Raw genomic sequence first — 57,671 nt, forward strand, 5'->3', positions numbered from 1 at the left:
GAAGTTACATGCCGAAGGTGCCCGGTCCGCCGCGGCGGCGCAGGTACTTCTCGAACTCGGCGGCTATGGCGTCGCCGTCGATCTTGGCCATGGCCTCGTTGAGATCGACCGCCGCGTCACCGCGTTCCTCCAGCGAACGTACGTACTCGCTGACCTCGTCGTCGCCCTCGGTCATCTCGTCCACCGCGGACTCCCAGTCCTCGGACTGGGCGGGCAACTCGCCCAGCGGGACCTCGATGTCGAGCACCTCCTCGACCCGATGCAGCAGGGCGATCGTGGCCTTGGGATTGGGCGGCTGCGAGACGTAGTGCGGTACGGCCGCCCAGAACGACACGGCCGGGACACCCGCGCGAACGCAGGCGTCCTGCAGGACGCCGGTGATACCGGTCGGCCCCTCGTAACGGGTCTGCTCCAGGTTGAACTGCTCGGCCGCCTCCTTGTCGTGGGCGGTTCCGGTGACCGGCACGGGGCGGGTGTGCGGGGTGTCGGCGAGCAGCGCGCCCAGAATGACCACGGTGGTCACCCGCAACTGCTCCACGAGTTCGAGGATGTCGTCGCAGAAACTGCGCCATCGCATATTCGGTTCGATGCCGTGTAACAGCACCACGTCGCGGTCGCTGCCCGGTGGCGAGCACACCGACAGCGTCGTGGCGGGCCACTGGATCTCGCGGGTCACGCCGTCGACCTGGCGGACCGTCGGCCGATTCACCTGGTAGTCGTAGTAGTCCTCGGAGTCGAGCTCGGCGAGAGGTTCGGCGTCCCAGATCAGTTCCAGATGCTCGATGGCGCCGCTGGCGGCGTCGGCGGCGTCGTTCCAGCCCTCGAAGGCGGCCACGAGCACCGGATCGCGCAGCGTAGGCAGGTCCGGATCAGGTGATGCACTGGCGTTCACCCGGTCAGCCTACGGTGTACAGGCCCTGCTGTTCATGGCAAATTGCCGACAGCGTGTCCTGTTGGGCGGGGTGGCTTGCGAATTCCGGGCATACGGTGTGGCGGGCCGACCGGGCATCGGATCGAGTGTGGCGCGGACCACTTCCGGTGCCGGGGACCCGGCGCTGTCGTCGGACTTGTCCGTGCTTCCCATTACCCTCTAGTACATGTCTGTGTCCCCTCGCGCCGAGTTCGATACCACCCTGCTCGACACGCTCGCCCGGCGTGTCGTGATCGGAGATGGTGCGATGGGCACCATGCTGCAGGCCGCGGATCTGTCGCTGGACGACTTCCGCGGCCTCGAGGGCTGCAACGAGATCCTCAACGAGACCCGTCCGGACGTGCTGCGGCACATCCACCGCGCCTATTTCGAGGCGGGTGCGGATGCGGTGGAGACCAACACCTTCGGCTGCAACCTGCCCAATCTGGCCGATTACGACATCTCGGACCGCATCCGGGACCTGTCCGAGCGCGGCACCCGCCTGGCCCGCGAGGTCGCCGACGAGATGGGCCCGACCGCAGCGGGTTCCGCGCGGTACGTGCTGGGTTCCATGGGGCCCGGCACCAAACTGCCGACGCTGGGCCACGCGCCGTTCGCCGCCCTGCGCGATGCGTACACCGAGGCCGCGCTGGGCATGCTCGACGGCGGCGCCGACGCGATCCTGATCGAGACCTGCCAGGACCTGTTGCAGGTCAAGGCCGCGGTGACCGGCTCGCGCCGGGCGATGGCCCAGGCGGGCCGCCGGATCCCGATCATCACCCACGTCACCGTGGAGACCACCGGAACGATGCTGGTGGGCAGTGAGATCGGCGCGGCGCTGACCGCGATCGAGCCGCTCGGGGTCGACATGATCGGCCTGAACTGCGCCACCGGCCCGACCGAGATGAGCGAACATCTGCGGCACCTGTCCAAGCACGCGCAGCTGCCGGTGTCGGTGATGCCGAACGCGGGTCTGCCGGTGCTGGGTCCCAATGGCGCCGAATACCCGTTGACGCCAGAGGAATTGGCGGCCGCGCTGAGCGGTTTCGTGAGCGAGTTCGGCCTGGCGATGGTCGGCGGCTGCTGCGGCACCACACCCGAGCACATCCGTCAGGTCGCCGAGGCGGTGCAGGGCGCCACCCGGGGCAGCCGCGAGCCGGTGCACGAGCCGAGCGTGTCGAGCATGTACACCGCGGTGCCGTTCGAGCAGGACGCGTCGGTGCTGATGATCGGCGAGCGGACGAATGCCAACGGCTCCAAGGCATTCCGCGAGGCGATGCTGGCCGAGGACTGGCAGAGGTGCCTGGACATCGCCAAGGACCAGACCCGCGACGGCGCGCACATGCTGGACCTGTGCGTCGACTACGTCGGCCGCGACGGCACCAAGGATATGGTGGCCCTGGCGAGCCGCCTGGCCACCGCCTCGACCCTGCCGATCATGCTCGACTCCACCGAAACCCCGGTGCTGCGAGCGGGTTTGGAACATCTGGGCGGCCGCTGCGCGGTCAACTCGGTGAACTACGAGGACGGCGCGGGCCCGGACTCGCGCTTCCAGAAGACCATGGCGCTGGTCGCCGAGCACGGCGCAGCGGTGGTCGCGCTGACCATCGACGAGCAGGGGCAGGCGCGCACCGCGCAGCACAAGGTCGAGATCGCCGAGCGCCTGATCGCCGACATCACCGGCAACTGGGGCCTGGCCGAGAGCGACATCATCATCGACACGCTGACCTTCACCCTGGGCACCGGCCAGGAGGAATCCCGGCGCGACGGTCTGGAGACCATCGAGGCCATCCGCGAGCTCAAGCGCAAGCATCCGGATGTGCAGACCACCCTGGGCCTGTCGAACATCTCCTTCGGCCTGAATCCGGCCGCGCGCCAGGTGCTCAATTCGGTCTTCATGCACGAATGCGTCGAAGCCGGACTGGATTCGGCGATCGTGCACGCCTCCAAGATCCTGCCGATCAGCCGAATTCCCGAAGAGCAGCGCGAGACCGCGCTGGATCTGGTCTACGACCGGCGCAGCGATGGCTACGACCCGCTGCAGAAGCTGATGACGATGTTCGAGGGCGTCTCGACGGCCTCCTCGCGGGCTTCGCGCGCGGAGGAACTGGCCGCGCTGCCGCTGTTCGACCGGCTCGAGCGGCGCATCGTCGACGGTGAGCGCAACGATATCGAGGCCGATCTGGACGCGGCCATGACCGAGGTGCCGCCGCTGCGGATCATCAACGAGACGCTGCTGTCCGGGATGAAGACCGTCGGCGAGCTGTTCGGCTCGGGTCAGATGCAGCTGCCGTTCGTGTTGCAGTCCGCGGAGGTGATGAAGGCCGCGGTCGCGTACCTGGAACCGCACATGGAGGCCACCGACGATTCGGGCAAGGGCCGGATCGTGCTGGCCACGGTCAAGGGCGACGTGCACGACATCGGCAAGAATCTGGTCGACATCATCCTGTCCAACAACGGCTACGAGGTCGTCAACCTGGGCATCAAACAACCCATCGCGACGATCCTGGACGCCGCGATGGACAAGAAGGCCGATGTGATCGGCATGTCCGGCCTGCTGGTCAAGTCGACCGTGGTGATGAAGGAGAACCTCGAGGAACTCAACACCCGCGGCATGGCCGATCAGTTCCCGGTGTTGCTGGGCGGCGCCGCGCTGACCCGCTCGTACGTCGAGAACGACCTGACCGAGGTCTACCAGGGCGATGTGCACTACGCGCGCGACGCGTTCGAGGGCCTGCGCCTGATGGACGAGATCATGACGATCAAACGCGGCGGCGGCATCGATGCCGACAGCCCGGAGGCGATCGCCGCGCGGGAGAAGGCCGCCGAGCGCAAGGCCCGGCACGAACGTTCCAAACGCATTGCGGCCGAACGCAAGGCGGCCGAGGTGCCCGTGCAGGTGCCCGCGCGGTCCGACGTGGCCGCCGATCTGCCCGTCCCGGTGCCGCCGTTCTGGGGCAGCCGGGTGGTGAAGGGGCTTTCACTGCAGGAGTATTCGGGTCTGCTCGACGAGCGCGCGCTGTTCCTGGGCCAGTGGGGTCTGCGCGGCCAGCGCGGCGGCGACGGTCCCAGCTATGAGGAACTGGTCGAAACCGAGGGCCGCCCGCGGCTGCGGTACTGGCTCGACCGGCTCACCGCCGACGGCGTGCTCGCCCATGCCGCGGTCGTCTACGGGTATTTCCCCGCGGTTTCCGAGGGCGATGAGGTGATCGTGCTCGCCGAGCCCGATCCCGGTGCGCCGGAACGCTATCGGTTCGTTTTCCCGCGCCAGCAACGCGACCGTTTCCTGTGTATTGCCGATTTCATCCGTTCGCGCGAACTCGCGGCACGAACCGGACAGGTCGACGTGCTGCCGTTCCAGCTCGTCACGATGGGGCAGCCGATCGCCGATTTCGCCAACGAGTTGTTCGCACAGAACAATTACCGCGATTACCTCGAGGTGCACGGTATCGGCGTGCAGCTGACCGAGGCGCTGGCCGAATACTGGCACCGCCGGATTCGCGAGGAACTCGTGCTCGACGGGCATGCCGTGGCCGACGACGACCCTGCCGACGTGCAGGAGTACTTCAAGCTCGGATATCGCGGCGCGCGTTACTCATTCGGCTACGGCGCGTGCCCCGAACTCGAGGACCGCGCGAAACTGGTGTCGATTCTCGAATCCGAGCGGATCGGTGTCACACTGTCCGACGAGTTGCAACTGCATCCGGAGCAGTCGACGGATGCGTTCGTCCTACTGCATCCGGAAGCGAAATATTTTAACGCGTAAGATATTTGAGTTTCCGGGCTTCACGCAGAGTGGCAGGGTGGCTCGGCGTGCAAGCGTAGGAGGGGCACGAGAACATGACATCAGACCGGCTGATTGCGGGACGTTACCGGCTGGGCGATCCCATCGGCTCGGGGGCAATGGGGGTCGTCTGGCGGGCCAGTGACGTCCGGCTACGGCGAACCGTCGCGGTGAAGCAGCTTCTGCTCGCACCCGGCCTGACGCGGTCGCAGGCGCTGGAGGCGAAGATGCGCGCGATGCGCGAAGGACGCATCGCGGCGCGGCTGCATCATCAGAACGCGGTCACGGTATTCGATGTCGCGGAGGAGGACGGCCAGCCGTGGCTGGTCATGGAATTCGTCGACGCGCCGAGTCTGGCCACGCTGATGCGGGACAAGGGCCATCTCGACCCCGAGGAGGTGGCCCGGATCGGGGCGTGCGTCGCCGCCGCGCTGGCCGCCGCGCACGACGCCGGAATCGTGCATCGCGATGTGAAACCGGCCAACATTCTGGTCGCGGACAACGGTGCGGTGAAGATCACCGATTTCGGCATTTCCCGTGCGGTCGGCGATGTCACGGTGACCTCCACCGGATTTCTCGCGGGCACACCCGCGTATCTGGCTCCCGAGGTCGCGCGCGGCGAGAACCCGGAATCCCCGTCGGATGTGTTCGCCCTGGGCTCGACGCTGTACGCGGCGGTGGAGGGGCAGCCGCCGTTCGGTGAGGGCGACAATCCGCTGGCCGTGCTGCACTCGGTGGTGCGGGCGGAGGTGCCCGCCCCGCAGCGCGCGGGCACGCTCGGTCCGGTTCTGATGCGACTGCTGGCCGCGGAGCCCGGCGACCGGCCGACCATGGTCGAGGCGCAGAAGGAACTCGAGGCCGTCGCAGAGGGACGCGCACCCGTGGCGCCGCCGCCCTCGGCCACCAAGATCCTGCCGAAATCCGGTGCGGTCGATGCCGAGGCCGCCACGACGGTGCTGGCCGGAGGCGCGGCGGTGGGCAATGCCGCCGACCCGACCCTGCACATCGGTGCGGAAGGCCCGGGCGGGACGACGCCGGGCGCGGCACCGGTGGCCGAGTCGAAGGCGACCGCGCCGCTGACGGCCAACCGCCGGGTGCTCGTCCTGGCCGCGGCCGGTGTCGTCGTGGTGCTGGCGATCGTCGGACTGGTCGTGATGCTGCGGGGCGGCGGTCACGACAGCAACACGGTCGCCGGTGCGTCGTCGCCCAAGTCCGCTTCCGCCGCGGCGGTCCCACCCGCCGCGGGTGCGCAGAGCACCAGCAGCGACGAGCCGACCACCACGGCGAGCGCGACGCCGTCGAGTACGACCACCACGACGTCCGCGACCACCACTTCGGCAGCGCCCGCCGACCCGGCCGGGTTCATGACCAGCTACTACGGCATGCTGCCGGGCAATGCGGCGGCCGCGTGGGCGCTACTCTCGTCCGGATATCAGTCCTCGTCCGGCGGATACGACAACTACCTGCAGTTCTGGGGTGAATTCAGTTCGGTGACCGTCACCGACGTCTCACAGAGTGGCGATACGGCCACCGGGACGATCACCTACCACTACAAGAACGGGCAGGTCACCTCGGAGCGGCGGTGGTGCCGCGTCGCGACGGTCAACGGTCAGACGCTGATCACCGACTCCCAGGTGGGCTGAGCGCAGATCCGGCCGGGCCACTGCCGGGCAGGATCGCGCCGCCGGTATCCGGCCGATACCCTGTGGGCGGCGTGATGATCGAGGAAGGGAGTCGCCGGGTGTCCGTACCCGCCGCGAAGGCCGTGCTGTGGGATATGGACGGCACTCTGCTCGATTCGGAGAAGCTCTGGGATATCGCGGTGCGCGAGTTGTCGGTGGAACTCGGCGGTGAGATGACCGACGAGACCAGGCACGCGCTGATCGGCTCCGCCGCGTCGAACGCGCTGCGGATCATCTTCGCCGGTCTGGGACTCGAGCCCGATCCGGTGCGGATGGCCGAGGCGGGGGAGTGGCTCCAGCGACGTGTGACCGAGTTGATGGCCGGTCCGATTCCCTGGCGCCCCGGCGCACAGGAGGCGTTGCGGATGGTCCGTGCGGCGGGATTGCGGACCGCGCTGGTCACCAATACGCAGCGGGAGGTCGCCGAGGTGTGCCTGAACACGCTCGGCCGCGAGAACTTCGACGTCTCGGTCTGCGGTGACGAGGTGGCGCACGGCAAACCCGCGCCCGACCCCTACCGGCGGGCCACCGAACTGCTCGGCGTCGTGCCCGAACACTGTGTGGCGGTGGAGGATTCGCCGACCGGTTCGGCGTCCGCGGCGGCCGCGGGCTGCGCGGTGCTGGTGATCCCGTGCGAGATTCCGGTCCCGCCCGCGGACGGTTACACCTTCCGCGATTCCCTGATCGGGTTGACGATCGCCGATCTGGACGCGCTCGTCTGAGCTGCCGCTGGAAGTCCTGGCGTTCCGGAAGCGGACGGGACCGCGCGCTCGATCGATGGTGAACTGTCCAGTCCATCAAGAGATCTCGGGCACGACAAGCTTCGTCTCCGGCGAATTCGGGCCGTCTCCGCTCCGGCCGCTCCGGTGGGTCGTCGCGTATCGGTTGCCTGGCTGACCGCCGCAACAATACATACGGGGCGGTCGGTCCGATCGCTTGTGATCATGAATGGCGCTGTTGCGCACGGCTACTCGCCAGTTTGTGATTTATGCCAACGATCTGTCCGAATTGCCGTGGGCGCTGCGTCTCCGGGTCACAATGGTCGCCATGACGGCGACAGGGGGCGCAGGTGCATGAATCGGAAGACGGTTCGGGACAGGACGACTCGGGCACCCTGGAAGCGGTCATCGATACCGCTCGGTATCCGTTGCGGGAGCGGCGATCCGCGGCATGGGACGAGGTGGTCGGCGCGGCGCGGGCCGAACTCGGCAGGGACGGCTGCTGTGTGCTCCGGGGATTCATCCGCCCGGAGCTGCTCGAGGCGCTGCGGACCGAGGGCGTCGCACTCGCCCCGAAGGCCTACTATCGCGTCGAGCGAGTGAACGCGTACAACATCCCGCTGGATGCGGATCTGCCGCCGGATCATCCGGGCCGGATCGTGCTCGAGCGCGGAAACGCCTTCGTCGCACGCGATCTCATTCCGCCCGAGGCGCTCATCCAGATCCTGTACGGCAGTCCGCTGTTCCGGCGATTCCTCGCCGACTGCTTCGAACTGCCCGCATTGCACGAGTTCGCCGACCCGCTCGCCGGGCTGTGCCTGAACGTGGTGTCGCCGAGAATGTCGCATCCGTGGCATTTCGACACGAACGAATTCACCGTGTCGATGCTGACCCAGTCGCCGGAGGACGGCGGAATCTTCGAGTACTGCCCGGGGATCCGGTCCCCGCGGGCGGAGAATCTGGACGATGTGCGCGCGGTGCTGACCGGCGCGGGGGACGAACTCGTACGACGGCTCGAGCTGCGACCAGGGGATCTGCAGCTGTTCCAGGGCCGGTTCTCGCTGCACCGGGTGTCGCCGGTCGCGGGAAATCGACAGCGGCACACCGCGATTTTCGCCTACAACGAGCGTCCCGGGGTGATCGGCACAGCCGAGCGCACCAGGCAGCTGTTCGGGCGGGTCCTGCCGGACCATCTGGCCGCGGCGGGCCGATCCGTGCGCGGCGACCGATTACTCGACTGAGAGGGATGCCCGTGCCGGTTTCCTTGCACAGCACTGGAAAAGCCTCGTTCGACGATATCTACGACCGTACCGATCCTCGTGACTATTACCTCCGGATGTCCGAATTGGGCTATCGGATACCGGAATTGGCCAAACCGCACTTCGAGAGATTCATCGCGGACTACCGCGCCACCGCCGGGACCGCGCCGACGGTCCTGGACATCGGATGCTCTTACGGGGTGAACGCCGCGCTGCTGCGCTTCGACACCAGCGTCGCGCACTTGGCCGAGCACTACCGGGGTGGCGATACCGCGGCCCGGATCAAGCGCGACCGCGCTCGCCTCGCCGCTCGCGACCGGCATCCGCAGGTACGCTTCGTGGGTATGGACGCCTCCGCGCCCGCGCTGGCGTACGCCACCGCGGCCGGGCTGCTGCACGACGCGGTCCACGCCGACCTGGAATCGGGTCCGCCGACCGCGGCGCAGCGCGCGGTGCTCGCGTCCACGGACATGGTGATCTCCACCGGATGCATCGGCTACGTCACCGACCGCACGCTGCTGCAGGTGGTGCACGCGCACGGCGAGCGCCTGCCCTGGATGGCGCATTTCGTGCTGCGGATGTACGACTACGAGCCGATCGCCCGGCGGCTGTCCCGCCTGGGCTACCACACGCGGAAGATGCCCGGCACCTTCCACCAGCGCCGGTTCGCCTCCGACGCCGAGCGTGATCAGGTGCTGAACACCTTGTCCGCCAAGGGAATCGATCCGACGGGGGTGGAGGAGGACGGCTGGATGCACGCCGAGTTGTACTATTCGACACCCGAACCGTACGAACCGGATTCGTCCTTGCCCGGACGTTCCGAGTCCGTTTGATCGGCCCGCGTCCGGTCGCTCGGCGACCGGACGCGATGATCGATGCGCACATGTCTCACCAACCGGCCCCGTACCCATCGACCCCGAGGACCGCCAGTGACCGATCGCACCTTCGCCTTCGACGACCAGCTGCCGCGCGTGCCGCTGCCGACACTCGAAGACAGTTGCGCCCGCTTCCTGCAGTGGTGCGCACCGCTGCTCACCGATGAGGAATCCGAGCAGACCCGCCGTGCGGTGGAAGATCTGCTGCGCGAGGACGGCCCGGCCCGTGCCCTGCACGCGGATCTGGTGCGGTTCGACGCGGAGCCCGGTGTGGGCAGCTGGCTGGACGAGTTCTGGCCGTCGCGGTATCTGGGGCGGCGCGATCGAATCGCGTTGAACGCCAACTTCTTCTTCCTCTTCCGCGACGACACCCCGCTGGCCCGCTCGGCCGCGTCGGTGTCCGCGGCGACGTCGGACGACGCCGCCGGTGCGCGGCAGGTGGACCAGGCCGCGGCGATCATCACCGCGGCGGTGGACTACAAGCTGCTGCTCGGTCAGGAACTGATTCCGCCGATCGTGCAACGCGGACAGCATCTTTCGATGGCACAGAACAAATCGCTGTTCTCCGAGACCAGGATTCCCGGTGATCCGCAGGACACCGTGCGCGTGCCGTACAGCGCGCAGTGGCCCGGTCCGTCGCAGGCCCGGCACATCGTGGTGTTGTTCCGCGGCAACATCTTCCGGATGGAAGTGCTCGACGCTTCCGGAACGCCGTACGCGCCAGAGGATCTCGCCGGTGGGTTGCGCGCGGTGATGAAGTCCGGCGCCGGCCGGGCCGCGGACGGCACGGCGGTCGGACATCTCACCACCCTGTCTCGGGTCGAGTGGGCGGGCGTGTATCCGACGCTGCGCTCCGAGCCGGTGAATGCCGCGGCGCTGGATGTGATCGAGACCGCGCTGTTCTGCGTCTGCCTGGAGGATTTCGCACCGCACGACACCCAGCACGCCTGTGATCAGCTGCTGCACGGCGACAGCGGAAACCGGTGGTTCGACAAGGCGGTGTCCTTCATCGTCTTCGCCGACGGCGCCGCCGGAATCAATGTCGAGCACTGCGGGCTGGACGGCACCACGATCCTGTCCTTCGTGGACGCGCTGCTGGAGAAGACCGTCACCGAACACGCCGAGCGTTCCGGGGCGCGGGCGCAGGGTGTCGCGCCGATCGAGGCGATCGAATTCCAGCTGGACGAGGCGCTGCGCGGTGAAATTTGCCGTGCCGCAGCGTCGTTCGCGGCCTTTGCCGCCGACAACGCCACCCTCACGGTCTCCTTCCCCGAGTTCGGCACCGAGCGGGCCAAGTCGCTGGGCATTTCGCCGGATGCGTTCGCGCAGTTGAGTTATCAGCTCGCGCACCGGCGCAGCAAGGGCATCACCGGTGCCACCTACGAATCGATCGCCACTCGCCAGTACCGCAACGGGCGGACCGAGGCGATGCGCGTGGTGACACCGGAGATTCTGGAATTCGTTGCGGCCATGGATGATCCGGCCCTGTCCGCGCAGCAGCGACAGGAGATCGCGCGCACCGCGGCGCAGGCGCACGTGGCCCGGGCCAAGGATTGTCAGAGCGGCAAGGCTCCCGAACAGCATCTGTGGGAGTTGCAGCTGATCCAGCGGCGTCGCGGCGCCGAACTGGGCGTCACCGAGCCGATGCCGTTCTACGACAGCCCCGGCTGGCTGATCACCCGTGACGACTATCTGAGCACCAGCTCCGCGCCGTCGGCGAATATCGAATACTTCGGTTTCGGCTGCACCAGCGCCAAATGCATCGGCGTCGCGTACGTTCTGCTGCCGGATCGCTGGAACCTGTACCTGGCCACACCGACCTCGGTGGCGAACGAGATGCACGCGTTCGCGGAGCAGCTGCGGATCGCCGTGGCCGAACTGCAGGTGCTGCTCGCCGGATAGCGGTTCCTCTCGCGGATTCCGGCGCTGCTCGCCGGAATCCGCGAGAGTCGGACACCCGGAGCCGCGATGCGGGGGGCGCTGCCGCACCGAGCATCCCGGCCTGGATCGTGAACAGGTCCTATGGGAGGCGGGCGCCCGGCGGACACAAGCGGTGGTATCCGCATGCGGGTGCGGGTGTCGGGAGCTGTCTCGGGCGCGCGAAAATCGGGTGAATCCGGCCTGCCGGGGCTGTTAGCGTCGGCCTCATGACCGGCGCATCCCTGCCCGTGTTCACCTGGCGGCGACTGACCGCCGCGGACTTCCCGCTGTTGTGCGGGTGGCTCGCACAACCTCATGTGCATCGCTGGTGGAACCACGAATTCACCCCGGAGGCGGTCGAGCGCGACTTCGGCCCCTGTATGCGCGGCGAGGAACCGGGGGAGGACCTGCTGATCTTCGCCGACGCCGAACCGATCGGCCTGATTCAGCGGTGTCGGCTGACCGACTTTCCGGAGTACCTCGAGGATCTGGTGAAGTTGATCACGGTGCCGACCGAGGCGGCCTCGCTCGACTACTTCATCGGCGATCCGGAACGGGTAGGACGCGGTCTCGGCTCGGCGATGATTCGCGCGATGATCGCCGCAACCTGGCTGGAATACCCGCTCGCGGACCGCATCATCGTTCCGGTCGCCGCGGCGAACCGTCCGTCGTGGCGCGCGCTGGAGAAGGCCGGGATGCGTCGGATCGCGCAGGGCCCGATGACCCCGGACAGTCCCGCCGACGACGGCCACCACTACGTCTACGCGATCGACCGTCCCTGATTGCGGGATCTGTGCTCGGATCTGAAAGAATGGCGACCCGTGAAGACTTTCGAAACCCTGTTCGCCGAGCTCCAGGATCGTGCGGTCAACCGCCCCGAGGGGTCCGGAACCGTGGCGGCATTGGACGCCGGTGTGCATTCGCAGGGCAAGAAGGTACTGGAGGAGGCCGGTGAGGTCTGGCTGGCCGCCGAACACGAGAGCGACGACGCGCTGTCCGAGGAGATCTCGCAACTGCTGTATTGGGTGCAGGTGCTGATGGTCGGCCGCGGACTGCGCCTCGAGGACGTGTACCGACATCTGTGACGGATAACTCGCGCGATGCCCGCGCGGTCGCGCACAACCCCTCCGTCACGAGTCCGGAAAGGACATCCCCATGCTCCGCGTCGCAGTCCCCAACAAGGGCGCTCTCTCCGAGGCCGCCGTCGCCATCCTCACCGAAGCCGGATATCGCAAGCGCACCGATTCGCGCGATCTGTCCGTGCTCGACAACGCCAACCAGGTCGAATTCTTCTTCCTGCGCCCCAAGGACATCGCTATCTACGTCGGCTCGGGCGAACTCGACCTGGGCATCACCGGCCGCGACCTCGCGCTGGATTCCAGCGCGCCGGTCCAGGAGCGGCTGAGCCTGGGCTTCGGCGGCTCACGATTCCGCTACGCCGCGCCCGCCGGGCGGGAATGGAAGGTCGAGGACCTCTACGACAAGCGCATCGCCACCTCCTACCCGAATCTGGTGCTGGCGGATCTGCAGCGCCGTGGCATCGAGGCCGAAGTGATCCGTCTCGACGGCGCGGTGGAAATCTCCATCCAGCTCGGTGTCGCCGATGCCATCGCCGATGTGGTCGGCTCGGGGCGCACATTGCGTCAGCACAATCTGGTGGCGTTCGGCGAGTCGCTGTGCGATTCGGAGGCGGTGCTGATCGAGGCCGCCGGATCCGATCGCCGCGACAAGGGCCGCAACCAACTCGTCGCCCGCATCCAGGGTGTGGTGTTCGCACAGCAGTACCTCATGCTCGACTACGACTGCCCCAAGGAACTGCTCGACACCGTCGTGAAGATCACGCCGGGCCTGGAATCGCCGACCGTCTCCCCGCTCGCCGACCCGAGCTGGGTCGCCGTGCGCGCGATGGTCCCCCGCAAACAGAGCAACGAGGTCATGGACCAACTCGCCGACTTCGGCGCGAAAGCCATCCTCGCCACTGACATCCGCTCCTGCAGGTTCTAGCCGGTCGCTAGCGCGGGTCCGGCACGGTTCGGGGCGGACCCGGGTAGGGCGGCGGGGTGCCGCCGAAGGCGGGGCACAGCGGCTGGTAGTCGCAGTACTGGCAGAGCCAGCTGTGGTTCGGCGGGAAATCGCCGGTGCGCAGGGCCGTGCTGATGGCCGTCCAGAGGGCCGAGAGGATGCGTTCGAAGCGCAGTAGTTCCTCCTCGTCGGGGCGGTAGGTGAGGATCTGGCCGTCGGACAGGTAGATCAGGCGCAGCCGGGTGGGTGCGACGCCGCGGGTGCGCAGCATGATCAGGGCGTAGAACTTGAGCTGGAACAGGGCGCCGTTCTCGTTGCCGGGCGCGGGGGAGCGGCCGGTCTTGTAGTCCACCACCGTCAGGCGGCCGCCGGGGGCGACGTCGATGCGGTCGACGAAACCGCGTAGCGGGGAGCCGTCGGGCAGGCTCACCTCGATCAGCGATTCGCAGGATTCCGGGTCGAAGGCGGTGGGATCCTCCAACCGGTAGTAGGACTGGACGAGTCGGTGCACCTCGGCCAGAAAATCGTCGAGACCGCCCTCCTCGACCACCTCGCCGAGTTCTGGGCGTTCGGCCAGCAAACGCTGCCACGCGGGCGTCACGAGGGCGGCGGCGCGATCGGGAATCCGTTCGCCGCTGGGTAGCCCGTACAGTGATTCCAGAACCGCGTGCACCACCGTGCCGCGCACCGCCGGCCGCGCCGGGGGCTCGGGTATCCGATCCACTGCGCGCAGGCGGTATTTCAACGGACATTGTTTGAAATCCATTGCCCGCGAAGGAGACAGCGCCGGAGCGTACGCGGGCGCTGGCTCCGGTGGCGGGGTGATCGTCGGCGGCGCTGACATACCTGGCAGGCTATCCGGGGGCACCGACAATTCACGCGTTGTGAGAAGTCGCAGAAGAACGGAGATCCATGACGGCCAGACGGACCGGTCCATTCACCGAGGGTGACCGGGTGCAGCTGACCGACGCCAAGGGCCGCCAGCACACGGTCGTGCTGGACCCGGGCAAGGAATTCCACACCCACAAGGGCCAGATCCGCCATGACGACCTGATCGGCGCCGACGAGGGCACCGTGGTCCAATCCGCCAACGGCACACCGTATCTCGCGCTGCGCCCGCTGCTGGTCGACTACGTGCTGTCGATGCCGCGCGGTGCGGCGGTGATCTATCCCAAGGACGCCGCGCAGATCGTGCACGAGGGTGATGTGTTCCCCGGCGCGCGCGTGCTGGAGGCGGGCGCGGGATCCGGCGCGCTGACGTGCTCGCTGCTGCGCGCGGTGGGCCCGGAGGGACAGGTCCTGTCGTACGAGATCCGCGACGATCACGCCGAACACGCGATCCGCAATGTCGAACGATTCTTCGGCGAACGTCCAGCTAACTGGTCGCTGACGCTCGGTGACGTCGCCGACTACGACGGCGAGCAGGTCGATCGTGCCGTGCTGGACATGCTCAAGCCCTGGGACGCGCTGCCCGCGGTGGCCAAGGCGCTGATTCCCGGCGGCGTGCTCATCGTCTACGTGGCGACCGTGACGCAGCTCTCGGAAACGGTCGAGGCGCTTCGGCAGCAACAATGCTGGACCGAACCGCGGGCCTGGGAGTCGCTGGTGCGGCCCTGGCATGTGGTGGGCCTGGCGGTCCGCCCGGAACATCGCATGCAGGGCCACACCGCGTTCCTGATCAGCGCGCGGCGTCTGGCCGACGGCGTGGTCGCGCCCAAGCCGCAGCGCCGCCCCTCGAAGGGTTGATCGGATTCGGCGGGCAGCTCAGCAGGGCGCCTTGCCCATGGCCAGGATCACACACGCGGTGCCGTCCGAGATCTGCCAGCCCGCAGCGGTGTGCTGCCAGGTCATCGGCACGCCGGGCATGGTTCCGTGCGGCGAGGAGATCGCGACCTGCGCATTGGCGGTGTCGCCCTTGGACTGCACGTTGGAGACGGTGAACCCGACCTTGCCGTAGTTGGCCAGGCCCTTGTTCATCTTCTCGATATTGCCCTGGCGCCGGTCGCCGCCGACGATCAGTTTGGTCTTGGCCGCGGCCGGAATGCCCGGATCGACGAACTGATTCAGGCTGCTCTGCAGCTCCTGGGGCGCGGGAGCGGGCGCGTCGGCGGCGGCGATCGCGCTGCCTCCGATTACCGCGGCTGCGGCGAATGCGCTGGTCGCGGCGGTGCGGAGGGTTCTGGTGGCGATACGGCCGCGGGTCTGGGCAAGCATATGAAGCGAATGCCTTTCAGTCTGTTTCCGAACAACGAAACTAAGGGTAGCCTAATTGCCGACGGAAGTGACCGCCGGGTACTGATTCCCACGTGTCGGAGCGATTCGGCCGAATGTGTCGGTGGTCGATGCTGTGATAGTCGTAACGCTTCGGGCCGTGCATGCGGTAGCCACGGAAACAGATACGGTCCGCGCGACGTTACTGCTACAACAGTACGACCGGTGAAAGGAGCACCGGTCCGTATCACTCGGCTCGGATCCGGCGAATCAACGCGTCGGAAGCGGTCGGTCAGGCTTGGCTAACTGCTTGACCAGCCGGAGAACGCAGCCCAGATGTGATCACGACGAAACCATGTCGGAAAGCGAGAACGGTTCGGGCCCGGTAGCGTTGATAGACCGGGACTGGGAGGAGCAGCATCATGAGCCCCATCGAGAATTCGGACTCGGCGGCCTGGAGAGAGCTCGAGGCGGTCCGCGCCGAGGCGGCTGCACTCCGGAGGCAACTCGCCGACTCGCCGGATCGCACAAGAGAATTGGAAGCGCGCGTCGATTCGCTGACAATTCGCAATACCAAGCTGATGGACACGCTCAAAGAGGCGCGCCAGCAGTTGGTGGCCTTGCGTGAGGAAGTCGATCGGCTGGGTCAGCCACCGAGTGGCTACGGCATTCTGATCAGCGTCTACGAGGATCAGACGGTCGACGTGTACACCTCCGGGCGCAAGATGCGGCTGACGTGTTCACCCAATATCGACACCTCCGAGTTGCACTACGGGCAGAGCGTGCGGTTGAACGAGGCGCTGACCGTGGTGGAGGCCGGTCATTTCGACCAGATCGGTGAGCTCGGCACCCTGCGCGAGATTCTCGACGACGGTCGCCGGGCCCTGGTGGTCGGGCATGCCGACGAGGAGCGCGTGGTGTGGCTCTCGGGCCCGCTCACCGCCCTGGTTGACGTCGACGACGTGGAGGATCCGGACCGTCCGGTGCGCCGGCTGCGCGCGGGCGATTCGCTGCTGGTCGACACCAAGGCCGGTTTCGCCTTCGAGCGCATCCCCAAGGCCGAGGTCGAGGATCTCGTGCTCGAGGAGGTGCCCGACGTCGGCTACGAGGACATCGGTGGCCTGGGTCGCCAGATCGAGCAGATCCGCGACGCGGTGGAGCTGCCCTTCCTGCACAAGGATCTGTTCCGCGAGTACGCGCTGCGGCCGCCCAAGGGTGTGCTGCTGTACGGCCCGCCCGGATGCGGTAAGACGCTGATCGCCAAGGCGGTCGCGAACTCCCTGGCCAAGAAGATCGCCGAGGCCCGCGGTGAGGACGCCAAGGAAGCCAAGTCGTTCTTCCTCAACATCAAGGGCCCCGAACTGCTGAACAAGTTCGTCGGCGAGACCGAGCGGCACATCCGGATCATCTTCCAGCGGGCGCGGGAGAAGGCATCCGAGGGCACCCCGGTGATCGTGTTCTTCGACGAGATGGACTCGATCTTCCGCACCCGCGGTTCGGGTGTCTCCTCGGACGTGGAGACCACCGTCGTGCCGCAGCTGCTGTCGGAGATCGACGGCGTGGAGGGCCTGGAGAACGTCATCGTGATCGGTGCGTCCAACCGCGAGGACATGATCGACCCGGCCATCCTGCGGCCCGGACGTCTCGATGTGAAGATCAAGATCGAGCGGCCGGACGCCGAGGCGGCACAGGACATCTTCTCCAAGTACCTCACCGAGACGCTGCCGGTGCACGCCGACGACCTCGCCGAATTCGGCGGCGATCGGGTCAAGTGCGTGCAGACGATGATCGAACGGGTCGTCGATCGCATGTACGCCGAGAGCGAGGACAACCGGTTCCTGGAGGTCACCTACGCCAACGGTGACAAGGAGGTCCTGTACTTCAAGGACTTCAACTCCGGCGCCATGATCCAGAACATCGTGGACCGCTCGAAGAAGTACGCGATCAAGTCCGTGCTCGACACCGGCAGCCCGGGCCTGCGCATCCAGCACCTGTTCGATTCGATCGTGGACGAGTTCTCCGAGAACGAGGACCTGCCCAACACCACGAATCCCGATGACTGGGCTCGCATCTCGGGCAAGAAGGGCGAGCGGATCGTCTACATCCGCACGCTGGTCACCGGCAAGAACGCCTCCGCCAGCCGCGCCATCGACACCGAGTCGAATACGGGTCAGTACCTGTAGATTTCGCACACGCCGGGGGCCGCGATCCGAACGGATCGCGGCCCCCGGTCGTGTCACGGGTACCCAGGCGGCCAGCAGCGGTCCTCCATCGAGGAGGCGCGCCGCCGCCAGATCATCGCGGCCGCGGTCGAGGTGGAGGCAAGGTGATTCGTGTGCGGAACCGCCGCGGTTCGCGATTGCGGGATTCACGGCGGTGGTCGTCGTCTCGGCGATCGCGCTCGGGCTGTCGACCGGGCGCTACGGCTCCTTCGGTGCGCAGGCTCGCGGTGAGTTTATGCGGACCAGGGTCCGGCGCTGCCCGCCATCGCGCGGCTGATGGATCTGATCGCGCCGGGATCGGTTGTCGCGCTGCGTATTCCGGCAGTGCTGGTCACTCTCGTGGCGATCGGTGACCACCCGGATCGTGCGTGAGTTCGATGGGGCGCGATGGGCGCAGGTGCCGGCGGCGACTGCCTACGCCGTCGCGCCGTTCCTCCTGCCGCAGGGCGGTGAGCTGTTCGCCAATGTCGTCGACACCGCGTCGTGGGTGGTGATCTGCTGGCTGGTGATCCGGTGGGTTCGCGTCCGCAGGGACTCGCTGGTGTGGGCGGGTGTGGTGACCGCGCTGGATATGCAGGTCGAGTGGCTCGTGCCGTACCTCTGGGGGCCGGATAGCGCTGCCGGACCCGGGGCAACCGGGTCCGGCAGCACCGCGATCAGGGGTGCGTGGTGACCGACTGCAGGACGATATCGGTGGCCGGCGCGCCGTCGCCGGAGCTGTCCTTGGTGCCGCCGGCGGCGATGTTCTGCAGGACGTCCGTACCGCCGGTGATGCGGCCGAACGGGGTGTAGTTGGGCGGGAGCTGGGAGTTCTTGTAGACCAGGAAGAACTGGCTGCCGTTGGTGTTCGGCCCGGCGTTGGCCATCGCGAGGGTGCCCGCCGGATAGGTGGCGCCGGCGAGATTCTCATCGGGGAACTTGTAGCCCGGCCCGCCGCGGCCGGTGCCGGTCGGATCGCCGCACTGGAGCACGAAGATGCCCTCGGTGGTCAGGCGGTGGCAGCGGGTGTGGTCGAAGAACTGCTGTCCGGCGAGGAAGACGAAGGAATTGACCGTCCGCGGCGCCTTGGCGGCGTCGAGCTTGGCGGTGATGGTGCCGCAGTTGGTTTCGAGGGTCGCGGTGTACGACGCCTTCTGGTTGATCGTCATGGCCGGTGCGGCGGGCCACTGCTTGCCGTTGGACTTGGCGGGGCCCGCGTTCATGCACCCGGGTGCGCCCGTATGCACGGGCGTGGGCGCCGCGAGCGCCTGCCCGGTGCCGAACAGTGTCAGCGACAGACCGGCGGCAACGAGGCCGATTCGCCGTATCATGGTGCGCCGCAGATGAATTCGGCGCGACGGCCGTTCGGCGTCGAGCTGCTGGTGCTGTGGAACGCTGTTCACCGGGGGGTGACTCCTTCGTAACATCGGATGCGGCAGGCTGCCGCGCATCTTGCCACGGCGGCCGACGAATGTCCGCGTGAGTGGACGGACCGTCCGTTGCGGTAGCTGGTACCCGTTGTCCCGGTGATCAAACCGAAAGCGAGCAGAATACGGGCGATCGGAACGAACCCGGGACGCGGTGTCCGATGATCTGGTTTGATCACGAACAGGAGTGTGCCGTGCGCGCGAAGGACGCGGCTGGCGTGCGGCGGCCCGATCGAGGGAGGTTGCCGGTGGACCACGTCTTCTATCCGTGGAGTGCCCAGGCGGGAGTGAATCCCGTGCCGATCACGGGCGCTTCGGGGTCCTGGTTCTGGGACGCCGACGGCAGACGCTATCTGGACTTCTCCTCCCAGTTGGTGAACGTCAACATCGGCCATCAGCATCCCGATGTGGTGGCCGCGATCGTGGCGCAGGCCCAGACGCTGACGACCATCTCGCCGACCGTCGGCAACGAGGTGCGCAGCGAGCTGGCCCGCCTGATCGTCGAACGCGCACCCGGGCAGCTGAACCGCGTGCTGTTCACCACCGGTGGCGCGGAGGCGGTCGAACATGCGGTGCGATTGGCGCGCAGCTACACCGGGCGCACGAAGATGCTCTCGGCCTACCGCTCCTATCACGGCGGTACGGGTGTGGCGATCGGTCTGACCGGTGAGCCGCGTCGCTGGGGTGCGGAGCCGACGAATGTGGATGTGGTCCGGTTCTTCGGCCCGTATCCGTATCGCTCCGCCTGGCAGACCTCCACTCCCGAGGAGGAGGCCGCCGCGGCGCTGCGGCATCTGCGTCAGGTGATCGAACTCGAAGGGCCGCAACATATCGCGGGGCTGATCCTGGAGTCGGTGGTCGGCACGAACGGCGTGCTGGTGCCGCCGCCGGGATATCTGGCCGGTGTGCGGGAACTGTGCGACGAGTTCGGGATCGTCTACATCGCCGATGAGGTGATGGCCGGATTCGGCCGCGTGGGTGAGTGGTTCGCGGTTCAGGCCTTCGACGTCGCGCCCGATCTGATCACCTTCGCCAAGGGCGTGAACTCCGGTTATGTGCCCCTCGGCGGGGTCCTCATCGCCGAGTCGATCGCGGCACGGTACGACGACACCGTCTACCCCGGCGGCCTCACCTACGCGGGCCATCCGCTGGCGTGCGCGGCCGGGGTGGCCTCGATCGAGGTCTTCGAACGGGAGGGCATCCTGGACCACGTCCGGTCGGTCGGTGCCGATGTGCTCGGAAAGGGATTGCGCGAGTTGGCTTCTCGGCATCTCTCGGTCGGCGAGGTGCGTGGTATGGGATTCTTCTGGGCCCTGGAGCTGGTCCGTGATCCGGGCACTCGCGAGCCGCTGGTGCCCTTCGCCGCGGGGAGTGCCGCCGCGGAACCGATGAACCGTGTCACAGCCGCGGCCAAGGAGCGCGGACTGTGGCCGTTCGTCGCCGCGAATCGCCTGCAGATCGCGCCGCCACTGACCACCTCGGCCGACGAATTGCGAACGGGGATAGAGATTCTCGACGAGGTGCTGGCGGTGGCCGACTCCTTCGCCGGGTGAGCTACGGGGTCGCCGGGCGGAGCAGGTCCTCGAGCAGCACACGGGTGTCGGGGACGAACGGCCAGGCGGGATCGTCCAGGTGAGCACGCAGTTCCGCGTCGGTCCACCACCAGCCGTCGGAGATCTCCTCGGGCTGATGCCGGATCGGGCCGTCGTACCGGATTTCGTAGGCGAACAGGTGGCAGCGCATGGGTGTGCCGAGCCATTCGCCGTCCCAGCTGACACGGGCGCGGGGGAGTGGACGGGAACCGTTGTCGCCCAGGATGATTCCGAGTTCCTCGCCGAGTTCACGGACCGCCGCGTCGGCCGGATCCTCACCCGGGCCCAGCACGCCCCCGGCCAGGCAATCGTGCATCCCGGCGAACACGGCCTTGGTCTCGGTGCGGCGGTGCACGTAGACGCGGTCGCCGTCGCCGGATCGGACCAGGACGCCCGCGCTGGCGTGCCACAGCCCCCGCGCGTAGACCGCCGAACGTTCGGCGCTGCCGATCTCCTGCCCGGCGCGATCGTAGACCGCGATCACCTCACCCATCGGATTCGCCCTCGTCGGAAGTCGGTTTTCGGTAGGCCAGCATATATACACTGAAACCGTCGCCGCAGTTCGTCTCGGAGGGGTCCGAGTGGGCATTATGACCGGGCTGTCGGTCACCACACGCTGGTGTGCGGTAGTGGGATTCGATGATGAAGGAGGCGGGTGGTGGCGGTCGATCCGAGCAGCGATGCGGTGCACGAGGCCCGGGTGATGATCCGGCAGGCCGGGGATCGGGCGCTACTGGTCGAACCGTCCGATCGGGCCGAGTTGGCCGGGGTGATCGATTATCTGCGAGACGAGCCCGTCGCGGGAGTGAGCGACATCCTCCCCGCCGCGCGCACGGTACTGATCACGCTGCGTCCCGGTGTCGATGCGGCGGTGCTGACCCGCCGGCTGCGCACCGCGTTCTCCGCGGTGTCGGAGCGAGCGGGCGGGGACGCGAAAGATGTTGCGCTCGTGGAGATCCCGGTGCGCTACGACGGTGTCGACCTCGCGGAGACCGCGGCGCTGCTCGGCATCTCCGAGCCGGAGTTGATCGCCAGGCACACCGGTGCGCAGTGGCGGTGCGCCTTCATCGGCTTCGCACCCGGATTCGGATATCTCGAAGCGCCTGGGGCGCAGTTGACGGTGCCGCGTCACGAGCAGTCGCGTACGGCGGTACCCGCCGGTGCGGTCGCCCTTGCCGGTGGATACAGCGCCGTCTATCCGCGTAGCTCACCGGGCGGCTGGCGGATCATCGGCAGGACGACGGCGACGCTGTGGGATCTGGACCGGCGTGAGCCCGCGCTGCTGCGTCCCGGGACCCGGGTGCGCTTCACCGCCGAGAAGAGCACCGCATGACGCGGCATACCTCGCTGCTGTATCCGGCCACGCCGGACGGTCCGGCGACGGCCGTACTGCGGGTGGTCGAGCCCGGAATGCTCAGCACCATCCAGGATTCGGGTCGTCCGGGATGGTTCCATGCCGGTGTCGGCGTTTCCGGAGCGGCCGATCGGCGCTCGTTCACGCTGGCCAACCGGCTGGTCGGCAACGACGAATCCGTCGCGGCGATCGAATGTCTGCTGGGCGGGCTTGTTCTGGAGTTCGGGGTGCCGACCGTCGTCGCGGTCACCGGAGCGCCCGCGCCGATCACCCTGGACGGGCGTCCGGCCGCTCATTCGGCGGTGCTGCGTCCGCAGCCCGGTCAGCGTCTGAAACTGGGCATGTCCGGGACCGGTCTGCGCAGCTACGTGGCCGTGCGAGGGGGTATTGCGGTGCCGCCGGTGCTCGGCTCGCGCAGTCGTGACACCCTCGCGGGGATCGGGCCCGAACCGCTGCGGGCATCGGACGTCCTGCCGGTCGGCCCGCCGCCGCGGCGCTGGCCGGAGGTCGACGTCGCCCCGGTCGCGCCCCTGACCGCCGATGTGCTCACCGTGCGGGCGCTGCTGGGCCCGCGTGAGGATTGGTACGTCCGTCCCGAGAACCTCTTCGCCGGACACTGGCGGGTGAGCCCCGACACCGATCGAGTGGGCATCCGACTCGAGGGGGACCCGAGCCGCCCGCCGCTGACCCGAGTCGACGACGCCGAACTCCCCACCGAGGGGATGCCCCTGGGCGCGATCCAGGTGCCGCCATCCGGTCAGCCGGTCGTATTTCTCGCCGACCACCCGATCACCGGCGGCTATCCGGTGATCGGCACGGTGCTGGATGCCGATGTCGACGCGCTGGCCCAAGCCCGCCCGGGTCGCCGGATCCGATTCGTGCGTGGGTGAATCGCGTCGCGCACCGGTCTCGGCGTTACCCGGGTCGTGTCGGTTCCGTTTCGTGTGCGATGCGTTTTCGATCATGGCGCGCGGCTGCGGGGCTTCGCGCGTAGCCTGTGAGCGCAGGAATCTCGAGAAGGGGACGACAATGCCGTTGCCGCGGGCTTTGGCCAGGTTCAATCGGCGGGTTACCAATCCGGTCGCCGGCCTGGTTGCCGGGCGGATGCCCGGACTCGGCGTGCTCGTGCATCGGGGTCGTAAGTCGGGCCGCGAGTATCACACGCCGGTGACGGTGTTCAGCCGTGATGGGGCGTACCGCATCGCACTCTCCTACGGCCGGGATGTCGACTGGCTCAAGAATATTCTCGCCGCTGGTGAATTCGAACTCGAGCTCGACGGACGCACCATCGCGCTCACCGACCCGGTGGTGCGGCACGATGCCGAGGTCGGCTGGGCCCCGATCGGTGTGCGGCAGATGTTGCACACCCTGTCCGCGGACTGCTACGTCGAGGCACATCCCGCGCCGTAGCGCCCCGGAAGAACCACCGGTCTGATCGCCGCGAGACGGTCCCGTATCGAGCCGGGCGCGAAGATGTTGTCCGGTAGTGGATTTCGTCGACAGCGAGGATGAGATGCGGTGCGGGGCGCCGTGAGGCTGGTCACGACTCGATCGCGTCGAGGACACGATGCCGCCGCGGTCATCGCGGTCGGCAGTTCCGAGGCGGCGTTGCGGAGCGATTTCGGTCACGTCGAGCCGATCGGCGTGTGGCCGCACTGGACGCATCTGTGAGCGGGAGGCATCGTCGCCGACGATGCCTCCCTGACATGTCAGTCCGTCACCTCGGCAAGCGCGCGGGCAGGCCCGAACCAACGGGTCAGCGCGTCGCGCAGACCGTCGGCATCGATCTCGGAACCGGTTGCGGCCCAGGCGACATAGCCGTCCGGCCGGATCAGCAGCGCCGCGGCGGGCGCGTGGTCCGCGGTGGCGGTGACGATGTCGACGCGCTCGGCCCATTCGCGTGCGTGTGCGGCCGCGCCGCCGGACAGATCGAGCAGGATCGGACGTGCCGTGCGCAACAGTTCGGCGACGCGAACCGGTCCGTTCTCGGTCGTCACGGTGAGATCGGGCACCAGACGGCCGGAGAGCGGATGGTCGTCGCCGATCGCGTACCGAACATCGGATCCGGCAAGCAGATTCGCGAGATGGTTCGCGACCTCGGGCAGCTGCATGAGTTCGCCGAAGAGTTCGCGCAGTGCGGTCACCTCGGGCCCGGGTGCGATCAGCGCGGTCTGCGAGAGGCTGTGCATCATGACCCGCTCGGCGACCGGATGACGTTCGCTCTCATAGGTATTCAGCAGATCCTCGGGTGCGTCACCGCGTACTACCGAGCCCAGCTTCCACCCCAGATTGAACGCGTCCTGCAGGCCCAGATTCAACCCCGGCCCGCCCATCGCCGAGTGGACGTGTGCCGAGTCGCCCAGCAGCAGCACACGGCCCTGCCGATAGTGCTCGGCGAGCAGGGTGTTCTGACCGACCGTGCGGCGCAACGCATGTGGGCCCGGACCTGTGGGCGGCTCGATCGGCACCGGAACACCGAGGACTCGCTCGACCGCCCGATGTACCTCGTCGAACGTCACCGGCTCGTCGTCCGCGACGGGAGCACAGCCGTGCTCGGTCACGCCGATCATCGGACGTCCGGGAATCAGCTCGGCGTAGACGAACATGCCGCGCTCGACCCGGTTGTGGCCGAAGGCGAATCGGCCCGCACCGGGGATCTCGATCCCGCCGTCCGCGGTCCGCAGCTCTTCCGGGACATGGGCATGTGCGAAGCGGGTGATGCGATCGTCGGAGCTGGTGCCCTGGAACGCGATCCCGAGTCGCTTGCGCACCAGGCTCTTTCCGCCGTCCGCGCCGACCAGGTACCGCGAGGTGATCTGATAGGGCCCCTCGGGTCCCGTCACCGTCGCGACGACCCGGTCCCCGTCCGTGTGAAAGTCGTTGAGCTGGTTGCCCCATCGGATCCGCACGCCGAGTTCCCCGGCGCGAGCGGCCAGTAGTTCGATCAGGCGTGGCTGGGGGATCGACCAGCCGTACATCGGATTGTTCGGTAGCGCACCCAATTCCAGCGTCATTCCGCTGAACATGTAATGCGGAAGCGGTTCGGGGTGTTCGGCCCGGGAGGGATCGAAGATCTCGAATTCATTGGGGGAGAACAACCCTCGGATGTCCATCATCCGGACCACCTGACCGATCAGGCCGTTCGCCTTGGGCTCGGGACTCGGCCCGGCGAGCGGGTCCAGCACGATCGGCCGGATACCCGCCAGGGCGAGTTCGCAGGCCAGCATCAGGCCGTTCGGTCCGGCGCCGGAAACGATTACGTCGGTTGCTGTTTCGGACATGATGAATCAACCCCTGTCGATATGGCTGGCTTCTCGGTGGAGAAGGGTGCGGTGAATCGCGGAAGCGCCGAATGCGCTACCGCTGTGTGGCTTTCGGTTACCGGTGGGTCAGACGCTCGGGTCCGGTAGCCCCCGGGCGATTTCGGTCAGGGCCCGGCGCAGGATCGTGGTCACGATCTCGGGCGGGTCGCTGTGAACGTAGACGTCGATCGCAGCGGTGCAGGCGGCGTTGACCGCCGCCGCGACCAGTTTCGGGTATAGGTCGGCAAGCGTGGTGCCGGTGCGTGCGGCCACCGCGGTGGCCAGCTCGTCGCCGGTGCCGTGCACGAAGGCGGCGAACATCTCCGGTGAGGCGAGCAGTTTGCGGTTCTCGGCGAGGATGGCGGGGGAGGGCGGCCCCCATCCCACGCCGTCGGCCTCGTACGGGGCGATCACCGACTCGGTGATCGCGGTCCAGAGCGGCTCGTCGGCGGGACGGGCGCGCAGTATTTCCGCGGCACGCCGCATACGTTCGATCTGCCGATAGGCCAGCGCCTCGAACTTGCTGGAGAAGTAGTTGTTGAAGGTGCGGACCGAAACCCCGGCCCGCCCGGCGATGTCCTCCCGGACAACGTTTTCCAGACCGCGTTCGAACATCAGCTCGAGTGCCGCATCGCTCAACGCCCTGCGGGTGTCGAGCTTCTTGCGTTCCCGAAGTCCGAGGGACTGTTCGTCGGTCATGCATCCAGTCTGACGGAAAAGTGCCCACTGGGCAAGAGTGCGCGACGGGAAAAATTACCCATCGGGCAGAAAAATTCGTGATGGTCGCTACACCGAATCGTTCAGGGGGCACTACCTGGGCTACCATGATCACCGGATGCGGTTCGCCCGTATCCGGCGTCGTAGATTGCTCTCACCGCGTACCAGCGCTGTGGCACCGGCTCTCCTTGCGGCGATCGATATGGCCCATCGGCCATCTCGCCACCGTGTGCCCCGCGCGAATCAGGATTTCGCCGCGTCGCGGGCACCCTGTTCGAAAGACATCAGTATCTCTGTGAACTCGACCGAATCCGTGTCCGGCGCTGCCGTGACCACGTCCTTCGCCGCGCTCGGCGTACCGTCTGCGCTGGTGGGGGCCCTGCGGGACGCCGGTATCGCCGCGCCGTTCCCCATTCAGGCCGACACCCTGCCGGACACTCTCGCTGGTCGCGACGTGCTGGGCCGTGGCAAGACCGGCAGCGGTAAGACGCTGGCATTCGCCATTCCCGTCGTGGCTCGGCTCGCGACCGATCTGGCCGGCACCGCCGGTCGGCATCGTCCCGCCGGGCTGATCCTCGCTCCGACCCGGGAGCTCGCCACCCAGATCGCGACCGCGCTCGAGCCGCTGGTCGCGGCCTACTCGATGACCGTCACCACCGTATTCGGCGGCGTCTCGCAGAACCGCCAGGTCAAAGCGCTGGCAGCGGGTGCGGACATCGTCGTGGCCTGCCCGGGGCGGCTCGAGGATCTGATGCGGCAGGGGCTGGTGAACCTCGGCAATGTCGGGATCACCGTCATCGATGAGGCCGATCACATGGCCGATCTGGGCTTCCTGCCCGGAGTCACCCGGATTCTCGCCGCGACACCGGCGAGCGGGCAGCGGTTGCTGTTCTCAGCGACCCTGGACAACGGCGTGGACAAACTGGTGAAACGCTTCCTGCCCGATGCGGTGCTGCACTCGGTGGACGAGGCGCACTCGCCGGTTGCCGCGATGACGCACCACGTCTTCGAGGTCTCGAGTCCGGCGGTGAAGAAGGACGTGGTCCGCGCGCTGGCCTCGGGCAGCGGTCGGCGAATCCTGTTCATGCGAACCAAGCATCAGGCTCGAAAGCTCGCGAAAACGCTGACCGCGGAAGGTATTCCGGCGGTCGATCTGCACGGCAACCTGGCCCAGAACGCCCGCGACCGCAATCTGGCGGCCTTCGCCGAGGGCGCCGCGAGGGTTCTGGTGGCCACCGACGTCGCCGCGCGCGGTGTGCACGTGGACGGCGTCGAACTCGTGGTGCACGTGGATCCGCCCGCCGAACACAAGGCGTATCTGCACCGGTCCGGCCGTACCGCTCGCGCGGGAAGCGCCGGCGATGTGGTCACCCTGGTCCTGCCCGAGCAGCGCAAGGACACCGCGGCCCTGCTGCGCAAGGCGGCCATCACCGTTCGTCCGCAGTCTGTGACCGCGGATTCGCGAGCGGTTGGCGCCCTGGTCGGCGTCATCGCTCCGGTGGTCGTGCCGTCGTCTGCCACCGAGAAGGCGTCCAGCGTCGGTGGAACCTCCACTCGGACAAGACGTTCCGGCGCTCGGACGGACTCTCCGGGGCGAAAGGGACGCAACGGCGCGGAAGCCGATGCGCCTACCCGGAACGGCCGTGGGGCGAAGGCCGGTGCCGCCGCGCAGTCGGTCGCCGGTCGTGCTGGAGCCGCTGGTTCGGACAGCGACAGGACCGGGCAACGCCGACGTGTCGAATCCGCGCAGACCTCGGGCGGACAGGCTTACTCGGCCGACACGCGTCCCGGCGGCCCGCGCCGGCGCGGCGCGAAGCGGGACGCCGGCGCGCCCCAGGATCGTCGCGAGGCCTCGAACCGTGATGTGCCGCAGGGGAGTTGGGCCGGTGACGGGTTCGACTCGCGAATCTCGGGCAACGGTTCGCGCGGGACCGATCCGGCTGTCCGGCGGGCGCGTCGTGAAACAGCGAACAGTGATGCGCCGCAGGGTATTTCCGGCGTTGGCGAACCTCGTTCGCGCGCATCGGATGACGGCGCCGAGAGGGCTCGGACCGGTAAGAGCTCCTGGCGTGGTCGCGACGGTGTCGCGGATCCGGGCGGACGCACCGATCGAGGCGCGGGCGGCAGGGAGCAGCCTTCGGGTCGCGACGCCGGGGAATACGGTGCACGGCAGGGTGTTTCGTCGGGAGGGCGGGCCGACTCGGGGCGTGGTTCGCGGAACGAGGGCGGTCGAGGATCGGGCGATCGCCCCGTGAGATCCGCTGCGCGGGAGTCGTATTCGAACACTGAACGCGGTGATGGTATGGGACGTCGCCGGAAGGTATCCGGTGAGGATTCGCGGGGTGCGCGCAGTGAGAATGTGCAATCCGGTGCGCGGCACACGTATTCGACGCCGACCGAGGATGCGCGCAAGGGCGGCGCCGGGCGGAACGGGCGCGAGCGGTCGGGTTCGCAGCACGGGCCTTCGGCCGGGGCCGATCGGTCCGGTGCGGGCGCGCCGGGGCGGCGGCATCGCCAGGGTGCGCGAAACGGTTCGTGACGCTTCGGTGAGATTCCCGCCGAGCGGCGGCGGGCGTCGCGGCTGAGCTGTGCGCGGCCGGGATCGGTATGCGGGACTGCCGGACGGGCTGCTCGCCGGGCTAGGGTGCGAATATGACATCCGAGCAGATGGAGATCTGGCACAATCCGCGCTGTTCCAAGAGCCGCGCGGCCAAGCAGGCGCTGGACGAGGCCGGAATCTCCTATACCGAGCGGCGTTATCTCGAGGATGCGCCCAGTGCGGCGGAGATCCGGGCGATGCTGGACCGTCTCGGTCTCGAGCCGTGGGACATCACGCGCACGGGCGAGGATGTGGCGAAGGAACTCGGGATCGCCGGGTGGTCGCGCACGCCCGAGGATCGGGAGCACTGGATCGAGACCCTGGCTCATCACCCGAAGCTGATCCAGCGCCCGATCGTGGCCGGCAGCCGCGGTGCGGTGGTCGCCCGGGACGAGCAGTCGCTGCGGTCGATGCTGTGAATCGGCTCCTGAGTATCGTTGCGGTGTGAGCGAGACCGGTGGAAGGTCCGCGTCCCGGCGGACCGCACCGGGGGCGCGGGCGGCGGTCGACGGCCGTAGCACGCGCTGGAACGGGCACAAGGAACGCCGCCGCGCCGCCGTGCTGGACGCCGCGATCGAGGTGATCGAGGAGTGCGGCGCGGACATCTCCGTTCAGCAGATCGCGGATCGGCTGCGTCTGCCGCGCCCGGTGGTGTACCGGCATTTCGACGGTCGCGCCGATCTGGACGAGCAGATCCGTCGGCGAATCCTGGAATCACTGCTGGACGAGTTGATGCCCGCGCTGCGAGCCGACGGCACTGTGCGCGATGCGGTGCGTGGCGCGGTCGGCACCTACGTCGAGTGGGTCGATCGACATCCCGGCCTGCACAGGTTCCTGGACGGCATTGCGCCGCAGGGAGATTCGTCTCAGGCCATCGCGGGTGCCCGGGATCGGATCGGCGGACGCCTGGCCGATCTGTTCACCTCCTCGCTGGCGCGATTCGGGATCGATCCGGCGAGCGCACGGCCGATGGCCTTCGGCGTGGTCGGTTTCGTGGACGGCGTCGTCAACAGCTGGCGCGCGGATGCGGCGACGGCGATGAGCTGCGAGCAGATCGAGGGCATTCTCACCGAATCGGTCCTGGCGCTGTTCGAGGGCAATGCGCGCAGCCTCGGCGTTCCGCTGGCCCGGGACACTCCCGTCGCCGTGCTGCTGGCCAGTCCCGAGAGTTCGGCATCCTGAGCGGATCCGCGCGGCTATCCGTAGACCCGGGCGGGTGGCGGCGGTTCGATTGCGCGGCAGCGACTTTCGCGGCAACTCCGGTGAGACGAAGGCCGCGATCGAGCCACTGATCAGCACACCCAGCACCAGGCAGGGCACCGCCCGCACGAAGACGCCCGTGAAAACCGTTGCGGCGGTTCGCGGTTTCGGGGTGGCGCCGATCCAGCCGGTGAGCTGCCCCTGGAAGATCAGCCCGAGCGCCAGCAACCCGGCCGGCCCATAGGTCGACGCCCCGCGCCATCGGCCGGGCCGCGGGACCTGCTGGGCATCGTCGGCGACGACGCCGGTCTCCGGTATCGACATGCATCCACCCCCGTTACTGACGACATCGAGATCCGGACGAACAACCGAGCACAATGTCCGTCGCGCTCCGCGGCGGCGATATTCGCTGTCGCAGTGCGGACATGGGCATGATGGCACAGACCACCGACACGTGGGAATCCGCCGGGGCCTGCGCATATGCGTCGTCCGGCGCACCGGCAACACTCCCGGTGCGCACCGTTCGCCAGCCGGTCGCGCCCCGTTCTCCACACTGCCCGCACGGGTGACGCCGCGCGACGCGGTTACGATTCAACTCATGCAGCGCATCATCGGAATCGAGGTCGAGTACGGGATCTCCACGCCTACCGAGCCCTCGGCCAACCCGATTCTCACCTCCACCCAGGCGGTGCTGGCGTACGCCGCCGCCGAGGGCGTGCCACGGGCCAAGCGCACCCGATGGGACTACGAGGTGGAATCGCCGCTGCGCGACGCTCGTGGTTTCGATCTGGGCCGCCTCAACGGACCCGCCCCCGTGATCGACGCGGACGAGGTCGGCGCGGCGAACATGATCCTCACCAACGGGGCCAGGCTCTACGTCGACCACGCGCACCCCGAATACTCCGCACCCGAGGTCGTCGACCCGATGGACGCGGTGATCTGGGACAAGGCCGGTGAGCGGGTGATGGAGGCCGCCGCGCGCTACGCCTCGAGTGTCCCGGGCGCGGCGCCGATGCAGTTGTACAAGAACAACGTCGACGGCAAGGGCGCCTCCTACGGCACCCACGAGAACTATCTGATGAGCCGCGATACGCCGTTCAACCAGATCATCGTCGGCCTCACCCCGTTCTTCGCCTCCCGCCAGGTGATCTGCGGATCGGGCCGGGTGGGCATCGGCCAGTCGGGTGACACGGCCGGATTCCAGCTGTCCCAGCGTGCGGACTACATCGAGGTCGAGGTCGGCCTCGAGACCACGCTCAAGCGCGGCATCATCAACACTCGCGACGAGCCGCACGCCGACGCGGACAAGTACCGCCGCCTGCACGTCATCATCGGCGACGCCAATCTCGCGGAATGGTCCACCTACCTGAAGGTCGGCACCACGGCCCTGGTGCTGGACCTGATCGAGGCCGGGGAGGATCTGGCCGATCTGCAACTGGCGCGTCCGGTGACCGCGGTGCACGCCATCAGTCACGATCCGACCCTGCGCGCGACGGTCGCGCTGTCGGACGGCCGCGAGCTGACCGGCCTTGCGCTGCAACGGATCTACCTCGATCGGGTGGGCAAGTACCACAGCCGCGAGGGCACCGACGACGCCCGCGTCACCGATCTGCTGGAGAAGTGGGCGCACGTACTGGATCTGCTCGAGCGCGATCCGATGGAGTGCGCGGATCTGCTGGACTGGCCCGCCAAGCTGCGCCTGCTCGAGGGCATCCGCAACCGTGAGGGCCTGGGCTGGGCCGCGCCGAAACTGCATCTGGTCGATCTGCAGTACTCCGACGTGCGTCTGGACAAGGGTTTGTACAACCGTCTGGTGGCACGCGGCTCGATGCGGCGGCTGGTCACCGAGCAGCAGGTGCTCGACGCCATGACCAACCCGCCCACCGACACCCGCGCGTATTTCCGCGGCGAATGCCTGCGCCGGTTCGGCGGCGATATCGCGGCGGCCAGCTGGGATTCGGTGATCTTCGATCTGGGCGGCGATTCGCTGGTGCGTATCCCCACCCTCGAGCCCCGGCGCGGCACCAAATCGCATGTCGGGAAGCTGTTGGACGGTGTGAACACCGCGGCGGAGCTGGTGGAACAGCTGACCACCTAGTCGTCGACACGGCGGTCGAACAGCCATCGCACCCGGTGCGATGGGCGCCGCTGTGATGTTGCGGCGGGGGCGCATTGCGAGGTAATCCGGCATGTTGTCCTCGCCGCTGGGTAGTGTTGAGGGACGAGCATCGGAGCTATCCGGTGCTCGCCGATGATCAGTACAGAGGAGGTCGGCTGCTATGGCACAAGAGCAGACCAGGCGCGCCGGTGGCGGCGACGAGGACGACGACGCTGCCGGCGTCGATGCCGCGGGGCAGGAGCGCCGCGAGAAACTGGCGGAGGACACCGACGACCTGCTCGATGAGATCGATGACGTACTCGAGGAGAACGCGGAAGACTTCGTGCGCGCATACGTTCAGAAGGGCGGCCAGTGACATCAGGTGACCCCATGCGGCTCCACACGGGGTACGCGCTGTCGTCGTTCACCGAACATCTGCGCCAGTCAGCTCCGGAACTGTTGCCAGCCAACAGATTCGGCAACACCGGTGACGCCGCCCCCAGTGGGGCGGCGTCGCAGGATCTGGCCCCGCACGGCACAACCGTCGTCGCGATCACGTACCGCGGTGGTGCGCTGATCGCGGGCGATCGCCGCGCGACCCAGGGCAATCTGCTGGCCAGCCGGGATATGGAGAAGGTGTACATCACCGACACCTATTCCGCGGCCGGGATCGCGGGCACGGTGGGCGTGGCAGTCGAGATGATCCGGCTGTTCGCGGTGGAGTTGGAGCATTACGAGAAGATCGAGGGCGTCTCGCTGACCTTCGACGGTAAGGCCAACAAGCTGTCCAGGATGGTGCGCGACAATCTGCCCGCCGCGCTGCAGGGCATGGCCGCGGTGCCGATCCTGGCCGGGTACGACCAGGAGGCCGGCGACCCGGACCACGCCGGTCGGATCGTGTCCTACGACGTGGTCGGCGGCCGCACCGAGGAGCGGTTCGGTTACGCGGCCACCGGGTCCGGCTCGATGTTCGCCAAATCCTCGTTGAAGAAGACCTACAGCCGCGGTATCGACGCCGAGAAGGCCCTGCGCATCGCGGTACAGGCGCTGGTCGACGCCTCGGACGACGACACCGCCACCGGCGGCCCGGACCTGATGCGCGGCATCTTCCCCACGGCGGTCCTGATCGACGCCGAGGGCGCGGCGGAGGTCCCCGAGGAGCGACTGGCGGAGATCGCGCGTTCGCTGGCCGATGAGCGCGAGGCGGAAGAAGGGAGTTTCCCCGCATGAACGGTCAGCGGCCGGAGGCGGCAGCGGGCTCGAGAGCGGAGCCGACCGGAGGTCGTCGGTTGAGGGCGGTGGTGGGAGACGGGCGGGCCCACGTAGGCCGCCCGGGCATGCGGAAAGGAATTACAGCATGACACTGCCGTACTACGCGTCGGCCGAACAGATCATGCGCGACAAGACCGAACTTGCGCGCAAGGGCATCGCACGGGGACGCAGTGTCGTGGCGTTGGTGTACGACAAGGGTGTGTTGTTCGTCGCGGAGAATCCGTCGGCGACGTTGAACAAGATCAGCGAGCTGTACGACCGGATCGGTTTCGCCGCGGTCGGTAAGTACAACGAGTTCGAGAGCCTGCGACGCGGCGGCATCCTGCAGGCCGACCTGCGCGGTTACCAGTACGACCGGCGCGACGTCACCGCCAGCGCGCTGGCCAACGTGTACGCCTCGACGCTGGGCACCATCTTCACCGATCAGCTCAAGCCCTACGAGGTGGAGATCTGCATCGGCGAGGTCGGCTATCCCGAGCAGGCCAAGAATTCGGTGCTCTACCGGATCAATTTCGACGGCTCCATCGTCGACGAGCGCGAATACGTCGTGATGGGCGGCAACACCGATCCCATCGCGACCGCGCTGAAGGAGACCTACCGGCCTGGACTGGACCTGAGCAGCGCGATCGAGACCGCTGTGCAGGCCCTGCAGAAGGCCGCTCCCGACGGCGGGGACAAGGAGAAGCGAACGCTGGGCGTCGGCTCGCTCGAGGTCGCCACGCTCGAGCAGTCGCGGCCGCGCCGGGCATTCCGTCGCATCGTGCCCACCGCTCTGGAGGTTCTGCTGGGCGGCAGTCGCGAGGGTGACGCAGATTCCGATTCGGCCGAGAAGTCGGATGATTCGGATGAGTCGCAGACACCGTCGGCAGGAGATCCGTCGAACTCGTAGCAACCGCGTAATCCGGTGTGGCCGGGCCCCTTACACTCGTGGATCCACGAGTGTAAGGGGCCTTGTCGCTGCGCGGGCCCGGATCGCGAATCCGGTCGTTGACATGTGAAATCGTTGTGAAGACGTATGCAACCACTTGCTCGCACAGCCACTTTCGGGGATGCGTTGGTTGTACTGTCGATGGTGTGCAGCGACGAATCATGGGGATCGAGACCGAATTCGGGGTGACGTGTACGTTCCACGGTCACCGTCGGTTGAGCCCTGACGAGGTAGCCCGGTACCTGTTCCGCCGGGTGGTTTCCTGGGGCCGTAGCTCGAACGTATTCCTCCGCAACGGTGCCCGGCTCTACCTCGATGTCGGTTCCCACCCGGAGTATGCGACGGCCGAATGCGACAGCCTGGTGCAGTTGGTCACCCACGACCGTGCGGGTGAGCGAGTGCTCGAGGAGTTGCTGATCGACGCCGAGCAGCGCTTGGCGGAGGAGGGTATCGGCGGCGATATCTACCTGTTCAAGAACAACACCGATTCCGCGGGCAACTCCTACGGCTGCCACGAGAATTTCCTGGTCGTGCGCGCCGGTGAGTTCTCCCGCATCTCCGATGTGCTGTTGCCGTTCCTGGTGACGCGGCAGCTCATCTGCGGTGCGGGCAAGATCCTGCAGACGCCCAAGGCGGCGACGTTCTGTCTGTCCCAGCGTGCCGAGCACATCTGGGAGGGGGTGTCCTCGGCGACGACGCGTTCGCGGCCGATCATCAACACCCGCGACGAGCCGCACGCCGACGCCGAGAAGTACCGGCGTCTGCACGTGATCGTCGGCGATTCGAACATGTCCGAGACCACCACCATGCTCAAGGTGGGCACCGCCTCGCTGGTCCTGGAGATGATCGAGGCGGGTGTCTCGTTCCGGGACTTCGCCCTCGACAATCCGATCCGGGCCATCCGCGAGGTCTCGCACGATCTGACCGGGCGGCGTCAGGTGCGCCTGGCGGGCGGGCGGCAGGCCAGCGCGCTGGACATCCAGCGCGAGTACTACGCCCGCGCGGTGGAACATCTGCGCAACCGCGAACGGGATCCACAGGTGGACGCCGTCGTGGACCTGTGGGGCCGCACCCTGGACGCGGTCGAGGCGCAGGATTTCGCGAAGGTCGACACCGAGATCGACTGGGTGATCAAGCGCAAGCTGTTCCAGCGCTATCAGGACAGGTACAACATGGACCTGTCCGATCCCAAGATCGCCCAGCTGGATCTGGCGTATCACGACATCAAGCGTGGTCGCGGCGTCTTCGACCTGCTGCAGCGCAAGGGGCTGGCCAAGCGGGTCACCGAGGACGACGCGGTCGACGCGGCCGTCACGACCCCGCCGCAGACCACCCGGGCCAAGCTGCGCGGCGATTTCATCACCGCCGCCCAGGAGGCGGGTCGCGACTTCACCGTCGACTGGGTGCACTTGAAGCTCAACGACCAGGCCCAGCGCACCGTGCTGTGCAAGGACCCCTTCCGCTCTGTCGACGAACGCGTGGATCGCCTGATCGCGTCGATGTGAGGTTCGGCGCGGTTTTGTGCAAAGCTGCGTTGTTGCTGGAGATTTGGTGGAGCCGGGGAGGGACATAGTGATGAGCGGGCCATCGTCCGTGGATCGTCTGGAGCGCGGGCTGGGTGTTGCGGGCCGGGTTGTTCAGTGGGTGGGCGCTTGCCTCTATCGAATGTTCCGGACCTGGTGGGCAACTCTGCTGGTGGTTGCCGGGCTGTGTGCCATATTCGTCGGGGGCAGCGAGCTGATCGACGCGCTCGGGACGCACTGCTCGGCCTCGGGGCTACCGGGGGGCTGTGTCGCGGGCGCGATCGAGCACCAGCGGAAGGTAGCGGTGCAGATCCTGGGGGTCGGCGTGCTGGTCACGCTGGTCGGCTGTGTTCTGTATCTGCGCTGGCTCCGGCCGGACTATTGGGGCGCGAGAATCCGCTTGGCCGTTCGAACCCCGGTGGATCGCGTTCTCGATCGGACTGTCGATGCTGCCTGGAACCGGGTGACGGGCGACAATCGCCGCAGCGGCGACGACTACCGGTAGCGAGTGGATCATCTGATCGCGCCGATGTGACGGTTGGTGGTCCGCAGCAATGCGCAAGGCCGCGTCGGCGCTGGTCGGCGAGCGATGTGTAGATCTGCCTGAGCGCTTCGGTGTGCGGGTGTGAGTTCACCGGGAGTTCGCCGCTGGCGAAAGGGTGCGTGTCGCGAAAATTGTGATACCAGCGCACATCGATGCGGCCGGTCGCATTACTCTTGTCCGAGTGGCGATATCCAAGGTCGAGCGGCTGATGAATCTGGTTATCGCGCTGCTCTCGACCAGGCAGTTCCTGAGTGCCGAACGCATTCGTGACAGCGTCGCGGGATATGAGGACTCGGTCAGTGACGAGGCGTTCAGCCGGATGTTCGAGCGCGACAAGAACGAGTTGCGCGATCTCGGCATTCCCCTGGAGGTCGGTCCGGTCGGCCGATACACCTCTCAGGAGGGGTACCGGATCAATCGTGACGCCTACGAGCTCCCCGACATCGATCTGACCAGCGAGGAGGCCGCGGCCGTCGCGGTGGCCGTGCAGTTGTGGGAATCTCCCGAACTGGCCGCCGCGGCCGAGGGTGCCGTGCTGAAGCTACGGGCCGCCGGGATCCACGTCGAGCCCGAGGCGGCACTGGCCTCGGTTCCAGCGGTGCCCGCCCGCACGCGCGGGTCGGAGGCGGCCCTGGGTAAGTTGCTGGCCGCCGTCGACGCCGGACGCGCGGTCCGATTCGAACACCGCAACTCGCACAACGCGCCGTATCTGATGCGCGATGTGGAGCCGTGGGGCGTGGTGACCCATCACGGACGGTGGTACCTGGTCGGGCACGATCGCATCCGTAACGCGGTGCGCACCTTCCGCCTGTCCCGGATCGGTGAGGATGTCACCGCATACGGTCACGAGAACGCCGTCCGCAAACCCGAGGGCGCGGATCTGCGCGAGATGGTCGCCCGGGTGACCGGTGCGGCCCCCGTGACGGGGACCGCGACGGTGTGGGTGGCCGACGGCCGCGGCCAGGAGATTCGCCGTCTCGGCGCGGTCGTGGAGGAGCGCGAGGTCGGAGGTCGCGCGGGCGCGGTGGTGGAGGTTCCGGTGCGGTCGCGCGATTGGCTGGCGAGGCTGATCACCGGACTCGGTCCGGATGCGTTGGTGCTGGCCCCGGCACAGTTGCGCGAGGACATCGTGGGGCGGTTGCGATCGGTGCTCGAGCGCACAGAGGTTCCGGCATGACGCCCAGGAGCGCCCGCATGAGCGGTAGCCGGCTGTCCACGCGGTTGTCGCGGCTGCTGAACATGGTTCCGTACTTCCTGGCCAATCCCGGGATCAGCGCCGCGGAGGCCGCCGAGGACCTGGGCGTGACGACCAAGCAGCTGATGAACGATCTCAATCAGCTCTGGATGTGCGGCCTGCCCGGATACGGGCCCGGCGATCTGATCGACCTGTCCTTCTCGGAGGAGAGTGTCGAGGTCACCTTCTCCGCGGGCATCGACCGGCCGCTGCGGTTGACCTCGACCGAGGCCACCGCCCTGCTGGTGGCGCTGCGCTCGATCGCCGACCTGCCGGGCATGGTGGATCCGACGGCCGCGCACGCGGCGCTGGCGAAGATCGAGGCGGCCATCGCGGGGAGTGGAACCTCCGCGGGGACGGAATCGGTTGCGCCACTGGAGGCTCCGGCGGTGACGACGGTGCGTTCGGCGCTGGCGGCGAATCGGGCGCTGCGGCTGGTCTACTACTCCGCGAGCCGGGACGTGGTCTCCGATCGGGTGGTCGATCCGATCCGAATCGTGCTGGTGGACAACAACTCCTATCTGCAGGCCTGGTCCCGGCGGGCCGAGGGCGTGCGGCTGTTCCGATTCGATCGGATCGAGGAGGCCACCGAACTGGACGAACCGGCCCGTCCGCCCAGCCACGCCACCGACGAGGCCGCCGCGCTGGACCTGTTCTCCGACGATCCCGCGGTCCCGTTGGCGCACTTGCGGATTCGCGCCGATTACGGCTGGGTACTGGATCAGTACCCGATGCAGCGCATCGCGCTGCTGCCGGACGGCGACGCCGAGGCCACGATGCGTTTCGCGACCCTGGACTGGATGGCGCGACTGCTGCTGGGCTTCGGCTCCGGAGTGACGGTACTGGGTCCGGCCGAGCTGGTCACGGCGGTGCGGGAACGGTCGAGCGCCGCCCTGGACGCCTACGCCGCACTGGCCGAGGATGGAGACTACGGGGACAGTGTGATCGAGGAGGTAGGGCCCGCGTGACATTTCGAGTGACGGTGCTCGGCGCCGGCAGTATCGGAATTTTCGTGGGAGGGAAGCTGGCGGCGGCGGGCGCCGATGTCACCTTCGTAGGGCGTCCGCGCCTGCTGGACGAGATCGCCGCGACCGGCCTGCGGCTCACCGACCTGGACGGCGGCTCCGACCGGGTGGCACCGGCCGCCTTCGCGGTGGCGACCGAGCCGACCTCGGCCGCGACCGCCGATCTGGTCCTGGTGACGGTGAAATCCGCGCAGACGGCGGTGTCGGCCGAACAGCTGGTCGGCCGGGTCCGTTCGGACACGGTGGTGCTGAGCCTGCAGAACGGCATCGGCAACGACACCGTGATCGCGGAGATCCTGCCCTCGTGCGTGGTGCTGGCCGGGATGGTGATGTTCAACGTCGTGCACCGCGACGGCGGGGTTTTCCATCGCGGCACGGCCGGTGGCCTCGCGGTCGCCGACGATCCTTCGCTCGAGCGGTTCGCGCCGCTGTTCGCCCGTGCGGGCCTGCCGCTGGATCGGCACGCGGATCTGCTGCCCGTGCAGTGGGCCAAACTGCTGCTGAATCTGAACAACCCGATCAACGCCCTGTCGGGTCTGCCGCTGCGCACCGAACTCGGCCAGCGCGATTACCGGCGCTGCCTGGCGCTCGCGCAGGCCGAGGCGCTGGCGGTGATGGACCGCGCGCAGATCCGTCCCGCGCGGCTGACTCCGCTGCCCCCGCACCTGATGGTGCGTGCGCTGACGATGCCCGACGTGCTGTTCAGCCGGATTTCCGGGCGGGTCGTCGCGGTGGATCCGCAGGCTCGCTCGTCGATGGCGGACGATCTGGAACAGGGGCGCAAGACGGAGATCGCCTGGCTGTCGGGGGAGATCGTGAGTCTGGGGCGGATGGTCGGCGTGCCGACGCCGGTCAACGCCTGTCTGATGGAGTTGATCGGTCTGGCCGAACGGGGTGATGAGCGCCGGTGGAGCGGGGCGGATCTGCTCGCGCGGTTGCGTTCGGCGAAATGCGATGCCACCGAAGACGCCGCCCGTCCATCGGACCGCGCCTGACGGACGTTATCGTTCTTCCCGGTCCGGTAACATCGGACTTACCACAGTTTGGAGGTTATCGATGGGTACATTCGGCCCGACGCACTGGATCATCATCGCGGTGCTGGTGCTGGTGCTGTTCGGCGCCAAGCGGCTGCCCGATGCGGCTCGTGGCCTCGGACGTTCGTTGCGCATCTTCAAGAGCGAGATGAGCGAGATGCAGTCCGAAGGCGGGCAGCCCGAGAAGCAGCAGCCCGCGCCCGCGCCCGCCCCGCAGGAGTTGCCCACCTCGCAGCCAGCCCAGCCCGCCCCGCAGGTCCAGGCGAATCCGGAAGTGCACAAGGCCTAGCCGACACGACGGCTCTGCCCGCACCGGACCGGCAGGTACCGGTGACGGTGGCGGGTGAGTCGCGCAGGTCCGGCGTCCGGCGAGCAGCGAGGCATTGAGATCCCATGCGCATTCCGTTCGATCCTCGGCGTAGCCGACGTAGAACGAATCCCGACGGCACCATGTCGTTGGTCGAACATCTCGAGGAGTTGCGCTCGCGGCTGCTCAAGGCGCTGCTGGCTGTCGCCCTCACCACCGTGCTGGGGTTCCTGTGGTACCAGTACGGATTTCTCGGCGTGCACAGTCTGGGCGACATTCTGCGCGGACCCTATTGTTCGTTGCCCGCGTCCTCCCGGGCGAATCTGAGCGCCGACGGCGCCTGCCGACTGCTGGCGACCGCACCGTTCGAGCAGTTCATGCTCCGGTTCAAGGTCGGCCTCACCGCCGGAATCGTGTTGGCCAGCCCGGTCTGGCTGTATCAGGTCTGGGGTTTCGTCACCCCCGGTCTGTACGCCAAGGAGCGTAAGTACGCCATCAGCTTCGTCACTTCCGGCGTACTGCTGTTCGTGGTCGGCGCGCTGCTGGCGTACTGGGTGGTCGCCCACGCGCTGCGGTTCCTGATGTCGATCGGCAACAACGTCCAGATCACCGCGTTGAGCGGTACGCAGTACTTCGGGTTCATCATCAAGCTGCTGATCATCTTCGGCGTCAGTTTCGAGACGCCGCTGCTGATCGTCGGGCTCAACGCCATCGGTGTGCTCAGTTACGAGCGGCTCAAGAAGTGGCGGCGCGGAATGATCTTCGGGTTGTTCGTCTTCGCCGCGATCGTCACCCCGCAGGATCCGTTCTCGATGCTGGCCCTGGCCTGTGCGCTGACCGTGCTGTTCGAGGTGGCGGTGCAGGTGTCCCGGATCAACGACAAGCGGCGTGCGCGGCTGCGCGAGGACTGGAGCGAACTGTCCGACGACCAGGCGTCTCCGCTGACCGGAAACGAAGCGGTCGAGCGGGTGGAACCGGTGAGCGCGGCCACGCCGATCGATCCGGCGGCCACGATTCTGCCCGGCAGCTCGGAGAAAACGCCGCGACCCGTGTCGGACTACTCCGATACGCTCTGACGAGTGGCACAACGGTCGCCGATCGGCGAACTCGCGGCATTCGCCGCTGAACTGACATTCACGCTCGACCCGTTCCAGCAGCAGGCGTGCGAGGCGCTGCAGGGCGGGCACAGCGTGCTCGTGTGCGCGCCCACCGGGGCCGGTAAGACCGTCGTCGGTGAGTTCGCGGTCCATCTGGCTCGGGCCGCGGGCGGCAAATGTTTCTATACGACCCCGATCAAGGCGTTGTCGAATCAGAAGTACGCCGATCTGGTCGAACGCTACGGCCGCGGTCAGGTGGGTCTGCTGACCGGTGACCAGTCGTTGTATCCGGACGCCCCGGTGGTGGTGATGACCACCGAGGTGCTGCGGAACATGCTGTACGCGAGTTCGGATGCGCTGCAGGGGTTGTCGTACGTCGTCATGGACGAGGTGCACTATCTGGCCGATCGCTTCCGCGGGGCGGTGTGGGAGGAGGTCATCCTGCATCTGCCGCCGGACGTCCGGCTGGTGAGCCTGTCCGCGACGGTGAGCAACGCCGAGGAGTTCGGCGCCTGGATGGAGACCGTGCGCGGGGATACCGCCGTCATCGTCGACGAGACGCGTCCGGTTCCGCTGTGGCAGCACGTGCTGGTGGGGCGGCGGATGTTCGATCTGTTCGACCAGAAGTCCAGTGATCAGAAGATCCTCGTCGACGAGGATCTGGTGCGGTACATCAAGCACCGTGAGGAAGCCGACCGGATCAACGGCTGGAGCGGTCCACGGCATCGCGGCGGCGGCCCGCGCCGCGACTTCCGCCCGGTGCACCGCCCGGAGATGCTGGCGCGGCTGGACGAGGAGGGGCTGCTCCCGGCGATCACGTTCATCTTCTCCCGTGCGGGTTGCGACGGAGCGCTCGCGCAGTGCCTGCGTTCCCGGCTGGACCTGAGTCGTGAGGACGACCACGAGCGCGTCGCGCAGATCATCGATGCGCATACCGGCGATCTGCCGCGCGGCGACCTCGAGGTGCTCGGGTACTGGGAGTGGCGCGAGGGATTGTTCCGCGGCTTGGCCGCACACCATGCCGGGATGCTGCCCGCCTTCCGGCACACCGTGGAGGAGTTGTTCGTCAACGGCCTGGTTCGGGCCGTATTCGCTACGGAGACACTGGCTTTGGGCATCAATATGCCCGCGCGCACGGTGGTGCTGGAGCGGCTGGTCAAATTCAACGGCGAATCGCACGCCGAGCTGACCCCGGGCGAGTACACCCAGCTCACGGGCCGGGCCGGGCGTCGCGGTATCGACGTCGAGGGTCACGCGGTGGTGGTGTGGCATCCCGATGTGGACACCAGTGCCGTCGCTGGTCTTGCCTCGACCCGGACATATCCGCTGCGCAGCTCGTTCCGTCCGGGCTACAACATGTCGATCAATCTCATCGACCGGATGGGCTCGAAGGAGTCGCGGGCGCTGCTGGAACGTTCGTTCGCGCAGTTCCAGGCGGACCGCTCGGTCGTCGGGCTGGTCCGCGGCATCGAGCGCAACGAGGGGCAGCTGCGCAAATTGCGGTCGCAGATCGATCACGACGGATTCCTGGAGTACATGTCGCTGCGGGAGCGGATCTCCCAGCGTGAGCGCGATATCGAGCGGCAGGGGCGCGCCGATCGCCGCGGTGCGGCGGTGGCGGCGCTGACCTCGCTACGGCGCGGTGACGTGGTGGCCATCCCGAGTGGGCGGCGGCAGGGCCTGGCGGTGATCCTGGAACCCGATCAGTCCCCGGGCGATCCGCGTCCGCTGGTGCTGACCGAGGACAAGTGGGCCGGGCGCATCTCCGCGGCCGACTTCCCGACGCCCGCGCAGCCGCTGGGCCGGATGCGGCTGCCGCGGCACGTCGATCACCGCACCGCTCGCACCCGTCGCGACCTGGCCTCGGCCCTGCGCAGCACCGGCATCACCCCGCCCGGACGGCAGCGTCGCGGTACCAAGGCCAAGGGCGGCGAGGATCGGGAGCTGGCCACGCTGCGGCGCGCGTTGCGTTCGCATCCGGCGCATTCCCGTCCGGACCGGGAGCAGTTGGCGCGCGTCGGTGAACGCTACAACCGCGTGCAGCGCGAGACCGAGGCCATGCGCCAGAAGGTCTCCGCGGCGACGAACTCCCTGGCCCGCACCTTCGATCGAATCGTGGAACTGCTCACCGAGCGCGGCTATGTGGACGACGCGGGTGAGGTGACCGCCGACGGCCGTCGGCTCGCGCGCATCTACACCGAGGCGGATCTGGTCGTCGCCGAATGTCTGCGCCACGGCGTCTGGCGCGGACTCGGACCGGCCGAACTGGCCGCGGTGGTGTCGATACTGGTATACGAATCACGCCAGGAGACAGGGTATTTGAGCCCGTCGGGCCCGACGGCCCCGATTCGGCGCGCGGTCGCGGCGACCATGGGCGTCTGGAGTGACCTGCGCACCGACGAGGCTCAGCACAAGCTGACCCCGACCCGGGAGCCCGATCTGGGTTTCGTCACCGGTCTGCACAAGTGGGCCCGCGGTGACGGACTGGCCGAATCCCTGCTGGCCAGCGGTGATCAGGGCAATGCGCTCTCGGCCGGTGATTTCGTGCGCTGGTGCCGCCAGGTTATCGACCTGCTCGACCAGATTCACAACACCGCCGACGACGTCGAGGTGGCCGGAACGGCGTCGAAAGCGGTCCGCGCGATCCGCCGCGGCGTGGTCGCGGTCGACTCGGCGTGACCGCCTATCCAATGGACACAGACGGTGCCGAACTGTGATTTGATGCTTGCGAGTACCGACCGTGGTGAGCGACTGACGACCTCACGCGGGGGGCAAGCGTGTGTAGGACGACGAGTGGAGGCAGGCAGATGAGCGGCCCGTACGGACCGAACGATACCCCTGGTCCAGGGGAGGGACACAGTAGCGATCCAACTCAGCAGTGGACCGGTCAGCAGCCTGCCGACCCGACGCAGCAGTGGGGTGGTCAGCAACAGGCCGGTCAGCAGCAGTGGAGTCAGCCGGGGCAGACGTCTTGGCCGCCGCAGTCCACCGGCAACGCCGATCCGACGCAGCAGTGGGGTGGTCAGCAGCCCGGCGGTCAACAGCAGCAGTGGGGACAGGGGAGCGGAACGTCGTGGCCGCAGCAGCCGCCCGCGCAGCCGCAGCCGTGGGAGGCGACGCAGCAGCAGTGGGGGCAGCCGCCGCAGCAACCGCAGCAGTGGAACCAGTCCGGCCAGTGGAATCAGGAACAGCTGCCTTCGCTGCAGACCACCGGCGGTAAGAAGTCGCGTCGCGGTCTGATCATCGGCGGTGGGATCGGCGCGGTCGTCGTGGTTGTCGTGGTCGTGGTGCTGGCCGTGGTCTTCCTCGGCAGCGATAAGCTGGACAACACCGCCGTGCAGTCCGGGGTGCAGAAGGTGCTCAAGGATTCGTACGGCATCGACGACGTGCAGAACGTCAGCTGCCCTTCCGGCCAGACGGTGGAGGTCGGCAAGACGTTCACCTGCTCACTCAAGGTCGGCGGCGAGCAGAAGAAGGTCACGATCAAGGTCACCAAGTCCGACGGCACCTACGAGGTCGGCCGCCCGAACTGAGGCTGTATTTTTGGCCTCCGCTTCGCTCCGGCGGTTTTTCGGCGCCCGAATGGCTCGTCGTTGCGCGGTCGAGACTCGGCCTTCGGCCATGCGCTTCGACCGCGCAACGACGAGCCGCGCAGAAAAACTTTGGGGTTGGCGTTTCTTGGCCTGACTGTTCCGGCGCACAGAGACGCTTCGCCGCTGGGCACGTTGTGAGGTGGTTGCGCTGGGGCTCGCACTATGCGGGGGTTGCCTGCGGCTTCGGGGAGAGGGCTGCATGCTGGTTCGGTAGGCGTGTTGCGGTGAAAAGTGTTGGTGGCGTTGTGGTTCGGCTCGACTGTTCCGATAGTCGGCAGAGCTTCGGCATTGGGCGCGATGCGGCGTGGCCGGGTTGGTTCGGTTTCTCGCTCTTCGCCTGATCGGTGGGTCTCGTCTGTGGGTTCGGGTGCAAAGCTGACGGCTGGTTCGGTAGGCGTGTTGCGGTGAAAAGTGTTGGTGGCGTTGTGGTTCGGCTCGACTGTTCCGGTAGTCGGCAGAGCTTCGGCGCCGGGTGCGTGCGGGTGATCGGGTAGGCGCTGGAGCCAGTTGCCGGGTTGTGGCTAGCGGGTGGCGGACGCGGTGTTGGTTTCGAGGGCCGTGATCAGGCGCTTGATCGGGCTTTCGGTGTTGTAGGTGGTGGCGAGGGTTTGCAGGCGGTCGGGGTCGGCGGGGGCGGTGGGGAGGAGGTCGGGGCGGGAGAGGGTTACCTCCGCGTCGCGGACCACGCGGACGACGGGGGCGGCTGCCTCGAGGTAGGCCTGGGCGGCGGTGAGTTTCTTGCGGATGCCTTGGGCCAGTTCGGAATCGGGGTCGGCGACGGCTGCTACGAGGGCTTCCAGGGTGCCGAAGCGGGTGATGAGGGTGGCGGCGGATTTGTCGCCGATGCCCGCCACACCGGGCAGTCCGTCGGAGGCGTCGCCGCGCAGGGTGGCCATATCGGCGTATGCGGGGCCCGCATTGTCTTGTGGCACACCATATTTCGCGGAGACCTCGGCGGGGCCGAACAGTTCGGCCTTGGCCAGGCCGCGACCCACGTAGAAGACGCGGACGGGCGGCTGCGGGTCGTCGCGTACCAATTGGAGCAGATCGCGGTCGCCGCTCACGACGACGACCTCGTCGGTGGACTCCCGCGTGGCCAGGGTGCCGATCACGTCGTCGGCCTCGAGGCCCTGCGCGCCCGCGGTGGCGATTCCGGCCGCCTCGAGCACCTCGAGGATCATGTCGACCTGCGGGGTCAGATTGTCCGGCACTTCCTCCGCACCGGGATCCGCACCCGCGGACTCGTCGAGACGGTGAGCCTTGTACGAGGGGACCAGTTCGACCCGGAACTGTGGACGCCAGTTCAGGTCCAGGCAGACCACCAGCCGCGAGGGGGAGTGCCGGGTGATCAGCGCCGCCACCATATCGGTGAATCCGCGCAGCGCGTTGACCGGTTGCCCGCTGGGCGCGGTGATCTTCTCCGGGATCGCGTAGAAGGCGCGGAACCACAGGCTGGCGCCGTCGAGCAGCAGCAGCGGACCGGGGGCGGGTGAGCTCATGGCTGCAGACGCTACCCGGTCGGTCCGACAACGCGGCGTGGGTGAGCTCGTCCGGTATTGCCGCGTCGCGACTCGCCCGAACGCGTAACGTTGGTGATCATGAGCGCGCAAACGGAATCACGGTTCGGGGCCGAGGTATACGGAGTCCGGTTGGAGCGGGCGGCGGAACTGGTGCGTGCCGCACATCTGGACGCGTTGCTGATCACGCCGGGCCCGGATCTGGAGTATCTGATCGGGTCCCGGGCGCAATCGTTCGAGCGGCTCACCTGTCTGCTCGTGCCCGCCAGCGGTGAGACGCCGTCGGTGGTCGTGCCCAAACTGGAACTGGCCGGTCTGGAAGGTTCGGCGGTCGCCGATCTCGGCCTGCACATCGTGGACTGGGTCGACGGCGTGAATCCGTACCAGACCGTCAAGTCGACGCTCAACGCCGGGGCGCGTGTGGCGGTCGCCGATGCCATGCCCGCACTGCATCTGCTGCCGATCGCCGATGCGCTCAACGCTCTGCCGGTCTCGGCGACGCCCGTCCTGCGGCAACTGCGAATGCGTAAGGACGCCAGCGAGATCGAGGCGCTGCGGCGGGCGGGCGCGGCGATCGATCGGGTGCACGCGCGGGTCGGGGAGTGGTTGCGGGCGGGGAGCACCGAGGCCGCCGTGGCAGCCGCCATCGCGGATGCGATCGTCCAGGAGGGACACACCGAGGCCGCGTTCGTCATCGTCGGCAGTGGCCCCAACGGCGCGAGCCCGCATCATGAGCACTCGGACCGGGTGATCGAATCCGGTGACGTGGTGGTCGTGGACATCGGCGGACCGGTCGAGCCCGGGTACTACTCCGATTCCACCCGCACGTACGTCGTCGGTGAGCCCGATCCGGAGATCGCGGAGCGTATCGCGATCCTCGAACAGGCGCAGGCGGCTGCCGTGGCCGCCGTACGCCCCGGCGTGACCGCGGAGTCCGTCGACGCCGCCGCGCGAAATGTGTTGGCGCGGGCGGGATTGGGTGAGGCCTTCATTCACCGCACCGGACACGGCATCGGCCTGTCGGTGCACGAGGAGCCCTACATCGTCTCCGGCAACGACATCGTTCTCGAGCCCGGCATGGCCTTCAGTATCGAACCCGGCATCTACTTCCCGGGTGAATGGGGCGCTCGCATCGAGGACATCGTCATCGTCACCGAGGACGGCCGCGAGTCGGTCAACCACCGCCCGCGCGGCCTCACCGCGGTCTGAACCCGCGACGGTGGGCCGCAGCCGATGTCACCACCGGTGGGCTGTGGCGAGTTGACCCGCCGGGCGAGATCGGTTCCGGGCAGCGAATCGATGACCTGTCGTTTCGACAGGCGCGCCGCGCTCGACCGACTCGGGCTGGTTCCCGCGGCGAGTCCGACGTGATCGGCACTTGTACTCCCTTGTTCCACAAGGGGATGCGGCTTTGGAAGCGCTGCTCGGGCAGCCTGTAAGGCCCGCGGTGCGGATCGGTACACCGTCACGGACCTTCCGCGGATCGTCCTGCCTCGACGACCTTCGCCGCGTAACGATGTGGTCTGGCGCGCCACGGCTCACGGGTAGCCGTGCCCTACGCGCGACGGTGCAAACTCCCGCGACGCGGATTCGGTTCAGTCGCGCAAAGCTGTTCCGGTGAGCAGGCGGATGGGGTGGATGGCGATGACGACGCGGGCGGGGTTGACGCGGGGCGGGCGGTAGCGCTCGGTGTAGCGGCGTTCGCCCTCGGTGACCGCGTCGGGGTCGGCGAGGATTTCGGCGGGGCCCTCGAGGGTCAGCCAGCGGGCGCCGTCGACCTGGCTGACCGCGGCGTAGCCGGTGCGGCGGACGTTGCGGGCCTTCACCGTGTCGCCGGAGGTGATGATGCGGGCGATCCCGCCTTCCTGATCCCAGGTGAAGCCGATCGGGACCATGTGCGGGGTGCCGTCCGCGCGGAGTGTGGTCAGGGTGGCCAGGTGCCGCTCGGCGACGAATTCGAGGGCGGCCGCGGAGAGTGCGATACGTGCGCCGGTGCTGGTCATGGATGTGACGCTAACAATCGCCCGCGTCGTGCTCGCATCCGAGTGACCGGACCGCACCCACTTGTCCGGTTCGGCGCGGTCGCGGTGGCAGACTATTCGCCATGGGTATGCGGGCACATGAACTCGACGAGGGCGCGATCGTCCTGCTGGGTGGGCGCAGCGAGATCGGCCTCGAGATCGTGGAGCGGATGGCGCGCGGCCGGGTGGTGATTCTGGCCGCGCGGCGCAGCGCCGACCTGGCCGCCGAGCGGGCCGCTCTCGACCGGGCGGGCGCGACGGCGGTGCACAGCGTGGAATTCGACGCCGACGATCTGCCCTCGCATCAGCCGCTGCTGGACAAGATCGCCGCCGAGCACGGCCGGATCGGCGTCGCGGTACTGGCCTTCGGCGTCCTCGGCGATCAGGAACTCGCCGAACGGGACCCCGCGGCGGCGGTCGCGGTCCTGCAGACCGATTTCATCGCGCAGGTCAGCGTGTTGACGACCCTGGCCGCCATGCTGCGCGCACAGGGGAGCGGACAGCTGGTGGTGTTCAGTTCCGTCGCGGGATTCCGTGTCCGGCGCGCCAACTACGTGTACGGGTCGGGTAAGGCGGGCCTGGACGGATTCGCCACCGGATTGGCGGATGCGTTGCACGGCAGCGAAGTTCACCTGTTGCTGGTGCGGTCCGGATTCGTCATCGGACGGATGACCGAGGGCATGGACCCGGCGCCCTTCTCGGTGCGGCCCGGCCAGGTCGCCGACGTTGTCGTCGCGGGCCTGCGGGCCCGGCGCGCGATCGCCTGGGCTCCCGCCATGATGCGCCCGCTGTACTTCGCCGTGCGATTCCTGCCGCGATCGGTCTGGCGACGGTTGCCGCGATGACCGACTCACCGGGTGCGGGCATGGAGCCTTGGCCCGTTCGGACGCCGATCGCGGTGGTGGGCATCGGCGCGGACGGCTGGGACGGGCTCGGCGCGGCCGCGCGTGCGGCCGTCGAACGCGCCGATGTGGTGTTCGGCTCGTACCGGCAGCTCGCGATGATCCCCTCGGGTGGGCCCGAACGAATGCCGTGGCCGTCGCCGCTGCTGCCCGCGCTCGCGGATCTGCTCGCCGCACACCGCGACGTGCGTGTCTGTGTGCTCGCGAGCGGTGATCCGATGTTCTACGGCATCGGGGTGTCGCTCGCGAAACTCCTGGGGGCGCAGGCGCTTCGGGTGCTGCCCCAGGCATCCTCGGCCAGTCTGGCCTGCGCCCGGCTCGGCTGGGGGCTCGCGGAGATCGCGGTGGTCACGGCCGTGGGGCGCCCGATCGAGACGGTCCTGCCGGAATTGTCCCATCGCCGCCGGATCCTGGTACTGAGCGAACACGAGCGGACCCCGGCCGAACTCGCGAAACTGCTGTCGGGCAACGGTTTCGGGGCGTCCCGGATGACGGTGCTCGAACAGCTCGGCGGTCCGGCCGAGCGGATGGTCCAGGGCGTCGCGGCCGATTGGTCCGAGCCCGCGGGCGATCGGCTCAACATCGTCGCGCTGGAGTGCCTCGCCGATCCGGCCGCACCGCGACTGACCAGGCTGCCTGGGCTGCCGGACGAGGTCTACGGCGGCGACGGCCAGCTCACCAAGCGTGAGGTGCGCACCCTGTCGCTCGCCGCGCTCGCGCCCTCCCCGGGGGAGCTGCTGTGGGATGTCGGCGGGGGCTCGGGCACCATCGCCATCGAGTGGTGCCGTACCCATCCGGCGTGCCGCGCCATCACCTTCGAGCGGTCCGGCGCGCGACGTGGGCAGATCACCGCCAATGCGCTGGCCCTGGGCGTGCCGGGCATCACCGTCCTGGGTGAGGTGCTCGAGGAGCTGTCGGACGACGAATTCCCCACGCCCGACGCGGTATTCCTCGGCGGCGGCCTGACTCAGCCGGACCTGTTCGAAAATTGCTGGGCGCGACTGCGATCCGGCGGACGTCTGGTCGTCAACGCGGTCACCGTGGAATCGGAGATGCTGCTGAACGCGTGGGCGGCCGAATACGGCGGTGCGCTGAGCCGATTCCAGGTCCACCGCGCCGAACCGCTCGGTGGTTTCACCGCCTGGCGGCCGCACCTGCCCATCACACAGTGGGTGGTGGTGAAGGATGGATGAGCGGTCCGGGGATCGCCGCGTCCTTATCCTCGGCGGCACTCGTGAGGCCCGGGAACTCGCCGAGAAGTTGAGTGGCGAAAGCGGATTCGAGGTCGTGTCCTCGCTCGCGGGCCGAGTCCGCGAGCCTGTGCTGCCGGTCGGCGAGGTTCGGATCGGCGGTTTCGGTGGCGTGGACGGCCTGCGGGGCTGGTTGCGCGACAACGATGTCGACGTGCTGATCGACGCCACCCACCCGTTCGCCGGCGTCATCTCCGCCCACGCGGCCGAGGCCGCCGCGGCGCTGAATCTGCCTGCGCTGCATGTACACCGGCCCGGGTGGCGGGAACGCCCGGGAGATCGGTGGATACGGGTTCCCGACGTCGCGTCCGCGGTCGAAACCGTCGGCAGGCGCGGATCGCGGATCTTCCTGACGATCGGCCGTCAGGAGGCCGGCGCGTTCGCGGGCCTGACCAGGCCGTGGTTCCTGATCCGCTCGATCGATCCGCCGAGCGCGGTGCTGCCGCCGCATCACGAATTGATCTTGGCGCGTGGACCTTTCGCCGTCGATGACGAGGTTCGCCTGCTGACCGACCGCCGGATCGACATCCTGGTCACCAAGAACAGCGGGGGAGAGCTCACCGTGGCCAAAGTGCTCGCGGCGCGAGCCTGCGGCCTTCCTGTGGTCATGATCGATCGCCCGCCCTTGCCCGAGGGCGCCCGAGTCGCGGAATCGGTTGCCGCCGCCTGGGATTGGCTGCGCACACTGCCGTGAGCGTTACCGTTCGAGCAGCGCGGGTAGCCGATCGAACCACTCCAGGACCGCACGTTCGTAGCCGATCCCGAAATCCAGTGTGGCCCTTTCGCACTGGGACCGCGTCTCGTCGATTCCCGTGAGATAGCGCTCGAGGCGTTCCTCGTGGATGACGCGATTGGCGGCGATGATCCGGTTCAACCGCTCGGGCTCGACGAATTCGCCGAACGCCAGGGTCAGCAGCAGCGGCACCCGGATGGTCTCCGCGCCCGGATCGCGAGCGATCCACTGCGCGAACGCTTCCCGCCCGGCCTCGGTGATCCGGTACGGTGTGCGCTCCCGCACCCCCGTCTCGCCCTTCTCCACCAGGCCAATCCGGTCCATTGCCGCCAGTTCGCGATAGACCTGGCTCTGCGTGATCGTCCAGAAGTCGCCGATTCTTTCCTGGGCGAGATTCACCAGATCCCACCCCGCCATCGGCCCCTCGTGCAGGAAACCCAGTAGCGAGGCCGCTGTCGAGTTCAAGCCCCGCTTCGATCCGCCTTCGGCCATATGCACCCCTTCCACATCAACGTTCCACATTGGAATATTAACGCTCGGATCGGGAGTCGCGCTCAGGGGGTCGTGTACCGCCGGGAGGTGAACACCCGCGGCCCGGCCGGAGTGTCGAAAGCGGTGGTGGTGGAGGCCCCGATGATGAGCAGTGTGCGCATATCCACCTCGGCGGGGTCGAGTTCGGAGAGTGTCAGCACGCGCACCGATTCGGCCGGGCCGCCGACGTCGCGGCCCAGCACCACCGGCGTATCGGGTTTGCGGTGTTCCAGAACCAGATCGCGCAGCGCCGCCACCTGCCAGGTGCGCTGCGAGGAGGCCGGGTTGTACACGGCGATGGCCATATCGGCGGCGGCCACCGCGGCGATGCGCTCGGCGACGGTCTCCCACGGCTTGAGGCGGTCCGACAGCGAGATCATCGCGAAATCGTGTCCCAGCGGCGCTCCCACCCGGCTCGCGACCGCACTCGCCGCGGTCATTCCGGGCAGCACGCGGACCGGAACCTCGCGCCACTGCGGATCGGCCGATTCCTCGATGACCGCCGCGGCCATCGCGAAGACTCCCGGATCTCCGGAGGAGACGACCGCGACCCGCGCGCCGTGCTTGGCCAGATCCAGCGCCATGGCGGCGCGTTCGGATTCGACGCGATTGTCGCTGGCATGGCGGCGCTGGCCCGGACGCGCGGGCACGCGGTCGATGTAGGTGGTGTACCCGACCAGATCCGTCGCCTCGGACAGCGCGCGGGCGACCTCCGGACTGGTCCAGTCCGGCGACCCCGGGCCGAGGCCGACGACCACGACCTCCCCGGTCGCCGGGCGATCATCCCGCGGCGCTTCGGTTTTCGGGCTTCTGGTGGTGTGCGAGTGTGCGGAATCCGCTGTGCTGAGCGGAATCTCGGTCGTCGGAGCCGGGCCCGGCACGACAGTGATCGCGAAGTACGGCACCCCGGCCGCGTCCACCTCGCCCGCGCGCAGCACCCGCTGACGTCCGGTGCTGGCCCGTTCGACGTAGTACGCGTCGTCCAGTCGCCCCGCATCCGTAAGCGCCTGCCGCACACTCGGATATGTGCGGCCCAGCTTCATCACCACGGCCGCGTCGGCCTCGGTCAGGCGGCGGGTCAGCTCCTCGGCGGGCAAGGTGCCGGGCAGGACGGTCAGCACCTGATCAGCCTCGACCAGTGGCGTGCCCAGTGCGGCGGAGGCGGCGCTGACCGAGGTGATGCCCGGAATGATCTCGGCCTCGAACCGGTCGGCCAGGCGGCGGTGCATATGCATGTACGAGCTGTAGAACAGCGGATCTCCGGCGGCCAGCAGCGCCACCGAGCGTCCGGCGGCGAGATGGGCGGCGAGGGTGGCCGCGGCCTGTTCGTAGAACTCGTCGATGGCGCCCTGATAACCGCCGGGATGGTCGGTGGTCTCGGTCGTCACCGGGTAGACGAGGTGTTCCTCGAGCTGTCCGGGGCGCATATAGGGTGCGGCGATGCCGCGGGAGATGCTGCGGCCGTGCCGGGCACTGTGGAAGGCGATGACATCGGCCTCGCCGATGATCCGTGCGGCCTTGACCGTCACCAGTTCCGGGTCACCCGGGCCGAGTCCGATGCCCCACAGTTTGCCGCTTCGCTGACCGCGGTCCTGAACGCTCATTCCTGTTCGCTCGCAATCGCATTCAGCGCCGCCGCGGTGATCGCGCTGCCGCCGCGCCGCCCCCGGACGGTCAGATGTTCCACGCCGCCGAATTCGGTCAGAGCCTGCTTGGATTCCGCGGCCCCGACGAAGCCGACCGGGATGCCCAGCACCGCGGCGGGCCGGGGCGCTCCCGCGTCGAGCATGTCCAGCAGGTGGAACAGCGCCGTCGGCGCATTGCCCACCGCGACCACCGCGCCGTCCAGTCGGTCACGCAGAAGCTCCAGTGCCGCAACCGATCTCGTATTGCCCATGGTTCGCGCCAGGTCCGGAACCCGGGGATCGCCGAGCATGCAGATCACCTCGTTCTCCGCGGGCAGGCGCTTGCGCGTCACTCCGGCGGCGACCATGGTGGCATCGCACAGGATCGGCGCACCCGCTCGCAGCGCGGCGCGCGCACGGGAGACGACGTGCTCGCTGTGGTCCACGTCGGCGGCCAGATCGACCTGCCCGCAGGCGTGGATCATCCGCACCACCACCTGCGCGACATCGGCCGGGAACCGGGCCAGATCGGCCTCGGCCCGGATGGTCGCGAACGAGCGCCGATAGATCTCGGCCCCGTCGGTGAGGTAGCTGGTACGCACATCGGACATGGCGTACACCATAGTTCCCGGTCGCACGGCTTCCCGGACCGAGTGCGGTAGCGGGGGTCAGGCGCGGCTGGGCAGGGTGACGCGGTAACCGGCCGGTTCGGCGACGACGTCGGTGACGTCGCCGCGCGGGCGGCCGCAGCGGCGTTCGCATCCGGACCAGTGCTGACGTCCCGGAACCGTGATCTCGCTGGCGGCCAGGTCGTGTCCCGGACGCGGCGTGCCGTTCGGCGATATCCGCCCCTCGGTGACCGCTTCCGCGGCATCCGCGCGTACGTCGGTCCGGGATTTCGCGCAGCCGGGTCGTCCCGCGCAGGCCGTCACCAGCAGCCAGGGTGAGGCGGCGTCGAAGATCAGGCCCATCGGCGCCAGCACGCGCACCACCTGTTCGGCGGTCCATTCATCCAGGTCGGACAGGACCAGGCTGCGCCAGGGCGTGACGACGACCGGACGGTCCACCGCGGCGAGGAATTCGGCCGTCCGGCCGGGCAGCGCACCCAGCCGCACGCCCGCGCCGAGGCTGACCAGACCGTCGTCCTGGGTGCACCAGCCGATCGGAATATCCTGTGGTGCAGGCGATTCCAGTAGATCGTCGGCCGGTTCCACACCGAGCGCGGCGACGATCCGCGCGAGCCCGTCGGGGATTTCGTGCAACCGCCACCGTTCCCCGCGAAGACCCTGGAACTCGTGTGCGGCGGCGAGCAGCACCTCGACCGTCTGTGCGTGCGGCACCCTGATCCCGCTGTCGCGTCCGCCCAGCAGCAGCGCGTAGTCGTCCGCGCTCACGGCGTGGATGCCGAAATCGCCGCCGAGGCCGCTGACGTCACCGCGTCCGTCGTCGAGAGTGAACAGGACTCGGCCGGGCAACTCCGCCAGGGCCGGCGCCGCGCGCAGGGCGTCGTCGAGTCGTGGGATCAGATCCCGGACGTCGGCCAGGCCGCCGAGCCGCCCGGACAGCGGTGAGGCCACGATATTGCGCACCCGCTCGTGGGTGCGGCTGGGCAGCAGATCCGCGGCCCCGAGCCGGTCGGCCAGCGCACCGGCATCGCCGATCCGGCGGAGTTGGACGTTGCCGCGCGAGGTCAGCTCGATGCCGCCGTCGCCGAGATCGCGGGCCGCCTCGGCCAGGGCCAGCAGCTGATCCGGGCGCAACCGGCCGCCGGGTAGGCGGATGCGCGCGAGCGGTCCGTCGGCGGCCTCGTGCAGGCGCAGCACGCCGGGGCAGGAATCGGGGGCGGAGCGAGTCATGATCCACCCAGCGTACGACTCGAACGGGTGCGCGCGTCCGGCGCCGCGATCGGGTAGGCGGTTCAGTGTGCCGGTGCGATCAGGGCCGGATACGTGCGCGCTGCGGCCGGACCGCTCGGAGCATGGCGCGGCGGCGCAGCGCGCGGGGAGTCTGATCCCACTTGTCGGCCAGCAGATTCGGTGTCGCGTGATGATCGAGATGATCGCGGTGGACCGTGGTGGAGATCAGAGTCAGTCCGTAGACGAGCGTCAGCACGAACAGGACGCCGCCGATCATCGCGTAGCCGGTGTGGCCGGTGCCGGCCGCGGTGAGCGTCATGGCCAGCGTCGCGAAGCCGACCAGCGCGCAGAAATACCCGGACCAGGCGGTGAAGTGATTGCGCCGAACCCAGCTCGGTGTCATCGGCATGCGCTCAGAGTCCTCTCCTGCCGGTACGTCGCAGCGCACGGGCGCGACGCGCCCACGGCGGAGCCGGAACGTAGCTGTCGGACAACAGATGTGGCTTCTCGTGGTGGCGAATCCGATCGGAATGGGCCGTGGATTCGAAGATGAGCAGACCTGTTATCGCGATCCCCGCGCACACCCCGGCGGCGAGGAGCGCCAGCGCGTGGTGTTGCCCGGCGACAGCTGCCAATGCCATCGGCAGCAACGCAACGGCAACTAACATGCAAACTATTCCTGACCAGGCGGCGAAGCGATTCCGCCTGGCCCATCCTGGTGAGTTAGGCATATCACGAGCGTACGCCGGGGATGTCCGTTCCGGGAGAGTGTGCGCCAGGTCGTTATGGGCGCTGGGCGAAGGTGTCGGTGGGGCGCGGTAGCATCCCCGGTGCTCGCCTGTCCCGAGGAAACCGGTGCAATTCCGGTGCGGTCGCGCCACTGTGACAGTCAGACCCTCTCGGCGAGCACGAATCCCTGATGGGCGCGTAACCCGAGGAAAGGCCGATCGTGATCCTGCTGCTGTCCACCTCCGATACCGACCTGCTGTCCGCACGGGCCAGCGGCGCCGACTACCGGCTCGGCAATCCGGCGCGGCTGCTGCCGGAGGATCTGCCCGGCCTGCTGGCGGGCGCGGATCTGGTGGTCGTGCGCATCCTGGGCGGTCGCCGGGCGTGGGAGCAGGGGCTCGAGACGTTGCGCGCGAGCGGGGTTCCGGTGGTCGCGCTGGGCGGGGAGATGGCGCCGGACGCCGAATTGATGGAATGTTCGACCGTGCCCGGCGGCGTCGCCGCGGACGCGCACAACTATCTGGCCGCGGGCGGTCCGGAGAATCTGCGTCAGCTGCACAATTTCCTGTCCGACACCGTGCTGCTCACCGGATACGGCTTCGAACCGCCGGTCCACCTGCCGAACTGGGGTGAACTCGAGCGGACCGCGCGCGCGGACGTCGAGGGCCCCACGGTCGCGGTGCTGTACTACCGCGCCCAGCATCTGGCCGGTAACACCGCCTACGTCGAGGCGTTGTGCGCGGCGATCGAGGCGGCCGGGGCCCGGCCGCTGCCGCTGTACTGCGCGTCGCTGCGCACCGCGGAACCGGATCTGATCGCCACATTGCGCGGGGCCGACGCCCTGGTGGTGACGGTGCTGGCCGCGGGCGGCACCAAACCCGCCACCGCATCCGCCGGTGGTGACGACGAGGCCTGGGACATCGGGGCGCTCGCCGATCTGGACGTGCCGATTCTGCAGGGCCTGTGCCTGACCACCGGTCGCGAGCAGTGGGCCGACAGCGACGAGGGCCTCTCACCGCTGGACGTGGCGACCCAGGTGGCCGTGCCCGAATTCGACGGCCGCATCATCACGGTTCCGTTCTCGTTCAAGGAGTTCGACGCCGACGGACTGTCCACCTACGTGCCCGATCCCGAGCGCGCGGCGCGCGTGGCCGGGATCGCGGTGCGGCACGCGCGGTTGCGGCACATTCCGGCCTCGGACAAGCGGATCGCGATCGTGTTGTCGGCCTATCCGACCAAGCACGCCCGCATCGGCAACGCCGTCGGCCTGGACACTCCGGCCAGTGCCATCGCGCTGCTGAGCGAGATGCGTTCGGCCGGTTACGATCTGGGTGATCCGGGCGAGGTCCCGGGCCTCGAGCAGGCCGACGGTGACGCGCTGATCCACGCCCTCATCGCCGCGGGCGGGCAGGATCCGGACTGGCTGACCGCGGAACAGTTGGAGGGCAACCCGATTCGCATCGGCGCGGCCGCCTACACCGCCTGGTTCGACACGTTGCCCGCGCAATTGCGCGAGGCGGTCGTGCAGGCGTGGGGTGAACCGCCGGGAGAGCTGTACGTCGACCGGTCTGCCGATCCGCGCGGCGAGATCGTCATCGCCGCACTGCGATTCGGCAATGTGGTGCTCATCGTGCAGCCGCCGCGTGGTTTCGGCGAGAATCCGGTCGCGATCTACCACGATCCGGATCTGCCGCCGAGTCACCACTATCTGGCCGCCTACCGGTGGCTGGCCGCGCCGGACGGTTTCGCCGCCGACGCGATGATCCACCTGGGCAAGCACGGCAACCTGGAATGGCTGCCCGGCAAGACGCTGGGCATGTCCGCATCCTGTGGCACCGATGCCGCGCTGGGCGATCTGCCGCTGATCTATCCGTTCCTGGTGAACGACCCCGGCGAGGGCACCCAGGCCAAGCGTCGCGCGCACGCCACTCTGGTCGATCATCTGATTCCGCCCATGGCTCGGGCGGAGACCTACGGCGACATCTCCCGGCTCGAGCAGCTGCTGGACGAGCACGCCAACATCTCCGCCCTGGATCCGGCCAAACTGCCCGCCATCCGCCAGCAGATCTGGACGCTCA

At 68.2% G+C, this 57,671-nt stretch carries 54 protein-coding genes (1 of these 54 running past the window's edge); 39 read left to right on the top strand and 15 right to left on the bottom strand.

The genetic code is table 11. The annotated features are described in order from the left end of the window. Positions 1–4: 4 nt before the first annotated feature. Positions 5–892: a PAC2 family protein gene (locus NM2_RS08620; protein ID WP_067666426.1), complete on the bottom strand. Its 888-nt coding sequence runs from the start codon at positions 890–892 to the stop codon at positions 5–7. A 205-nt stretch (positions 893–1,097) separates the two neighbouring features. Here NM2_RS08620 and metH point away from each other — a divergent pair, with 205 nt between their 5' ends. The 9 genes from metH (at position 1,098) to hisG (ending at position 13,153) form a co-directional block, all read left to right on the top strand. Beyond that, a complete protein-coding gene (metH, locus tag NM2_RS08625) occupies positions 1,098–4,676 on the top strand; it encodes a methionine synthase (protein ID WP_067666427.1) in 3,579 nt (1,192 codons plus the stop codon). A 74-nt stretch (positions 4,677–4,750) separates the two neighbouring features. Beyond that, entirely contained in the window at positions 4,751–6,337 is a 1,587-nt protein-coding gene (locus tag NM2_RS08630; protein ID WP_067666429.1) for a serine/threonine-protein kinase, read from the top strand. 98 nt (positions 6,338–6,435) lie between these two features. Further along, positions 6,436–7,098: an HAD family hydrolase gene (locus NM2_RS08635; RefSeq protein ID WP_281182419.1), complete on the top strand. Its 663-nt coding sequence runs from the start codon at positions 6,436–6,438 to the stop codon at positions 7,096–7,098. Between the two features lie 347 nt (positions 7,099–7,445). After that, the gene (locus NM2_RS08640) at positions 7,446–8,336 is read left to right on the top strand and encodes a HalD/BesD family halogenase (protein WP_067666431.1); all 891 of its coding nucleotides are present in this window, start codon (positions 7,446–7,448) and stop codon (positions 8,334–8,336) included. A gap of 11 nt (positions 8,337–8,347) precedes the next feature. Beyond that, positions 8,348–9,187 carry a class I SAM-dependent methyltransferase gene (locus tag NM2_RS08645; protein WP_218025879.1) on the top strand — a complete coding sequence of 280 codons (840 nt, stop codon included), beginning with the start codon at positions 8,348–8,350 and terminating at the stop codon, positions 9,185–9,187. A 96-nt stretch (positions 9,188–9,283) separates the two neighbouring features. Continuing rightward, a complete protein-coding gene (locus tag NM2_RS08650; protein WP_174575615.1) occupies positions 9,284–11,131 on the top strand; it encodes a choline/carnitine O-acyltransferase in 1,848 nt (615 codons plus the stop codon). Positions 11,132–11,376: 245 nt separating this feature from the next. After that, the gene (locus NM2_RS08655) at positions 11,377–11,931 is read left to right on the top strand and encodes a GNAT family N-acetyltransferase (protein ID WP_218025880.1); all 555 of its coding nucleotides are present in this window, start codon (positions 11,377–11,379) and stop codon (positions 11,929–11,931) included. Between the two features lie 39 nt (positions 11,932–11,970). After that, entirely contained in the window at positions 11,971–12,234 is a 264-nt protein-coding gene (locus NM2_RS08660) for a phosphoribosyl-ATP diphosphatase (protein WP_067666519.1), read from the top strand. Positions 12,235–12,304: 70 nt separating this feature from the next. Then, entirely contained in the window at positions 12,305–13,153 is an 849-nt protein-coding gene (gene hisG / locus NM2_RS08665; protein WP_067666437.1) for an ATP phosphoribosyltransferase, read from the top strand. Positions 13,154–13,160: 7 nt separating this feature from the next. On the opposite strand, the gene NM2_RS08670 is transcribed toward hisG, so the two are convergent. Beyond that, positions 13,161–14,015 (bottom strand): RecB family exonuclease, encoded by an 855-nt coding sequence (locus NM2_RS08670; RefSeq protein ID WP_084530622.1) that lies wholly within the window; start codon positions 14,013–14,015, stop codon positions 13,161–13,163. 68 nt (positions 14,016–14,083) lie between these two features. Between NM2_RS08670 and NM2_RS08675 the strand changes: the two genes are divergently transcribed. Continuing rightward, positions 14,084–14,917, top strand: a complete 834-nt coding sequence (locus NM2_RS08675) for a tRNA (adenine-N1)-methyltransferase (protein WP_067666441.1) — start codon at positions 14,084–14,086, stop codon at positions 14,915–14,917. 18 nt (positions 14,918–14,935) lie between these two features. On the opposite strand, the gene NM2_RS08680 is transcribed toward NM2_RS08675, so the two are convergent. Then, the gene (locus NM2_RS08680) at positions 14,936–15,385 is read right to left on the bottom strand and encodes an MTB12 C-terminal domain-containing protein (protein WP_067666443.1); all 450 of its coding nucleotides are present in this window, start codon (positions 15,383–15,385) and stop codon (positions 14,936–14,938) included. A gap of 419 nt (positions 15,386–15,804) precedes the next feature. On the opposite strand from NM2_RS08680, the gene arc reads away from it, so the two are divergent. Both arc and NM2_RS08690 read left to right on the top strand, forming a co-directional pair. Then, positions 15,805–17,565, top strand: coding sequence for a proteasome ATPase (gene arc / locus NM2_RS08685; protein WP_067666445.1), 1,761 nt, complete (start codon positions 15,805–15,807; stop codon positions 17,563–17,565). 388 nt (positions 17,566–17,953) lie between these two features. Then, positions 17,954–18,277: a hypothetical protein gene (locus NM2_RS08690; RefSeq protein ID WP_157120981.1), complete on the top strand. Its 324-nt coding sequence runs from the start codon at positions 17,954–17,956 to the stop codon at positions 18,275–18,277. Here NM2_RS08690 and NM2_RS08695 read toward each other — a convergent pair. Further along, positions 18,261–18,986, bottom strand: coding sequence for a peptidylprolyl isomerase (locus NM2_RS08695; protein WP_281182420.1), 726 nt, complete (start codon positions 18,984–18,986; stop codon positions 18,261–18,263). The two genes, NM2_RS08690 and NM2_RS08695, sit on opposite strands and share 17 nt — an antisense overlap. A 185-nt stretch (positions 18,987–19,171) precedes the next feature. Here NM2_RS08695 and NM2_RS08700 point away from each other — a divergent pair, with 185 nt between their 5' ends. Next, positions 19,172–20,563 (top strand): aspartate aminotransferase family protein, encoded by a 1,392-nt coding sequence (locus NM2_RS08700; protein ID WP_169816140.1) that lies wholly within the window; start codon positions 19,172–19,174, stop codon positions 20,561–20,563. Position 20,564: 1 nt separating this feature from the next. Here NM2_RS08700 and NM2_RS08705 read toward each other — a convergent pair whose 3' ends face one another. Then, positions 20,565–21,095 (bottom strand): NUDIX hydrolase, encoded by a 531-nt coding sequence (locus NM2_RS08705; RefSeq protein ID WP_067666447.1) that lies wholly within the window; start codon positions 21,093–21,095, stop codon positions 20,565–20,567. A 210-nt stretch (positions 21,096–21,305) separates the two neighbouring features. Here NM2_RS08705 and NM2_RS08710 point away from each other — a divergent pair, with 210 nt between their 5' ends. The 4 genes from NM2_RS08710 to NM2_RS48835 all read left to right on the top strand — a co-directional run bounded on the left by NM2_RS08710 (position 21,306) and on the right by NM2_RS48835 (position 23,627). Continuing rightward, complete coding sequence (locus tag NM2_RS08710) at positions 21,306–21,935, top strand: 5-oxoprolinase subunit B family protein (RefSeq protein WP_067666524.1); 630 nt, start codon at positions 21,306–21,308, stop codon at positions 21,933–21,935. Beyond that, on the top strand, positions 21,932–22,846 hold the full coding sequence (locus NM2_RS08715) for a 5-oxoprolinase subunit C family protein (RefSeq protein ID WP_084530624.1): 915 nt from the start codon (positions 21,932–21,934) through the stop codon (positions 22,844–22,846). Before NM2_RS08710 ends, NM2_RS08715 begins: the two co-directional genes overlap by 4 nt. 139 nt (positions 22,847–22,985) lie before the next feature. Further along, positions 22,986–23,366 (top strand): nitroreductase family deazaflavin-dependent oxidoreductase, encoded by a 381-nt coding sequence (locus NM2_RS08720; RefSeq protein ID WP_067666448.1) that lies wholly within the window; start codon positions 22,986–22,988, stop codon positions 23,364–23,366. Positions 23,367–23,474: 108 nt separating this feature from the next. Further along, positions 23,475–23,627, top strand: a complete 153-nt coding sequence (locus tag NM2_RS48835; RefSeq protein ID WP_157120982.1) for a hypothetical protein — start codon at positions 23,475–23,477, stop codon at positions 23,625–23,627. A 38-nt stretch (positions 23,628–23,665) separates the two neighbouring features. On the opposite strand, the gene NM2_RS08725 is transcribed toward NM2_RS48835, so the two are convergent. Both NM2_RS08725 and NM2_RS08730 read right to left on the bottom strand, forming a co-directional pair. Then, positions 23,666–25,237, bottom strand: a complete 1,572-nt coding sequence (locus tag NM2_RS08725) for an FAD-dependent monooxygenase (protein WP_067666449.1) — start codon at positions 25,235–25,237, stop codon at positions 23,666–23,668. Positions 25,238–25,345: 108 nt separating this feature from the next. After that, the gene (locus NM2_RS08730) at positions 25,346–25,957 is read right to left on the bottom strand and encodes a TetR/AcrR family transcriptional regulator (RefSeq protein ID WP_067666451.1); all 612 of its coding nucleotides are present in this window, start codon (positions 25,955–25,957) and stop codon (positions 25,346–25,348) included. A 220-nt stretch (positions 25,958–26,177) separates the two neighbouring features. Here NM2_RS08730 and NM2_RS47295 point away from each other — a divergent pair, with 220 nt between their 5' ends. From NM2_RS47295 to NM2_RS08815, 17 genes are all read left to right on the top strand, one after another. Further along, positions 26,178–28,514, top strand: a complete 2,337-nt coding sequence (locus tag NM2_RS47295; protein ID WP_084530625.1) for a DEAD/DEAH box helicase — start codon at positions 26,178–26,180, stop codon at positions 28,512–28,514. 113 nt (positions 28,515–28,627) lie between these two features. Next, positions 28,628–28,993: an arsenate reductase family protein gene (locus tag NM2_RS08740; RefSeq protein WP_157120983.1), complete on the top strand. Its 366-nt coding sequence runs from the start codon at positions 28,628–28,630 to the stop codon at positions 28,991–28,993. 25 nt (positions 28,994–29,018) lie between these two features. Continuing rightward, on the top strand, positions 29,019–29,756 hold the full coding sequence (locus NM2_RS08745) for a TetR/AcrR family transcriptional regulator (protein WP_084530626.1): 738 nt from the start codon (positions 29,019–29,021) through the stop codon (positions 29,754–29,756). Positions 29,757–29,790: 34 nt separating this feature from the next. Continuing rightward, positions 29,791–30,018: a hypothetical protein gene (locus NM2_RS53370; protein ID WP_067666454.1), complete on the top strand. Its 228-nt coding sequence runs from the start codon at positions 29,791–29,793 to the stop codon at positions 30,016–30,018. A gap of 354 nt (positions 30,019–30,372) precedes the next feature. Then, positions 30,373–31,872 (top strand): depupylase/deamidase Dop, encoded by a 1,500-nt coding sequence (dop, locus tag NM2_RS08755; RefSeq protein ID WP_067666455.1) that lies wholly within the window; start codon positions 30,373–30,375, stop codon positions 31,870–31,872. Positions 31,873–32,053: 181 nt separating this feature from the next. Further along, the gene (locus tag NM2_RS08760) at positions 32,054–32,248 is read left to right on the top strand and encodes a ubiquitin-like protein Pup (RefSeq protein WP_040823079.1); all 195 of its coding nucleotides are present in this window, start codon (positions 32,054–32,056) and stop codon (positions 32,246–32,248) included. 14 nt (positions 32,249–32,262) lie between these two features. Further along, positions 32,263–33,102 (top strand): proteasome subunit beta, encoded by an 840-nt coding sequence (gene prcB, locus NM2_RS08765; RefSeq protein ID WP_067666457.1) that lies wholly within the window; start codon positions 32,263–32,265, stop codon positions 33,100–33,102. A gap of 127 nt (positions 33,103–33,229) precedes the next feature. Further along, positions 33,230–34,033, top strand: a complete 804-nt coding sequence (gene prcA / locus NM2_RS08770) for a proteasome subunit alpha (protein WP_067666459.1) — start codon at positions 33,230–33,232, stop codon at positions 34,031–34,033. A gap of 185 nt (positions 34,034–34,218) precedes the next feature. Then, on the top strand, positions 34,219–35,577 hold the full coding sequence (gene pafA / locus NM2_RS08775; protein ID WP_218008796.1) for a Pup--protein ligase: 1,359 nt from the start codon (positions 34,219–34,221) through the stop codon (positions 35,575–35,577). 70 nt (positions 35,578–35,647) lie between these two features. Beyond that, positions 35,648–36,100: a hypothetical protein gene (locus tag NM2_RS08780; protein WP_157120984.1), complete on the top strand. Its 453-nt coding sequence runs from the start codon at positions 35,648–35,650 to the stop codon at positions 36,098–36,100. 220 nt (positions 36,101–36,320) lie between these two features. Next, complete coding sequence (locus NM2_RS08785) at positions 36,321–37,316, top strand: helix-turn-helix transcriptional regulator (protein WP_157120985.1); 996 nt, start codon at positions 36,321–36,323, stop codon at positions 37,314–37,316. Positions 37,317–37,333: 17 nt separating this feature from the next. Beyond that, on the top strand, positions 37,334–38,341 hold the full coding sequence (locus tag NM2_RS08790) for a helix-turn-helix transcriptional regulator (RefSeq protein ID WP_067666463.1): 1,008 nt from the start codon (positions 37,334–37,336) through the stop codon (positions 38,339–38,341). Then, entirely contained in the window at positions 38,338–39,393 is a 1,056-nt protein-coding gene (locus NM2_RS08795) for a 2-dehydropantoate 2-reductase (protein WP_067666465.1), read from the top strand. The genes NM2_RS08790 and NM2_RS08795 overlap by 4 nt, the downstream gene beginning before the upstream one ends. A 61-nt stretch (positions 39,394–39,454) precedes the next feature. Next, positions 39,455–39,721, top strand: coding sequence for a Sec-independent protein translocase subunit TatA (tatA, locus tag NM2_RS08800; RefSeq protein ID WP_067666467.1), 267 nt, complete (start codon positions 39,455–39,457; stop codon positions 39,719–39,721). Between the two features lie 104 nt (positions 39,722–39,825). Further along, complete coding sequence (gene tatC, locus NM2_RS08805; protein ID WP_067666469.1) at positions 39,826–40,815, top strand: twin-arginine translocase subunit TatC; 990 nt, start codon at positions 39,826–39,828, stop codon at positions 40,813–40,815. A 3-nt stretch (positions 40,816–40,818) separates the two neighbouring features. Continuing rightward, the gene (locus NM2_RS08810) at positions 40,819–43,515 is read left to right on the top strand and encodes a DEAD/DEAH box helicase (protein ID WP_067666471.1); all 2,697 of its coding nucleotides are present in this window, start codon (positions 40,819–40,821) and stop codon (positions 43,513–43,515) included. Between the two features lie 128 nt (positions 43,516–43,643). After that, positions 43,644–44,369, top strand: coding sequence for a DUF4333 domain-containing protein (locus tag NM2_RS08815; RefSeq protein ID WP_067666473.1), 726 nt, complete (start codon positions 43,644–43,646; stop codon positions 44,367–44,369). Between the two features lie 581 nt (positions 44,370–44,950). Here the strand turns inward: NM2_RS08815 and NM2_RS08820 are convergent. Next, positions 44,951–45,928, bottom strand: a complete 978-nt coding sequence (locus tag NM2_RS08820) for a 5'-3' exonuclease (protein ID WP_067666475.1) — start codon at positions 45,926–45,928, stop codon at positions 44,951–44,953. A gap of 99 nt (positions 45,929–46,027) precedes the next feature. On the opposite strand from NM2_RS08820, the gene NM2_RS08825 reads away from it, so the two are divergent. Further along, a complete protein-coding gene (locus NM2_RS08825) occupies positions 46,028–47,155 on the top strand; it encodes a M24 family metallopeptidase (protein ID WP_067666532.1) in 1,128 nt (375 codons plus the stop codon). A gap of 386 nt (positions 47,156–47,541) precedes the next feature. Here the strand turns inward: NM2_RS08825 and NM2_RS08830 are convergent, their stop codons facing one another. Continuing rightward, positions 47,542–47,949 (bottom strand): PPOX class F420-dependent oxidoreductase, encoded by a 408-nt coding sequence (locus NM2_RS08830; protein ID WP_067666476.1) that lies wholly within the window; start codon positions 47,947–47,949, stop codon positions 47,542–47,544. Positions 47,950–48,050: 101 nt separating this feature from the next. Here NM2_RS08830 and dprE2 point away from each other — a divergent pair, with 101 nt between their 5' ends. The 3 genes from dprE2 to NM2_RS08845 are packed head-to-tail and all read left to right on the top strand — an operon-like array spanning position 48,051 to position 50,813. Then, positions 48,051–48,812: a decaprenylphospho-beta-D-erythro-pentofuranosid-2-ulose 2-reductase gene (gene dprE2 / locus NM2_RS08835; protein WP_157120986.1), complete on the top strand. Its 762-nt coding sequence runs from the start codon at positions 48,051–48,053 to the stop codon at positions 48,810–48,812. Beyond that, positions 48,809–50,062 (top strand): precorrin-6y C5,15-methyltransferase (decarboxylating) subunit CbiE, encoded by a 1,254-nt coding sequence (gene cbiE, locus NM2_RS08840; protein WP_245717913.1) that lies wholly within the window; start codon positions 48,809–48,811, stop codon positions 50,060–50,062. The genes dprE2 and cbiE overlap by 4 nt, the downstream gene beginning before the upstream one ends. Further along, complete coding sequence (locus NM2_RS08845; RefSeq protein ID WP_067666478.1) at positions 50,055–50,813, top strand: cobalt-precorrin-6A reductase; 759 nt, start codon at positions 50,055–50,057, stop codon at positions 50,811–50,813. Before cbiE ends, NM2_RS08845 begins: the two co-directional genes overlap by 8 nt. 3 nt (positions 50,814–50,816) lie before the next feature. Here NM2_RS08845 and NM2_RS08850 read toward each other — a convergent pair whose 3' ends face one another. From NM2_RS08850 to NM2_RS48840, 6 genes are all read right to left on the bottom strand, one after another. Continuing rightward, the gene (locus NM2_RS08850) at positions 50,817–51,374 is read right to left on the bottom strand and encodes a PadR family transcriptional regulator (RefSeq protein ID WP_439956854.1); all 558 of its coding nucleotides are present in this window, start codon (positions 51,372–51,374) and stop codon (positions 50,817–50,819) included. 32 nt (positions 51,375–51,406) lie between these two features. After that, on the bottom strand, positions 51,407–52,987 hold the full coding sequence (locus NM2_RS08855; RefSeq protein WP_067666480.1) for a precorrin-2 C(20)-methyltransferase: 1,581 nt from the start codon (positions 52,985–52,987) through the stop codon (positions 51,407–51,409). After that, the gene (locus tag NM2_RS08860; RefSeq protein ID WP_067666544.1) at positions 52,984–53,619 is read right to left on the bottom strand and encodes a precorrin-8X methylmutase; all 636 of its coding nucleotides are present in this window, start codon (positions 53,617–53,619) and stop codon (positions 52,984–52,986) included. Before NM2_RS08860 ends, NM2_RS08855 begins: the two co-directional genes overlap by 4 nt. A gap of 57 nt (positions 53,620–53,676) precedes the next feature. Next, positions 53,677–54,864, bottom strand: coding sequence for a precorrin-3B synthase (gene cobG, locus NM2_RS08865; RefSeq protein ID WP_067666482.1), 1,188 nt, complete (start codon positions 54,862–54,864; stop codon positions 53,677–53,679). A gap of 79 nt (positions 54,865–54,943) precedes the next feature. Next, complete coding sequence (locus NM2_RS08870) at positions 54,944–55,273, bottom strand: hypothetical protein (protein ID WP_067666484.1); 330 nt, start codon at positions 55,271–55,273, stop codon at positions 54,944–54,946. Positions 55,274–55,277: 4 nt separating this feature from the next. Next, on the bottom strand, positions 55,278–55,532 hold the full coding sequence (locus tag NM2_RS48840; protein ID WP_157120987.1) for a hypothetical protein: 255 nt from the start codon (positions 55,530–55,532) through the stop codon (positions 55,278–55,280). A gap of 281 nt (positions 55,533–55,813) precedes the next feature. Here NM2_RS48840 and cobN point away from each other — a divergent pair, with 281 nt between their 5' ends. Continuing rightward, on the top strand, positions 55,814–57,671 hold the 5' portion of the coding sequence (gene cobN, locus NM2_RS08875) for a cobaltochelatase subunit CobN (RefSeq protein ID WP_067666486.1). It continues 1,754 nt past the right edge of the window; only the first 1,858 of its 3,612 coding nucleotides appear in the window; it begins with the start codon at positions 55,814–55,816; its stop codon lies off the right edge, out of view.

The sequence above is a fragment of the Nocardia miyunensis NBRC 108239 genome, assembly GCF_001613065.1.
Lineage (GTDB): Bacteria > Actinomycetota > Actinomycetes > Mycobacteriales > Mycobacteriaceae > Nocardia > Nocardia miyunensis.

Excerpts from the sequence above, each read along its gene's own strand:
- NM2_RS08680 (WP_067666443.1), bottom strand. The coding sequence starts at position 15,385 with ATGCTTGCCCAGACCCGCGGCCGTATCGCCACCAGAACCCTCCGCACC.
- NM2_RS08855 (WP_067666480.1), bottom strand. The coding sequence starts at position 52,987 with ATGAGCGTTCAGGACCGCGGTCAGCGAAGCGGCAAACTGTGGGGCATC.
- prcA (WP_067666459.1), top strand. The coding sequence starts at position 33,230 with ATGACACTGCCGTACTACGCGTCGGCCGAACAGATCATGCGCGACAAG.
- NM2_RS47295 (WP_084530625.1), top strand. The coding sequence starts at position 26,178 with ATGGCCCATCGGCCATCTCGCCACCGTGTGCCCCGCGCGAATCAGGAT.
- NM2_RS08705 (WP_067666447.1), bottom strand. The coding sequence starts at position 21,095 with ATGGGTGAGGTGATCGCGGTCTACGATCGCGCCGGGCAGGAGATCGGC.
- dop (WP_067666455.1), top strand. The coding sequence starts at position 30,373 with ATGCAGCGCATCATCGGAATCGAGGTCGAGTACGGGATCTCCACGCCT.
- NM2_RS08830 (WP_067666476.1), bottom strand. The coding sequence starts at position 47,949 with ATGACCAGCACCGGCGCACGTATCGCACTCTCCGCGGCCGCCCTCGAA.
- NM2_RS08720 (WP_067666448.1), top strand. The coding sequence starts at position 22,986 with ATGCCGTTGCCGCGGGCTTTGGCCAGGTTCAATCGGCGGGTTACCAAT.
- NM2_RS08725 (WP_067666449.1), bottom strand. The coding sequence starts at position 25,237 with ATGTCCGAAACAGCAACCGACGTAATCGTTTCCGGCGCCGGACCGAAC.
- tatC (WP_067666469.1), top strand. The coding sequence starts at position 39,826 with ATGCGCATTCCGTTCGATCCTCGGCGTAGCCGACGTAGAACGAATCCC.
- NM2_RS08715 (WP_084530624.1), top strand. The coding sequence starts at position 21,932 with ATGACGCGGCATACCTCGCTGCTGTATCCGGCCACGCCGGACGGTCCG.
- NM2_RS08870 (WP_067666484.1), bottom strand. The coding sequence starts at position 55,273 with ATGCCGATGACACCGAGCTGGGTTCGGCGCAATCACTTCACCGCCTGG.
- NM2_RS08730 (WP_067666451.1), bottom strand. The coding sequence starts at position 25,957 with ATGACCGACGAACAGTCCCTCGGACTTCGGGAACGCAAGAAGCTCGAC.
- NM2_RS08850 (WP_439956854.1), bottom strand. The coding sequence starts at position 51,374 with ATGTGGAACGTTGATGTGGAAGGGGTGCATATGGCCGAAGGCGGATCG.
- hisG (WP_067666437.1), top strand. The coding sequence starts at position 12,305 with ATGCTCCGCGTCGCAGTCCCCAACAAGGGCGCTCTCTCCGAGGCCGCC.
- NM2_RS08740 (WP_157120983.1), top strand. The coding sequence starts at position 28,628 with ATGACATCCGAGCAGATGGAGATCTGGCACAATCCGCGCTGTTCCAAG.
- NM2_RS08760 (WP_040823079.1), top strand. The coding sequence starts at position 32,054 with ATGGCACAAGAGCAGACCAGGCGCGCCGGTGGCGGCGACGAGGACGAC.
- NM2_RS08710 (WP_067666524.1), top strand. The coding sequence starts at position 21,306 with ATGATCCGGCAGGCCGGGGATCGGGCGCTACTGGTCGAACCGTCCGAT.
- NM2_RS08670 (WP_084530622.1), bottom strand. The coding sequence starts at position 14,015 with ATGTCAGCGCCGCCGACGATCACCCCGCCACCGGAGCCAGCGCCCGCG.
- NM2_RS08700 (WP_169816140.1), top strand. The coding sequence starts at position 19,172 with ATGATCTGGTTTGATCACGAACAGGAGTGTGCCGTGCGCGCGAAGGAC.
- NM2_RS08780 (WP_157120984.1), top strand. The coding sequence starts at position 35,648 with ATGAGCGGGCCATCGTCCGTGGATCGTCTGGAGCGCGGGCTGGGTGTT.
- NM2_RS08820 (WP_067666475.1), bottom strand. The coding sequence starts at position 45,928 with ATGAGCTCACCCGCCCCCGGTCCGCTGCTGCTGCTCGACGGCGCCAGC.
- cobG (WP_067666482.1), bottom strand. The coding sequence starts at position 54,864 with ATGACTCGCTCCGCCCCCGATTCCTGCCCCGGCGTGCTGCGCCTGCAC.
- NM2_RS08860 (WP_067666544.1), bottom strand. The coding sequence starts at position 53,619 with ATGTCCGATGTGCGTACCAGCTACCTCACCGACGGGGCCGAGATCTAT.
- NM2_RS08675 (WP_067666441.1), top strand. The coding sequence starts at position 14,084 with ATGACGGCCAGACGGACCGGTCCATTCACCGAGGGTGACCGGGTGCAG.
- NM2_RS48840 (WP_157120987.1), bottom strand. The coding sequence starts at position 55,532 with ATGTTAGTTGCCGTTGCGTTGCTGCCGATGGCATTGGCAGCTGTCGCC.
- arc (WP_067666445.1), top strand. The coding sequence starts at position 15,805 with ATGAGCCCCATCGAGAATTCGGACTCGGCGGCCTGGAGAGAGCTCGAG.
- NM2_RS08825 (WP_067666532.1), top strand. The coding sequence starts at position 46,028 with ATGAGCGCGCAAACGGAATCACGGTTCGGGGCCGAGGTATACGGAGTC.
- cbiE (WP_245717913.1), top strand. The coding sequence starts at position 48,809 with ATGACCGACTCACCGGGTGCGGGCATGGAGCCTTGGCCCGTTCGGACG.
- tatA (WP_067666467.1), top strand. The coding sequence starts at position 39,455 with ATGGGTACATTCGGCCCGACGCACTGGATCATCATCGCGGTGCTGGTG.
- NM2_RS08815 (WP_067666473.1), top strand. The coding sequence starts at position 43,644 with ATGAGCGGCCCGTACGGACCGAACGATACCCCTGGTCCAGGGGAGGGA.
- NM2_RS08845 (WP_067666478.1), top strand. The coding sequence starts at position 50,055 with ATGGATGAGCGGTCCGGGGATCGCCGCGTCCTTATCCTCGGCGGCACT.
- metH (WP_067666427.1), top strand. The coding sequence starts at position 1,098 with ATGTCTGTGTCCCCTCGCGCCGAGTTCGATACCACCCTGCTCGACACG.
- NM2_RS08655 (WP_218025880.1), top strand. The coding sequence starts at position 11,377 with ATGACCGGCGCATCCCTGCCCGTGTTCACCTGGCGGCGACTGACCGCC.
- prcB (WP_067666457.1), top strand. The coding sequence starts at position 32,263 with ATGCGGCTCCACACGGGGTACGCGCTGTCGTCGTTCACCGAACATCTG.
- dprE2 (WP_157120986.1), top strand. The coding sequence starts at position 48,051 with ATGGGTATGCGGGCACATGAACTCGACGAGGGCGCGATCGTCCTGCTG.
- NM2_RS08630 (WP_067666429.1), top strand. The coding sequence starts at position 4,751 with ATGACATCAGACCGGCTGATTGCGGGACGTTACCGGCTGGGCGATCCC.
- NM2_RS08790 (WP_067666463.1), top strand. The coding sequence starts at position 37,334 with ATGAGCGGTAGCCGGCTGTCCACGCGGTTGTCGCGGCTGCTGAACATG.